This window comes from Sphingobium sp. D43FB (assembly GCF_002312805.1).
Taxonomy (GTDB): Bacteria; Pseudomonadota; Alphaproteobacteria; order Sphingomonadales; family Sphingomonadaceae; genus Sphingobium.
Genome location: NZ_NMUA01000003.1, coordinates 1 through 57,671 on the forward strand (window position 1 = coordinate 1; position 57,671 = coordinate 57,671).

The window sequence follows — 57,671 nt, forward strand, 5'->3', positions numbered from 1 at the left end:
AGGAAACTTGCGCTCAACATCTTGAGAACCCACCCGGACAAGGGATCAATCAAAGGCAAAATCAAACGGGCGGGCTGGAACGATGCATTCCTTCTCTCAATGCTTGGTCATATGCGATAGCCCTGCCCTTGAGGGGGAGGTTGGGTGGGGGTGTGCTGCCGCCAGTGTTGACGCTCGGCTTCGCCTCGCTCCCCCTCCCCCGACCCCTCCCCGCAGGGGAGGGGAGACAAGTCATCCTCATCGAGCGTTGCTATAACCCTGCGCCCTACCCCGCCTGCGCCAGCATCCACGCCCGAAACTGCGCGACGGCGGGGGTGGCCAGCGCATCGAGTGGATAGGCCAGATAATAGGCCCGTTCGCTCGACAAGGGGCGGGCGAAGGGGATGACGAGCGTGCCCGCTTCCAGTTCCGGCTGGATCAGGAAGCTGGGGATCAGCGCCACACCCGCGCCTGCCGCCGCCGCCTGCGCCAGCATCAGGAAATGTTCGAATGTCGGGCCGGGGTGCAGCGCGGCCGCATCCACCCCCGCCGCGGCGAACCAGCGCGGCCAGGCATCGCGCCGCGAACTTTGGCTGAGCAGCGGCGCGCCCAGCAAGTCGACGGGTGCGCGCAACGGATGCGCCGCCAGCCAGCCCGGCGCACAGACCGGCACGACATCCTCGCGAAACAGGAAATCCATCGCCACGCCCGGCCATTCCTGCGGCAAGCCGAAATGGATCGCGGCGTCGAAATCCTCCTGCGCAAAATCGAACGGCTCCGAGCGCGCCGCGAAATCCACCACCAGTTGCGGATGCCGCGCACTCAGATGCGGCAGGCGCGGCGCGAGCCAGCGCATCCCGAAACTGGGCAACGTCGCGATCCGCAACGCCGATCCCGCCCGCCGCTGCGCCGCCGCGCGGGTCGCGCGCCGGATGCCATCAAGCGCGGGCCCGAGTTGTACGGCATAGGCGCGCCCCGCCTCATTGAGCCGCACCCGCCGCCCGATCCGGTCGAACAGCGGCGCTTGAATCAGGTCTTCCAGCAAGGCGATCTGCCGACTGACCGCGCTCTGGGTCAGGCCGATCTCGTCGCCTGCGCGCGAGAAACTCTCATGCCGCGCCGCCGCCTCGAAACTGGCCAGCGCGGTCATCGGCGGCAGCCATTTGCGCCCCTCACTCATTCCAAAATCGCATCAACTGATGAAGGCTCCCCGTTTGCATCACCCATCCTATCCTGCGATACTGGCTGTGTCACCGGGAGCCTATCCATGTCGAATGAGAATATGCCTGTCATTGCCGCCCTGACCAGAGCCGTGCTGGGCGACGCGGATGGCCAAAAGGCGCTCGACGCGCTGCATATCGCCCCTGCCCTGCTGGCCGAGCGCGGCCCCACCGTGACGCGCGCCGCCTTCGCCATGGCTATGAACGTTTCGCTGTTCGACAATCTGTTGCGGCGCGTGCCAAGCGGCGCGGCCTATGTCGCCGATACGCTGGCGCAGGGCCGCCGGATCAGTTTCGACCATGGCGCGCTCCGCACCATCCGCCTGCCCGAAGGCCCGACAGGCGCGCTGCCTGGCGGCGAGGACGCCTTCACCCGCATCTTCGTGCCGCTCGGCTATCGCATGGCCACCGTCTATCCGCTCGACCGGCTGAAAATGACCGGCCGCGCCTACACCCATGCCGACCATCCCGACGCCATCCCGCAATTCTTCCTGTCCGAACTGCATGTCGACCGCTTCGATGCCGACTTTGCCCACACCGCCGCGCGGGTGTTCGGCACCTCGCGCGATCCGCTCGATGCGCAAGCGCTGGCGGTGCTGGACGATTTTGCGGCGGGCCGGTCCGTGTCCTTCGCCGACGCCGTGGCGGCGCTGCCCACCATCCTCTCGGCTTTCGACCGTCAGCATGACGCGCCCGATTTTGCCGACTATCAATTGCTGCTGTCCCGCTCCAACGAAGCCGCCTGGATTGCGACCGAGGGCAATGCCTTCAACCACGCCACCGACCGGGTCGCCGATGTCGCCGCCTTGGCCGATTGCCTGCGCGCCGCCAATCACCCGATCAAGGACCGGCTCGAAATCTCCGCCACCGGCCGCGTGCGCCAGACCGCCTTGCGCGCCGATAGCGTCGAGCGGAGCTTTGCCGATGGGCAAGTCCGCGCCGTCCCCGGCTCCTTCTTCGAGTTCATCAGCCGCGACATCGACCCGGCGACAGGTCAACTCGACCTCGCCTTCGACACCGGCAACGCCACCGGCATTTTCGCCATGACGCGCGCAGGAGCATGACCGCCATGTTGCAATCCTTCGATCCCGCCTCCCGCGCCCTCGTCTGGGAAGGCCCGGTCGCCGATGCCGCCGCCTGCCATCGCGCGATCGCCACCGCCCGCGCCGCCCTGCCCGCTTGGCGCGCGCTGCCCGTGGAGGATCGCATCGCTGTGGTGCGCCGCTATGCTGGGGTGCTCGCCGAACGGCGCGCTGCGCTGGCGGAACTTATCTCGCGCGAAACCGGCAAGCTGTTGTGGGAAAGCGACGCCGAAGTGGGGTCGATGATCGCCAAGGTCGATGTCTCGATCGCGGCCCATGCCGAGCGCACCGGCGAGCGTGCCGCCGCCATGCCCTTTGGTCGCGCCGTGCTGCGCCATCGCGGCCATGGCGTGATGGCGGTGCTTGGCCCCTATAATTTCCCTGGCCATTTGCCCAACGGCCATATCGTCCCCGCCCTGATCGCGGGCAATGCCATCGTCTTCAAGCCATCGGAAATCACGCCTGCCACCGGCGCGGCGATGGCCGATGCCTGGGCCGCTGCGGGCTTGCCGGACGGCTTGCTGACCGTCGTTCAGGGTGGCCGCGCCACGGGCGAAGCGCTGGTCGCGGGCGACATAGATGGATTGCTCTTTACCGGATCGGCAGGGGCTGGCGCAGCCCTGCGCCGCGCGCTGGTCGATCGGCCCCATGTCATCATGGCGTTGGAACTGGGCGGCAATAATCCGTTGATCGCGTGGGACAGCCCGGAGGCCGCCGCCTCGATCATCGTCAATTCCGCTTTCATCACCACCGGCCAGCGCTGCTCCTGCGCCCGCCGCCTGATCGTGCCCGAAGGGGCGACCGGCGACGCGATCGTCGAGGCGGTCGACGCCATGGCCGCGCGCTTGCCGATCGCCGCCTGGAACGAAGCGGGCGACGCCTTCATGGGACCGCTGGTGTCGGACGCCGCCGCTGCCGGTGCCCATCGCGCCGTCAGCGACCTGCTAGCGCGTGGCGCGCGGGTCATCCGTCCGTTCGGCGGGGTGGAGGGCCGCAGCGCGGCCTTCGTCACGCCCGCCTTGCTCGACGTGACCGGCGTGGATACGCCCGATGCGGAGATTTTCGCGCCGGTCCTGTCGATCGTGCGCGTCCCCGACTTCAACGCCGCCATTGCCGCCGCCAACGCGACCAGCTTCGGCCTGTCGGCGGGGCTGATTGCGCAGGATGACCAGCTATGGCAGCGGATGGTGGAGGAAAGCCGGGCGGGCGTCCTCAACCGCAACCGCCCGACCACGGGCGCGGCGGGCAATATGCCCTTTGGCGGCCTTGGCGCGTCGGGCAATCACCGCCCCAGCGCCTATTATGCCGCTGATTATTGCGCCTATCCCATCGCCAGTTTCGAGGCGGAGGTAGTGCAGGCCGTGCCGGTAACCGGCCTGCCCTGAACCGCCGCTACAACGCCAAGCGCAATCAGCCGATGCGGTGCATACCGCAAAGCTTATTACCGGCGGGATCGCGCAGATAGGCGAGGTATAATTTGCCAAAAGGGCTCTCACGGACGCCCGGCGGATCTTCGCAGGCCGTGCCGCCCGCCGCGACGCCCGCCGCATGCCATGCGTCCGCCTGTTCGGGCGAGGCCATGGTGAAACCGATCGTGCCGCCATTGGCCGAACAGGCCGGGGCACCGTCGATCGGCTTTGTCACCATGAACAATGCGCCGTCATGCATATATACGACACGGCCCTTTGGATCGATCATGCCCGGCTTGGCCTCCAGCACTGCCATCGTCGCATCGTAAAAGGCTTTCGATGCCTCGATATCATTGGCACCGACCATGATGTGGCTGAACATTGCGTCTCCTGTCCTATTTGGCGTATGACGCTATATAGGCGCGCGACACTCTCGATCCGACTTACCCGAAAGGGCAGGCAGACACAGGCGCGCTGCATCGGTAATTAGGCATGACCGATAAAGCGGCGATCCGCCGGGGTCAGAAGATCGTGTTGTAGAGGAACCAGCCCATGATGAGCAGGCTGGACACGATACAGATACGATCACCGAAGACGTCAATACGAGACATCGAAACACATCCTTCCACTAGCCGGGCGCTCTGCGTCGCCTCTGAGGAAAGATTACATCAGTTTTTACCGTATCGGAACAGGAAAGTTGCGGCCAACCGCCCTATCGGCGGGGTGAACCAACATTCCGCCCCTCTTGACGTCATTTGGTAGCGGTCCCATCCGGCCGCACCCGCCAGCTTGCGGAAACCTACCGGAAATCCGGCCCGCGATGTTTCAGGAAAGCGCGAGTCGCTTCCTCCGGGCCGCGATAGGCTTCCTGAAACTCCGCACTCCAATATTTCAGCTCGTCCAGGTCGATCCGCGCGCCCGATACGGCGCAGACCACGAACTGGCCCGGCCGTTCGACGTCGAAATGCGGCGTGTCGTAACGCAGCACGGCCAGGCCCTGAATATCCGCCATCAATCGCCCGTCAGGATACGGTCGACCAGCTGCTTGACGGTCGGCACGAAGCCATTGGAGTAGAAGGGGTCTTGCTTGAACTTATAGGCGCCATGGCCGGCGAAGACGAGATTCTTGTCCAGGTCGCCGCCATGCACCGCTTCCTGCAGCGCCTTTTGAATGCAGAAGCTGCGCGGATCGGCCAGCCGCCCGGTCGAATTGGTCTCGCTGTCCATCCAGGACGAGAAGGAACAATGGCTCAGGCAGCCCATGCAATCGGTCTGATCCTTGCGGATCATCGACTTCTCGCTGTCGCCGACGAACACCAGCGTATTGTCCGGCGTCTTGAGCGCGGCGGTAAAGCCCTGCCCCACCCATTCGCGCGCACGATTGAGGTCGCCCAGCGTCACCCAGAAATTCTTGCCCTTCACGCCCACGTCGAGCTGATGGGTATGGTCGCCCGCCTGCTCGGTGCTGAACGGGATCTGCCGTTCCGACCGCGCTTCCAACTGGCGCAGGAAGGGATTGCGCACCGCCGAGCTGTAGAAGCCGGTTGGCGAAAATTTGTGCAGCAAAATGTCGCCGGGGTTTAGCTGGGTCAGGAGATCCTTCCAATCCTGCGGGATCGGGCTTTCCTGCGTCAGCAGCGGGCGCGTGCCAAACTGGAAAGCGATCGTCCCCAATTCAGGATTGTCGATCCAGTCGTTCCAGTCCTTGAGCGCCCACACGCCGCCCGCCATCACGATCGGCACCTCGTCCGAAATGCCGCCCTCGCGCATCGTATCTCGCAGCGCCTTGACGCGGGGATAAGGGTCTTGCGGCACTTTGGGATCTTCGGCGTTGGACAGGCCGTTATGCCCGCCCGCCAGCCAGGGATCTTCATAGACCACCGCCGCCAGCCATTCCGACGCCTTGGAGTATGACCGCTTCCACAGCGCGCGGAACGCGCGACCGGACGAGACGATCGGCAGATAGCTGACACCATAGGATGCGGCGATTTCGGACAGTTTATAGGGCATGCCCGCGCCGCAGGTCACGCCCGCGACCATCCCCTTGGTCTTTTCCAGCACGCCATGCAGGATGCGCTGCGCCCCGCCCATTTCCCACAGCACGTTGATGTTGATCGCGCCGCGGCCATCGGCAATCTCATAGGCGCGCTTGACCTGTTCGACCGCGCCGTCGATCGCATAAGCGACCAATTCTTCATGGCGGTCGCGGCGGGTGCGGCCGTGATAGATTTGGGGGATGACATTGCCGAAACTGTCATAGCTGTCGGCATTGACGGCGGACACCGTGCCGATGCCACCAGCCGCCGCCCAGGCACCGGAACTCGCATGGTTGGACACCGCAACGCCCTTGCCGCCTTCGACCAGCGGCCAGACTTCGCGGCCACCATAGACGATAGGCTTCAACCCCTTGAACACCAAAATCTCCTGCGACAAAAAGGCCCGGCCGGTCGACCGGGAATATGCGATCCCAACACAGCCCTGACGGCTCTTGACGAATAGGCGCGGCCCTTAAAGCAAAATCCGGGGGCTGGCCAGAGCCTCTCCATATAATGCAGCATAGGCGGCAACCATTGTTTTTTCGGCATAGTCGCGGGTTGCGCGGTCGCGATTGGCCGCCCCCAGGGTAGCCCGCAGATCCGCATCCGCCGCCAGCGCGCCCAGCGCATCGGCCAGCCCGACTTCGTCGGCCACGACATAAGGCTGGTTCGCGGTCGCGACCATATTGGCGACATCGCCCACATCCATCGACGCAACCGGCACGCCCGCCGCCATCGCCTCCACCAGCGAGATCGGAAATTGCTCACTGTCCGACGACAAAGCGAAAATGTCGAACAAGCCGACGAAGCGCCAGGGCCGGTCCATGAAGCCCGCCATATGGATGTCGCCCATCCCCTGCCGCGCCGCTTCCGCCAGGATAGCGTCATGTTCCGGGCCTTCGCCCACCACCACCAGTTGCAACCGGTCCTTGTGCGCGGCGACGGCGCGCACCAGCCGGGGGATATTCTTGACCGGTCGCAGCCCCGCCAGCGTCCCCACCAGCAATTTGCCCGGCGACCGGCGCAGACCGGGAATCGCATCCGGCGCAGGCGGTGGCGCATAGCGCGCGACATCGATGCCGTTGCGGATCAGATGCACTTTATGCGCGGGCTGTTTCCAGACCGTGCGCGCGAGCGTCTCCAACCGCACCGAAGGCACCACCATCCCATGCGACCGCTGCAGCGCGAGGCGGCGAAACAGGTTGCGCTTGGTCTTGAGCCGCACGGCTTCGTCGGCGTTGAAGCCGTCTTCGTGGTGGATCAGCGGCGGCAGGCCCGCCGACGCCCCGGCTAGCCGATGCGCCATCACCGCATCCATCGACCCCCAATTATAGGTGAGGATCAGATCGAACCGCTTGAGGAAAGCGGTGATGACCCTGTAGCGCGCCAGCCCCGGCTTACCCGCAAAGGACGGCCCATCGGGGAAATCGACCGCAACACCGGGGTCGATCGCCGCCCGCGCGCCCACCGCGTCGGGATCGGCGCTGACGATACTGTGCCGCGCCTTGTCACCCCAGATGTTCATGAGCTGGACGGCGCGCGCCTCCTTGCCGCCCAGATTGAAACTGCCATGGACGTGCAGGATGTGAGGTCGATCAGCCATGCAGCACCCGCGCCAGCAGCCGGTCGATCGCGGCGACGCTCTCCGGCTCGTCCAGCACCGGCGCATGGCCGACGCCCGGCACGGTCACCAGTTCCGCCCCCGGCCCGATCTCCGCCGCCATCCGCTGCGCCGTCGCCGCGCCCAGCAGGTCCGACCGTTCGCCGCGCAGCAGCAGTGTCGGCATACCGGAAAAAGCCTTCATCACCGGCCACATATCGACCCCCGCCTCGGTGCCCATGGCGCGGATCGGTTCGGCGACCTTCATGTCATAATCCAGCACGATCCGCCCGCCGCTATTGAGGCGATAGAGCCGCTTGGCCATCGCCAGCCAGGCTTGCAGGTCATAGCCGGGATAGACATCACCATTGGCATCCGCCAGCGCGCGCGCGGCATGGACCCAGGTCGGATGCGACTGGTTGACGCCAACATAGGTGCGGATGCGCGCCAGCCCCTCTTCCTCCAGCGCTGGCCCGACATCGTTGAGCAGCGCGCCCGCCAGCCATTCGCGATGGGTCGCGGCCATCAACATGGTGATGATGCCGCCCAGCGACGTGCCGACCGCCACGAACCGGGTGATGGCGAGGTCCGCGAGCAAGCGGCTGATATCCTGCATATAGGTCAGCGGCACATAGGTCATCGCATCCTTGGCATAGGCGCTTTCGGCGCGCCCGCGCATGTCGGGACAGATGAGCCGCCATTCGCCTGCCAGCCGCGCGGCAAGCGGCTCGAAATCGCGCGCATTGCGGGTCAGCCCCGGCAGGCAGAGCAAGGGCGGCCGTCCATCGCCACCCCCGGCATAATCGCGATAATGGAGCCGCAGGCCGTCGGGGGACCACCAATATCCGTCGTTATACACGCTCAAACTTGATCCTTCCGCCTTGCCACCCCCATATCACCTTATGAGCCAGACGCCGCAACCCGCCAAATTTCGCCCCGCGCGCCAAATCGACACGCTGATGCCCGACATCGCCGATCCCGTAGGGGCAGCGGACTTTCCCCAGACCATCCTGCGCTATCGCAACGACAGGGCCGCCGCATCGGTGGGCCTCGATGGCCTGACCGACGACCAATGGATCGCCCATTTCGGCCGTTTCGAACCCCTCGATGGGTCGCTGCCCCGTCCGCTGGCGCTGCGCTATCACGGCCACCAGTTCCGCCATTATAATCCCGACATCGGCGACGGCCGCGGCTTCCTGTTCGCCCAACTGCGCGACGAGGCCGACCGGCTGATGGACCTCGGCACCAAAGGCACCGGGCGGACGCCCCATAGTCGGTCGGGCGACGGGCGGTTGACGCTCAAGGGTGGCGTGCGCGAGATATTGGCGACCGAAATGCTCGAAGCGCTGGGCGTCCCCACCTCGCGCACCTTCTCCATCATCGAAACCGGCGAAGCGCTGGAGCGCAACGACGAACCCTCGCCCACGCGCGGCGCAGCGATGGTGCGTCTGTCCCACTCGCATATCCGCATCGGCACGTTCCAGCGCGCCGCCTTCCACGAAGACCAACAACTGCTCACCCGCCTGACCGACTATGCGCTTACGCATCTGTATGGCGAAACGCCCGGCGACAATCCCCCTGCGCAGCTGCTGGGCCGCGTGGTCGAACGCACCGCCGATCTCGCCGCCAGCTATATGATCGCAGGCTTCGTCCATGGCGTCCTCAACAGCGACAATATCAACGTCACCGGCGAAAGTTTCGACTATGGCCCCTGGCGCTTCACCCCCTTGTGGGACGCAGGCTTCACCGCCGCCTATTTCGACCATCAGGGCTTGTACGCTTTTGGCCGCCAGGCCGAAGCGATCCATTGGGACGTTGCCCAACTCGCCGTCTCGCTCCGCGCGCTGGTCGAGGCCGAACCGCTGATCGCACAGCTCGAACGCTTTCCCGCCCTCTACGGCCAGGCCATGGCACGCCGCTTCTGCTGGCGGCTGGGCGTCATCCCCGGCGAAGACAGCGACGCCATGATCCAATCCGCCGTCCGCGCCATGATCACCACCGCCACCCCCATCGACCGCTTCTTCCACGACTGGCGCGGCGGCACCGCACGGATCGGCACCGATTATAGCGACGCCGCCTGGGGCGAATTCCGCGCCGCCATCAGCGGCTTCGGTGCGGTGCCCGGCGCAAAGGACCATGTTTATTGGGCCGACCCACAACCCTGCTCCATGCATATCGAAGAAGTCGAAGCGATCTGGGCGGCGATCGCCGAGAATGACGACTGGACACCGCTCCGCGTGAAGGTCGCCGCCATCCGCCGCATGGGCGAGGCGCATGGCAGGTAGCCGGTGAGGCGTCGATTACGCCGCGATGGCCAATCGGACGCCCAGCGCCTTGGTCACCTTGAGCAGCGTGTCCAGCGTTGGATTACCCTGTTCTCCGAGCGCCTTATACAGTGCTTCACGAGTCAGCCCGGTTTCACGCGCCAGTGCGGTCATGCCCCGCGCGCGGGCAATGGTGCCCAGCGCCGTGCGTATGTCCTCCGCCGTGCCGTCCTCCAGAGAGGCATCGAGATAGGCGGCGATATCCGCTGGCGTCTTGAGATAGTCAGCGGCATCCCAGATTTGGGTCTCGATCGCCATCACTCAATCTCCTTTGCCATCGCTTTGGCCCGTTCAATATCATTCGGCTGCGAGGATTTATCGCCACCACATAGCAGAATTACCAATGTGTCGCCTCGCTGCACGAAATAGATACGATAGCCCGGCCCAAAAAAGAGCCGCATCTCCATCACACCCTCGCCAACCGGGGCTATGTCGCCGAGATTGCCTTGCTGGGCACGCTCAAGCCTTTTGATGATGCGGGCTTTTCCGGCAATGTCGCGCATACCGTTCAGCCAGATGTCGAAAAATGCCGTGCGACGAATTTCAATCACTCTGCATCCTTACAGCGAAAAGCATGGATTGTCAACTTTAGATTACAATCAGCCTTCCGCCCGACATTGTCCGGATCGCTGTCCGCAGCCCTTCCTTCCTTAACCTTTATGCCCCATATCAGCGTCCTATGACCACGCCGCTCACGTCCTATGAACCCGCCACCGGCGTCCTGCTTTGGCAGGGTGAGGCGGGCGACGTGGAGGCGGAGGTCGCGCGTGCCCGTGCCGCCTGGCCGCGCTGGGCGGCGCAGCCCATCGCGGTGCGCATCGAAACGCTGCGCCGCTTCGTCAATGTCGTGCGCCGGAACGAGGATGCGCTGGCGGACCTCATCGCGCGCGAAACCGGCAAGCCGTTATGGGACGCCCATGCCGAAGTCGCCGCCGTGATGGCCAAGGTCGATATCTCGGTCGCCGCCTATTCGGAGCGAACCGGCCAGAAGCGGCTGGAAGCGGCCTTGGGTGCGCGCCAGTCGGTCCGGCACAAGCCGCATGGCGTAATGGCGGTGCTTGGCCCCTATAACCTCCCCGCGCACCTACCCAATGGCCATATCATCCCCGCGCTGCTGGCGGGCAATGCGGTCGTCGTCAAGCCGTCCGAAAAGACCCCGGCGGTCGGCGAGATGCTGGTCAAACTCTATCATGAGGCAGGCGTCCCGTTCGACGTCCTGCGCCTGCTGCTCGGCGGCGCGGACACGGGCAAGGCGCTCGCCGCCCATCCCGATGTCGGCGGCATCCTGTTCACCGGGTCGGCCCAGACCGGCATCGCGATCAACCGCCAGTTCGCGGCCCAGCCATCCAAGATCCTGGCGCTGGAAATGGGCGGCAACAACCCCATCGTCGTCTGGGACACGCCCGAAATCAATGCCGCCGCCGTGCTCGTCGTCCAGTCCGCCTTCCTGAGCAGCGGCCAGCGCTGCACCGCCGCCAGCCGCCTGATCGTCAAGGACAACATCGCGGAAAGGTTCATAGCGGAGGTCAAGAAACTGGCCGACCGGCTGATCGTCGATCACCCCCATGCCAACCCGACGCCCTATATGGGGCCAGTCATCGACAATGCGACCGCCGACGGACTGACCGAAAGTTTCCTCTGGCTGATGAGCAATGGCGGCAAGCCGATCAAACATATGGTCCGCCCCAAAAAGGGGCTGCCCTTCCTCAGCCCCGCGATCATCGACGTGACCGCTATGGCCGAACCGCCCGATGTCGAACTGTTCGGCCCGCTGCTCCAGGTCGTCCGCGTCGCCGAGTTCAGCGATGCGATCGCGCAGGCCAATAGCAGCCGCTATGGACTGTCCGCTTCGCTGATCGGCGGATCGCCCGATCACTATAATCAATTCTGGGCCAATGTCCGCGCAGGCGTCATCAACTGGAACCGCCCGACCAACGGCGCCTCCTCCGCCGCCCCGTTCGGCGGTGTCGGCATTTCGGGCAACCACCGGCCCACGGCCTATTATGCGGCAGATTATTGCGCCTATCCGGTCGTGTCGGCGGAAATAGAAACCCCCCGCGCCGCGATCGGCGTGGGCCTCAAGGACATTGACATCAGCGCGATGGGCGACTGAGCGGTGCCCCCGCCAAAACATTTCCTACCCCCGCCCATATGCATTCTGAATTGAACTCCCCCCGCGCTTTGGCCACATGGCAAGCATGGCTGACACTTCACCTGCTACCGTCCACCTGGTGGGCGCGGGTCCGGGCGACCCGGAACTGCTGACGATCAAGGCCGTGCGCCTGATCCGCGACGCGCGGTTGATCGTGCATGACGGGCTGGTGTCGGACGAGATTCTCGCGCTCGCCTCCCCCGATGCCGAACTCATCTCCGTCGCCAAGCAGCGCAGCCGCCATTCGATGCCGCAGGACGCGATCAACGCGCTGCTCGTGCGCTGCGCGCTGGCGGGCGAAGCGGTGGTGCGCTTGAAAGGCGGCGATCCCTTCATCTTCGGCCGTGGTGGCGAGGAAGTCGATGCCTGCCGCGCAGCGGGCGTGCCGGTCGAAGTCGTGCCCGGCATCAGCGCCGCCATCGGTGCCGCCGCGCAGGCGCAATTGCCGCTGACCCACCGCGATGCGTCGAGCGCCGTGACCTTCGTCGCGGGCCAGTGCAAGGGATTGACCGATCAGGACTGGTCGGGCCTAGCGGGCAAGGGCCGCACGCTCGTCATCTATATGGGCGTGGCGACCGCCGCGCAGATTGCCGACAAACTGATCGCCGATGGCGTATCGCCGGGCCTCCCGGTCGCGGTGCTGGAAAATGGCACCCGCGCCGACATGCGCACGCTGCGCACCCTGCTCGCCGACTTGGGCGATATGGTGGAGCGCGAAGCCGTGATCAGCCCCGCGCTGATCGTGGTCGGCGATGTGGCGAGCCATGCGCTGGCGCGAGACGTGCTGGTCGGCTGGGCACAAAGACAGAGTAATGGGGCGGAGATGCGTTCGTGAAGATTTTGACGGGTAATGATCTGGCGTCGGGCGACGTCATCTGGTGGGCGGGCGACGGCTGGTCGCGCCAGGTGGGCGATGCCGCCGATGTCGGCGCGCAGGGCGACGATCTCGCCCGCGCCGAGGAAGCGGCGCTGCGCGTCGTGGGCGCTTATGTCATCGATGCGACCATCACCGAGGATGGCGTGCGCCCCGCCCATATCAAGGACCGCATCCGCGCGCTGGGGCCGACCGTGCGCCCCGACCTGACCCTGAAACCGAACGATGCCGATGCCGGCAACTGGGTGATCTGAACCATGTATCGTTATGACAGCTATGACCAGTCGATCGTCGATGCCCGTGTCGAGGAATTTCGCGACCAGACAGAGCGCCGCCTTGCTGGCGCGCTGACCGAGGATCAGTTCAAGCCACTTCGGCTGATGAACGGCCTCTATCTCCAACTCCACGCCTATATGCTGCGCGTCGCCATCCCCTATGGCACATTGTCGGGCACGCAAATGCGCAAGCTGGGCGAGATTGCGGGCAAATATGACAAGGGCTATGCCCATTTCACCACCCGCCAGAACCTGCAATATAATTGGATCAAGCTGGCCGACGCGCCCGACATCCTCGCTGAACTGGCGACGGTCGAAATGCACGCCATCCAGACTTCGGGCAATTGCATCCGCAACATCAGTTCCGACCAATATGCCGGCGTCAGCGCGGACGAGGTGGCGGACCCCCGCCCCTGGGCCGAATTGCTGCGCCAATGGTCGAGCTTCCACCCCGAATTCACCTATCTGCCGCGCAAGTTCAAGATTGCGGTGATCGCGTCCGACGATGATCGCGCGGCGATGCGCCTGCATGACATCGGCCTCAAACTGGTGGAACGTGACGGTGTCGTCGGGGCGGAAGTCTATGCCGGTGGTGGCATGGGCCGCACCCCGATGGTCGCGCCCCTGATCCGCGACTTCGTGGCCGAGGACGAGATCATCTCCTATCTCGAAGCCTGCCTGCGCGTTTACAATCGCCATGGTCGCCGCGACAATAAGTATAAGGCCCGGATCAAGATCCTGGTCCATGAGATCGGCGTCGAAGACTATAAGCGCCAGGTCGAGGAAGAGTTCGCCCATATGCGGACGCTTGGCCTCAACCCACCGGTCGAGGAACTGGCCCGCATTCGCGCCTTCTTCGCGCCGCCCGCTTATGAGGCCGGTCTGTCCGACACGATCGACCGCAGCGACCGAGCGTTCGCGCTCTGGCTCGACCGGCAGGTCGCGGCGCATAAGGTGCCCGGCTATGCCATCGTCAACATCAGCCTCAAGCCGATCGACGGCATCCCCGGCGACGCATCGGCCGAGCAGATGGCGCTGGTGGCGGACCTGGCCGAGACCTATTCCTTCGACGAACTGCGCGTCACCCATGCGCAGAACCTCGTCCTGCCGCATGTGAAGAAGGCGGACCTTTACGCCATCTGGCAGAAGCTGGCGGCGGCGGGGCTGGCCGAAGCCAATCTCGACCTCATCACCGACATCATCGCCTGCCCAGGCCTCGACTATTGCGCGCTGGCCAATGCCCGCTCCATCCCGCTGGCACAGAAGATCGCGACGCGCTTCGCCGATGCGGAGCGGCAGGCGGACCTTGGCGAATTGAAGCTCAAGATTTCGGGCTGCATCAACGCCTGTGGTCATCATCATGCCGGGCATATCGGTATCTTGGGCGTGGACCGGCGCGGCGTCGAGAATTTCCAGTTGCTGCTTGGCGGCTCCGGTGCGGAAGATGCCTCGCTCGGCCAGATCACTGGCCCCGGTTTCTCCGAAGATGGCGTGGTCGATGCGATCGAGAAGGTCACTGACATCTATCTGGCGGAACGCACCGATGGCGAACGCTTCCTCGACACCTATCGTCGCATCGGCATGACGCCCTTCAAGGAGGCGATTTATGGTTGATCATAAGCAACAGCCGTTCGTGTCGAGCGCAGTCGAGACACGGCTAGGGCGCGCTTCTCGTTTCTCGACTGCGCTCGAAACGAACGGAGGTTTTCGTCATGGTTGAATTTCTCTCCTTCCGCGATGGCGAATCCACGCAGGAACCCGCCGTGACGGTCGAAGCCTTCACCGGCCAGTCCAACGCCACCGCCGTCCGCATCGAACCGGGCGAAGACGCGCGCGAATTGCTGCCGCATCTCGATCGCATCTCGCTGGTCGAAGTGAATTTTCCCGGCTTTGGCGACGGGCGCGGCTATTCGGCGGCGCGCATCCTGCGCGAGGCGGGCTATGCGGGCGAATTGCGCGCTGTGGGCGACGTGCTGGTGGACCAGATCGTCGCCATGCGCCGCTGCGGCTTCGACAGCTTCCACCCGGCCAAGGCGCTTGACGATGCCGCCGTCGATCGCGCGCTTACCCGCTACGCAGACGTCTATCAAAAGACGATCGATGGCCGCGCGCCCATTTGGGCCAAGCGGCACCCGGAGACACAGAATGGCTGAAGCCGCCCGCACGCTTGACATCATCGACACCCGCCCCGCCTTTGTTCAGGCGGACGCGGACGCACTCAACGCGCGGTTCGAGGGTGTGGGCACGCTGGACATGCTCAAGGCCGTCTTTGCCGAAGGGCTGGCCGGGAATGTCGCGGTCGTCTCCTCCTTCGGCACAGAAAGCGCCGTGCTGCTCCATCTGGTGGCGCAGGCGGACCCGACCGTGCCGGTGATCTTCGTCGACACGCTCAAGATGTTCGCCGAAACCCTGACCTATCGCGACACGCTGATGGACGCCTTTGGCTTCACCGACAGCCGTACCGTGACGCCGATCGCCGAGGTGATCGCCAAGAAGGACGAGACCGGCCTGCGCTGGTCCTATGATCCCGACGGCTGCTGCGAAATCCGCAAGGTCGAACCGTTGAAGCGCGCCAAGGATGGCCTCGACGCCTGGATTTCCGGGCGCAAGGCGTTCCAGTCGGTCACCCGCCAGAACCTGCCCCGGTTCGAGGTCGAGGACGGGCGGCTCAAGATCAACCCGCTGGGCGACTGGACCAAGGATGATCTGGAGGCCTATTTCGCCGACCACGCCCTGCCCCGCCACCCGCTGGAGGCGCAAGGCTATCTGTCGATCGGCTGCGAACCCTGCACATCGAAAGTGCTGCCCGGCGAAGACCCGCGCGCAGGCCGCTGGCGCGGCTGGGACAAGGTCGAATGCGGCATCCACTCGCCCGTCACCCCCGTCCCCGTGATCGACCCGGAAGACCCAGCCAACATGCCGGTATTCTGAGCTTTTGGTTCACGCGGAGACGCGATGACGCGGAGAAGGGGGGAGAAAGGCACCTGCCATCCCCATCCCGGCCAAAGGCCGAACAAAAAATCTCCGCGTCTCCGCGCCTCCGCGTGAACAATAGCGAACCCAGAAGACCGCTCACCCGTTCGCCCACCATATCAGCACCCGCCGGAAGATGGCGGCTTAACCCGCCGCCCTCACGATCTCCGCCCAGGCCTCCTCGCTGATCACCTCGATCCCCAGCGCGCTTGCCTGCTTGAGCTTGCTCCCCGCCCCCGGCCCCGCGACCACCAGGTCCGTCTTTGCACTGACCGATCCCGCCGCCTTGGCCCCCAGCCGCTCCGCCTGCGCCTTGGCCTCATCGCGGCTCATCGTCTCCAGCTTGCCGGTGAACACGATCGTCTTGCCCGTCACCGCGCTGGCAGTGGTTTCCACCACATAAGGCGGCGGCGATACTTCGCTCAACAGATCCTCCCACGCCGTCACATTATGCGGCTCATGGAAGAAATCGGCGAGCGCATGGCCCACCGCCGCGCCGACATTCTCCACCCCGATATGTTCGGCAATCGCCTTGTCGCGCTTGGCCTGGGTCTCGCCCTCCGGTGCCGCCGCGCGCAGCGCCATGATCTCGTGCGCCAGCGCGCGCACCCCTTCCAGCGTCGTGTAACGCTTCAGCAAATCGCGCGCCGTCACCGCCCCGACATGGCGGATGCCAAGCCCGAACAGCAGCCGCGCGGCATCGGGCGCGCGCTTCGCCTCGATCGCGGCGAGCAGATTATCGACCGATTTTTCCTTCCACCCCTCGCGCCCGACCAGGTCGGCGCGATGGCGTTTCAGGCGGAAAATGTCAGCCGGTTCGGTGATCCAACCCAGGTCCAGAAACTCCTGGATCGACTTCTCGCCCAGCCCTTCGATATCCAGCGCCACGCGACTGACGAAATGGCGCAACCGCTCGAACCGCTGCGCCGGGCAGATCAGCCCGCCGGTGCAGCGATAATCGACCTCGCCCTCCTCGCGCACCGCCTCGCTTTGGCAGATCGGACATTGGGCCAGGAAGACATAGGGCGCGCGCGCCTCGTCCCGGCTCAGATTCTCGACGACTTGCGGGATGACGTCACCCGCCCGCTGCACCACGACCCGATCGCCCGGCCGCACGCCCAGCCGCGCAATCTCGTCGGCATTGTGTAGCGTCACATTGGACACCACCACCCCGCCGACCGTCACCGGGGTCAGCCGCCCCACCGGCGTCAGCTTGCCGGTGCGCCCGACCTGAATGTCGATCGCCTCCAGCGTCGTCTGCGCCCGTTCGGCCGGAAATTTATGCGCGATCGCCCAGCGCGGCGCTTTCGCCACAAAGCCCAGCCGCGCCTGCCAGTCGAGCCGGTCGACCTTATACACCACCCCATCGATATCGAACGGCAAGTCCGCCCGCGCCCGCTCGATACCGCGATAATGCGCCAGCAGCGCGTCGAGCGTCTCGACCCGCACGAGCATGTCGGACACCGGTAGACCCCAGGCCGCAATCGCCTGCATCACGCCAAGCTGCGTGTCGGCGGGCAAATCGCTATGCGCGCCCCAGCCATGGGCGAGGAACCGCAACGGGCGGCTGGCGGTCACGCTCGCATCCTTCTGCCGCAGCGATCCGGCGGCGGCATTGCGCGGATTGGCAAACTGCCGCGCCTTCTCCGGCTCGTCCGCCTCAGCCATCAGCCGGGCGTTGAGCGCGGTAAAATCCGCCTTGGCCATATAGACCTCACCCCGCACCTCGAACAGGTCGGGCACGGCTTCGCCCGTCAGGCGATCGGGAATATCAGCGATGGTGCGGACATTGGCGGTCACATCCTCGCCCGTCGCCCCGTCCCCCCGCGTCGCGGCCAGCACCAATTCGCCCTTCTCGTAGCGCAGCGAGCAGGACAGGCCGTCAATCTTCGGCTCGGCCGTCAACGCCACCGGCGCATCCTCCGCCAACGCCAGAAAGCGCCGAACCCGCGCGATAAATTCGCTGATATCCGCATCGGCAAAGCCATTGTCGAGGCTCATCATCCGCTGCGCATGCGCGACTTTCTTGAGCGCCGACGTCGGCGCTGCCCCGACCTGCGCATTGGGCGAATCGGCCCGCACCAGATGCGGAAACGCCGCTTCAAGCGCGTTATTCTCTGCAATCAGCGCATCATAGGCCGCATCCGTAATCTCCGGCGCGTCGTCGTCATGATAAAGCCGATTATGCTTCGCCACCTCGCGCGCCAGGCGCATCAAACGGTTGGCAGCATCGGCGTCGGAAAGGGTAGCAGGATCGATCATGAAGATGCTTTAACTGTTGTCGTACTCCGGCGAAAGCCGGAGTCCAGGGTCGAACGTCCTGCGGTGCATCCTAGGCTCCCGCTTTTGCGGGAGCACCCTATTTCATGTATTTTTCGTATCAGCATGTTCGATTGATGCCGTCAACGACGGCGCGCTATGGTCGTGTAGCCCTCAGCTACGCCACCTTCCTCGCAAACCAGATATGATGGCTATCGTCCATGCTACCGGCATAAGCGGGCACCCGCACCGCCTCGACGGCAAAGCCCGCCCGTTCAAGCCTCCGGTCAAAACCCCGCGCCGGATAGGCCGACCAGATCGCCAGCACGCCCCCGGATCGCAGCGCGCCATAAGCGGAGCGCAGCCCCCAATTGCAATACAACCGCTCATTTTCGGCCTGGATCAACCCGTCAGGGCCATTATCGACATCCAGCAGGATCGCGTCGAACCGGTCGCTGGCCGCCGCGATCACATCATGCACGTCGGCGACGTCGATCGTGACGCGCGGGTCGGACAGACGATCGGCAAAGACATGCGCCAATGGTCCCCTGGCCCACTCCACGATCTTGGGTACCAGTTCCGCCACGACTATGGCTGCATGCGGCGACCAGGCATCCAGCGCCGCGCCCAGCGTAAAGCCCATGCCTAGCCCCCCGATCAGCACTTGCCCATCATTATCGGCCAGCCGCTCGCACGTCAGCCGTGCGAGCGCCTCTTCCGACACATGGTCGCAACTGCCCATCAATTCTTCCGACCCGAACTGGATCGAAAAATCAGCGCCGCTTTTCAGCAGCCGCAACTGTCCGCCGCCGGGAATCTCGGCGATATCGATGACTTCGATCGGATGGGAAAAGTCCGCCGCATAAGGAGCGGCATGCAAAGGCAGGACGGGGTCAGCGCGATAGATCGGCGCATGGGCACTGTGCAACTGGTCCAGAAATCATCCTTCAAATGCGGCCGCCAACGGCGCAGGGCGGGCAGCGATGTAGCCGACAGCCGCCCTGCGCCTTATCTTATTTGCGGGCCTTGCGCGCCGCATAGCGGGCATCGCGCGCCGCCTTGCGTTCAGCTTCCGTCATGGCTGGCGGCGGCAGCGCAGCCTCGGCCGCCGCCTCGCGCTCGGCCTTGCGCGCGGCTTCCGCTTCTTCTCTCTCGCGCAGCTTGGCTTCACGCCGTTCGCGCGCAGCCGCTTCCTTGGCCAGGCGATTCGCCAGCTTTTCGGCCTGCTCGGCTTCATCCACCGGCGGCTTGGCCTTCAGCTTTTCCAGCGCCTTCGTCTTGGCATCCTTGGCCGCGGCGACCCTGTCCTGAAAACCGGGTTCTCTATATCCTCGCATAAATTCGTCTTAATCCTGTCAATGTCGCGATGCGGTAGCGCATCTGGATAAGATCCAGCATGCTTTGTGCGGCCTGCCACCCCATACCTATTCGCCTAAATCCCACACGAGAACGATATTTGCGCGCTTTCATGGGATATCCCGGCTATCAAAGCCAAGGACCGACGCCGTCTCCAGCAATAGACGCTGTACTCGCGCCCTACGGACGCCGGTGTCGCATTGCAAGAAGAATGACGGCGGCCTCCCATTGCAGGACAAGCATGGCAGCCCTCCGCCCGGCTATAAATGCGAGGCCAACGTTCATGACTAGGCTGGCCCACTATACCGGATGTCCGCCCCCATCTACCTATGCATATTGATCCGCACCAGCGCGGGACTATGCGGCCAAGACGGCCTCGAACCCTTGCGCTATATGTCGGCTAATAATGTCCGCCAGGGCGTCGACATTGCCGGGCGCGAAATATGTGCCATGGGCGCCAGGCAGGATGTCGACGCGGTGGCCGCCCGGATAGGCCGCCCGAAATATCTGTTCGGGTGCATCGATCTGACCATAGGGGTTGAGATAGCTGCCCGCCCCGAAAAGGAGCAATGTGCGACCGGGATAATGAGGGAAACGCCCCTGTTCCATCAAGATGGTCAGCGCGACGGTGCGGCCCCGCCGCATCAACGCCAGCCCCGCTTCGCGCATGACAAGGCCGCCCTGGCAATTTCCGCCCAGGAACAGGGGCCCTTCCGGCGCTATGGCCATGATCTCATCGGCATAAAGCTTTCCAAGCCCTGTAAGATTGTCGGCGCTATATTCGACGGCAAGATGGCCGGAGCGCATTCCGAACACAGCGGCCGCATCGCTTAGGCTGGCACTCAGTTGCGCCAATTCCTTGCCGGTCTGAAAACACCAGAATAGCCGCGGCAGGGAGTTGTCTCCGTTCAGACTGCGTGTCAGCCCAACCTTCCCGAAGGGCCGCCCCGGCCAGGATGCGAGATGCGACGAGATCTTGGCAGTCAGCCTTTCCCGTATGCCCTGCGGGGACGGCGCATGCGGCAGGTTGCGCCGCGAATCCACCATCAGCGCCAGGACTTCGACCGTATCGAAACCCGCCTCGAAACCTGCATCAATCGTGATGCCGAACGCGTCTTCGATGGAAAATAAAAGGTTCGCCATCGCCATGGAATCCATGCCGGCATCGAGCAGGCTGTCGCGCGTCCCCGCTATGAAACCGGCACCCGCCAGCTCGTCGATGATCGCCATCACCCGCTCCTCCGTCGCGGTGCCGGTGGTTCGCGCGGTCGACGCCCGCGTCAGTTGCGGCGGCAGGGGCAGCGTGTCGCGATCCCGCTTTCCATTGGCGTTGCGGGGAATATGGGGAACCGGCAGGAAAACGGACGGCACCATATAAGCGGGCAATAGTTTTTCCAGACGGGCGCGCAGGTCCACGGGGTCCAGCGGGGGGGCGTCTGGCATCAGGACGATATGGGCGATCAGGCGATCGGGTGAAGGCGGGTTGGTGGACAAAGAGGCAACCGCATCCATGACGTTGGGCAGGCTGCATAATGCGGCCTCGATCTCCCCCGCTTCGATGCGGTAGCCCTGAAATTTGAACTGGCTGTCCAGGCGACCCAGATAGATGAAGGCGCCGTCCGGCCCTGTTTTCGCCCGATCTCCGGTCCGGTAAATCCGCACGCTGCCTTCCCCTTGGAAATATACCAACGGGAATTGCTGCGCCGTAAGCCCAGGCAGATGCCGATATCCTTTAGCAAGGCCCGAACCGAACAGACATAATTCGCCCTCCTCGCCGGGTCGGACGGGCTGCAAATGGTCGTCCAGCAGGCAGGCACCCATATTATCGATCGGTCGACCGATGGTGACCGGCTGACCCGGTCGGCAGATCGCGAACAGCGCCTCCACCGTCGCTTCTGTCGGGCCATAGGCATTGATGAAGTGCCGGCCTCCGCCCCAACGATCCACCAGCGACGGATGACAGGCTTCTCCGGCCACGATGACATGCGTCAGGTCGGGATAATCGCCGGTGGGAATGACGCTCAACGCCGACGGCGTCAGCGACAGATGGGTCAGGCGTGCCTGCAGGATGAAGCGGCCGACCGGGGGCCCGGATATAGCCTGCATGTCCGTAGGGTAGACCAGGCAGGCGCCAGCAGCCAGTGCCATGGCCATGTCGCCGACCGACACGTCGAAGCCGAAACCGTTGACCTGGGATATGCGAGACGCGCGATCGATGCCGAAATGGCGGGGCGCTGCGGTCGCGTAATTGGCAAGGGCACCGCAGGAAATCTCAACCGCCTTGGGGCGTCCGGTCGTGCCGGATGTGAAGATCATATAGGCAGGGGCGTCCGGCGATCGGTCATCTATCCGCAGGGCGCGGTCTGGCCGGTCTCCCCGGTCAGGCAGGTTGCCGCAATTGACAAAAACCAGCCCCCTGTCCGGCAGCGCCGGGCTTGACGCATTGACGACGATCACCTGCGCTCCGGCATTTGCCAGCATATAGTCGTGCCGCTCGGCAGGCAGGGCCGGATCGAGCGGCAGGAAAACCCCGCCGATCTGGAGGATCGCGAGGAAGGCCGTAACCCGGTCGACCGTCCGCCCCAGGCAGACGCCGACGCAATCGCCGACCTTCACCCCGGCAGCGGTCAGCGCTTCGCTCAAATCATCGGTCCGGATGATCAGGTCGGCATAGGTCAGGCAGCGATGCCCCATCTCGACGGCGGCTGCGGTCGGATGCGTGGCAGCGTGGCCCGCCACTATGGTCAAGAGATCGGGCGGAGGCGGCCTTTTGTCGCCATAGACGAGTACGGGCTGGTCAACGCTTTCGTCCGCATCGGCAAGGGCGTGGGCCAGCCTCTGGGCCAAGCCTTCACCGGTGCGTCCCGCCATGACGACCAGGCTATCGTCACGGCGCAAATCGCTCTTTAAGCGCAGCACGAGGTCGGCGAATGCCGAAACATGCTGGCAGGTCACGCCGATGGCAAGGCAGGCATCGGCCAGCGCCGCATTGCCATCCATCCCGTGCGCGGCCTCGCCAAGAGCCGCCACAGGCAGGATGAAGTTCGCGTCGGCCATCGACAGCGCCTGGGCAAAGGCCGGTGCCATGCGGCGCACCCGGCTGTGCAGTTGCGGCTCGAATATCGTGATCAACCGTCCCGTCGCCGCTTCGCGAAGGGCAGCGAGGGATGCGGTGATTTCCGCCGGATGATGGGCAAAATCGTCGAAGATGCGAGGCGAGGAGAGCGTCGATATGGGTTGCAACCGCCGCCCTATCCCCTCGAAATTGGTCAAGGCCAGGGCGCAGGTCGCAAAATCTGCGCCCAGTTCAAGCGCCATACCCAGCGCCGCCATGGCATTGAGGAGATTATGACGCCCCGGAACAGAAAGGCCGATATCGCCCAAACATTGCCCGTGCAGAAACAGGGTAGCGCCACCGTGCGGGTGACGCTCGGCGCGCAGGAGATTTTCTGTGCCGAAACCATATGTCAAAACGGAACAGGTCGCTTCGCGCAGCACCGCCCTGACGCCGGGGTCGTCGCCGCAGGCCACGACCTGTCCAGTCGATGGCACGCGCGACAAAAGGCTTGCGAAGGCCGCCTGCAAGCCGCCCGTCCCGCCATAATGATCGGCATGGTCGTCATCGACGCTCGTCAGGATCGCATGGGAAGGTTGCCACTGCGCCAATGCGCCATGCGCTTCACAGGCTTCGGTAAGGAATGGCGTAGCGGGCGGACCCAACCGGGCCGGGAGGCGGCCTGCCGTTGAAAAGGACGCGCCCAGCATATAGCCAAAATCGCCACCCAATGCGGTATCGAGAATATGAACCAGCATCGCCGTGGTCGTCGATTTGCCGTGACTGCCCGCGACACAGATGGCGGCGCGATCGGCTATCAGTTCGCTCAGTGCTTGCGCGCGTGTCTGGACCGGCACGCCTTCGCGGCGCGCGGTTCGTCGTTCGATATGCGTTTCGGCGATGGCGGGGCTCGCCACGACATGATCCGCATGCCGCACATGCGCCGGATCGGCATTGGAAAAGACCGACACCCCCTGTTCGCGCAGCAGGCTGAGGCGTACGGGGTCGCAGGCATCGTCGCTGCCGGTCACGCTATGACCGCCTGCTTCAACAAAAGCGCCAGCGGCAGCATGCCGCTCCCGCCCACGCCGATCAGGTGCAACCGTCGCCCATCAGACATCGCCCAGATCGCTTTTGAGCGCATATTCGCTGATCTTTCCCAGTTCGCGCAACACGCGCTCGCGGCCCTGGTCGGTATGCCACCAATTTTGCGCGGACAGGTCGCGGGGATCTTCCGGCGGCCGCGCAATAAGCCGCACATGCGGCGGGATATATTTGCGCAGGGTCATGACCGCGCGCCGCATATGGAATGGCTTGGCACAGACCGCCATGCTGTTCACCCTGTCCCACCCCAGTTCAGCCTCGATCAACGCCGCTCCGAAATCGGCATTCTCCGCCGTATTGCGCGCCTCCTTCTCCAACAGGATCGCGGTTTCCGCCACGCCTGACGCAAGCGCATGATCGAGATAGAGCCGCCACTCCGGTACTTTGGCAGGCGTCATGCCAGCACCCGAAATGAGGATGCGCGACGTCAGCCCGGATTGGTAAAGAGAAATGGCGGGCATCAGGCTGCTGATCGTCGGGCTACAGCATATAAAGGCTATATCGACCGCCTCGGGAGGATCATTTGCAAACAGAAACTGACTGATGGCCAGGCGACTATCATATGAATGCATGCCGCTACCTACCCCAGATCAGCCTGTAAAATCGTCGAACCAAACCCGACAATTTCGCTCCATATATGGGACGAAGCCGATCGACTATCTTTCACATATCAGGCTGCTGTCAACGCTCGTCCGCAGCCCATATCGACCATCATCCGCACATAGCCAACGGTTGAGCGACCGCAGCATTCGCCAGAATGGAGACGTCTGCAGGCGTGGTGCAGGCGGACAGGACCGCCAAAGCGACGGCGCGTTGGGGCATCCACGTCCCGACCTGATTTACCGGAACATGCTGCCAAGGCTAGTAAGAATGAGATTCATAGTTCGTGGTTCTATCAACCACATTCCAGTTCAGTCTCGACGATGGACGTCCGACATCGATCAGTTGTGAACATGAAGCGCCTGCGCAAGGAACGCCGATGGTCTCAGGAGACGCTTGCCGAAGAAGCCGGGCTGGATCGGACCTACATCAGCGGCATTGAACGCGTTGTGAAGAACCCCACCGTCACCGTCGCAGGTTAGGCGATCTGCTCGATTAGTACTTTTCTCGTATTAAGACACGATATAACACATCTCATATAAGATGCCGAATTTTGCGCGTCGGTCTTAATCTAAAGAGTATGATGATATGGCCACGCGGGCCTTGGTTGTAGAGTGGAGAGATAGGATGCAGTTGTTAGTCAGGCTGTTTGTCGCGGTAGCTTTGCTCGCTTCCGCTCCAGCGTCGGCGGACAGTTGGATGCCACCGATGCGAAAAACCTATCTCTCCCCAGATAAGACCGTTCGGCTCACTGTGATCCCCCGCGATCTTGAGGACCAGCTTTCCTACTTCAGCGACAAAGTGGGTGGCAAGGAACCTGCCGGTCAACGCCAAGGCGGCGAACCTCAGGCGCGAGCGATTTTGGAAAGAACTAATGGACGAGCTTGGACCAAAATCTGGCAGACCCCACTCGCTAACGAGGTTGCACCCGTGAGCGCTCTGGTGGCAGACAATGGGAGCTATGTCGTCACCTTCGACAATTGGCACTCAGCGGGTTTTGGTGACAACGTCGTGGTGATCTATCGCGCGGACGGATCACAGGTCCGGTCAATGCGGCTCCTCGACATCTTGCCGGAGGATTACATACGGGCACTGCCAACAAGCGTCAGTTCAATCTGGTGGAGCGGCGAGCACGCACTCACGACAGACGATCGGCAATTAGTGTTGAAGGTCGTTATTCCAGGCAGTCGGGGTGCGATTGGCACGCCGCGTGGCTATTTCGACGTGATAGTCGATTTGGCGACCGGCACTGTAACTCCTCCGTCAGGAGTCGCATGGGACGCTGCGATGGCTGCCGCAGCGCCGCTGACTGCCAGATCAAAGGCATCGGAAGCCACATGGCGCGCATTCGCCGTCGCCCCTCTTACCGCACCGAAAGATGCCACGGAGGATGCGTGGCGGCGCTATTTATATCAGGCAGCCAAACGCCTCGCTCCCAAAAATCAAAATGCGATGGGGCTCAGTCCCCGATGGATTCTGCCATCCGAAAATGAGCCTGATTTTGCGGAGCAAGCGAAAGATATTCGTTCGATATTCGCGAGTTGGGATAAGCCGGACGATCTCATGTTCGCAAGCCCCTCGGCCCCCGAAGCTATGGCGCGTACATTGAAAGAGGGGGCTGAATCCGGCGTTCCAGGTCGATTGCACGGATCACGCCTGTTCGTCGCTCTGCCCGAAGCACTTGCACGTGACGTTCGCGTTGCGCTCAAGGCAACGGGAGCGACAGTGATTGTCTTCGATCCTTCAAATCCAATCCCACAGCGTCCAGAAGCGCTGCGCGAAATGGGGGTTGCGCCAGATCAGGTTGATGCGGAGGCAACAAAGGCAGCGGCGGCAGCGAAACAGTTTGAGGCCGATGCCGTCCGCTTAGAAGCTTTGGTGCCGCCAGAGCCTGCGATTGCGAAAAATGATGGCGAAGACACAGAGGAAATCATGGCAGACATCCTAGAGGCGGCGGCAGATCGTGCCACCGAGGAAATGCAAAAGTCGGATGCTCCAAACGATTGACGAAAATTGAGCCCATCCAGCACCCACGCCCCACCCACTGGGACGCCCCGGTTTCAAGCCCAAAGGCCCATAAACAAGGCAACTCCTTGGCCACAAGCCAGAAGGCATTTTCGCTTTGATTTCAGGACTTTCCCTATCGAAGGGATGGTGCCGCTTACAGGACTCGAACCTGTGACCCCCGCATTACGAATGCGATGCTCTACCAACTGAGCTAAAGCGGCTTGCGGCGGGCAGATAACAGCGGTTGGGGCGCAGGACAAGCGGGCTTTTCAACGAAAGCGCACATCCGCGCCCCTGTTCACCCCAAATTTACCATCCGCTGCCACTGTCGAGTCCCAGATGAAGCGCTTTTATCTGTTTTAGGGACAGGCCGAATGGACACTCTATGGGGACTCGATGTCGCCAACGACCGGGACGACGTCGACCATAGCGAAGACGCCGCGATCGACGCGCCGCTGATGGTGGTGTCCGACGAACGGCGGATGCAGGTGCGTGCCTATAATTATTGGGCCTCGCTGCTGGGCGACCGCGCCTTGCCCTCGATCGAGGATCTCGCGCCCGAAGAACTGGACGATTTCGGCCCCTACAGCATCCTGCTCGATTTCAGCACCGGTCTCGAAAACCCCTCGGTCGTGTATCTGGGCACCGCGCTGCGGCAGGAATGCGAGATCGAAGGATCGATCACCTATATCGATGACGTGCCCGCCCGATCGCTCGTCTCGCGGCTGACCGACCATTATCTCCAGATCATCGCCAATGCCGCGCCGATCGGCTTCGAGGCCGAATTCGTCAACCAGCGCGGGTCGGACATTCTCTATCGCGGCATATTGATGCCCTTCTCGTCGGATGACGAGACGATCGATTTCGTGTTCGGCGTGATCAACTGGAAGGAATTGGCGAACGCCCCGATGCGCGCCGCGCTGGAAGAGGAAGTGGGCGACGCCCTGCGCACCGCGCCGCTGCCCGGCCCGACGACCGCAATCTGGGCCGATGGCCCGACCCAAGCGGAAACGCCCTCTCCCGCGCACGCGCCGGATGACGACGAAATTCTCGACCTGTCCGGCATGGAAGCGCCCGACGAAGAAGCGCCGCTCGCCGACTGGCTGGCGATCGCCCGCGACGGCGCGGAACGGGTGCGCGTCAGTGAAGCGCGCAGCCATGCCGCCCTCTATCGCGCGATCGGCCTCGCTTATGACTTCGCCTTGGTGGCAAAGGCCCGCCCCGACGATTATGCCACATTGCTGGCCGACCACGGCCTCAAGGTGCAGGCGCGCAGCCCGATGACCGCGATCATCAAGCTCGTCTTCGGCGGCACCTATGACAAGACGCGGATCACCGAATATGCGACCGCGCTCGACCATGGCTGGGCCACGGGCCTGGGCGTGGGATCGCTCGCCGACTATCTCGCCAGCTACACAGGCGGCCTCAAGGCACTGGTACGCGACGAACGCGCGCTGCGCCGCGCCGAAGCCCCGCCCCGCCCCGACCGCCGCCACAAGGCGCGCACCGCCATGCAGGCCGCCAGCGCGCTCGCGCCGGACGCCATCGCCACCGATGCCGATGGCCTGGCCGTCGTCATCGCCCGGCGCGAAGCGGACGGATCGCTCGCCCTCGTCGCGGCGCTGCCGCAGGATTCGGACCTGGGGCAAAAGGTGATCCTCGCCGCCGCTCGCTGATCCGACGGCATGGGCGCGCACCCATCGCCCGCAACGCGCCGCAAAATACTGGAAAAATCCCTTAAACCCGCTCGACATGCCACCGGGCCGAGCCGATAGTCGCCATCCGAAGCAGTTATGGTGCATCATCATATTATTTCAATTTTCAGAAACTTTATTCCACAGCCTGGGTTGAGCCTCCGTTGAGGCGGAGGCATAAAGGCGATCCTAAGCCGGGGAGTCGCATGGCGGCGTCCAGCCTCTCCTCCGTTCCATGAAAGCGGGAATGTACCCGCTGGTGAGAGGTAGGCGAATGACGACGCTGGCTGACGCGAAGATCAAAGAAGTTGATACGGGCATCCGTGAGGCGCTGGAAACGGCGCTGGCGCGCGGCGCGCTGCCGGGCGAGCGGGAAGGGTTCGACGAAGCGGCACTGGCCGCCGCCGCGCTGTTCGTGGGCCGCACCGCCAACGGGCGTCAGGCGGGACAACCCGCCATCGCCATCGAAACGCTGGGCGAAGGCGCCAATGGCCGCTTCATGCGGATCGCGCTCATCAACGACGACATGCCGTTCCTGGTCGATTCGATCGCCAATGCACTGGCCGCCGCCGACATCACCATCCACCGGCTGCTCCATCCCGTCCTGTCGATCACCCGCAACATCGAAGGCGCGCTCGCCGCGATCCTCGACGATGACGCGCCCGGTGCCCGCCGCGAATCTATGATCTATATCGAGGCCGACCGGGCCGACGCGAAAGCGCGCCGCGCGCTCGAAAAGGCGCTGGCCGAAACGCTGGCCGATGTGCGCGCCGCCGTCGCCGACTGGGCACCGATGCAGGCCGCGATGCAGGCCGATGCCGACGCCGTCCCCGATGAGGAAGGCGCGGCGCTGCTGCGCTGGTTCCTGGCGCGTCATTTCACCCTGACGGGTCACGAAATCATCCATCGCGACGGCAGCAGCCATGCTTCGCTCGGCATCTGCACCCGGCATGACAAGCCGCTGATTGCCCCGGCCTCGCTCGATGCTGCCTTCGCCTGGTTCGAGGAAGGCAAGCGCAACCCGCTCATCATCAAGTCCAACCGCCTGTCGCGCGTGCATCGCCTGGTGCTGCTCGATCTCGTCATCGTGCCGGTGCGCGAGGGCAAGGAGGTCAAGGCGCTCTCCATCCATGCCGGCATGTGGACCAGTTCGGGCCTGACGGCGACGCCGGACAAGGTGCCGGTGCTGCGCTCGGCGCTGTCCGCGCTGATGGACAAGTTCGATTTCGATCCACAGGGTCATGCCGGCAAGACGCTGGTCCATGCCCTGACCACCCTGCCCCATGACATCCTCATCGGCTTCGATCGCGACACGCTGGAGCGGCTGGCGCTGACCTTCATGTCGCTGACCGACCGGCCACGGCCCAAGCTCGCGCTGGCGAGCAGCCCGCTCGCGCGCCATCTCTATGCCTTCGTCTGGCTGCCGCGCGACGAAGTCTCGACCGCGCGCCGCTTCTCGGTGCAGGAAATGCTGTCCATGGCCGCCAACGCGCCAGTGCTGAGCTGGTCGATCGCACTGGAGGAAGGCGGCCTCGCCTTGCTGCGCATCACGCTCGACCTGCGCGAAGGCGGGATCATTCCCGATGACGTCCTGCTCGACCGCCAGTTGAAGCAGATGGTGCGCGGCTGGGCGCCCGCCGTCGAAGAAGCGCTGGCCAAGACCGAGGATGCCGGCCGCGCCGCCGCGCTGGCGCAACGCTATGCCGGTGGCTTCCCGATGGTCTATCGCAATGGCGCAGGCCCGGACGAAGCGGCGATCGACATCCGCCTGATCCACGGCCTGTCCGGGCCGGGCGACAAGTCCATCCGCATCTATCGCAATCCCGAAGATTGCGCCGAACGGCTGCGGCTCAAACTCTACAGCCATCATGGCATTGCGCTGTCCGAAGTCGTCCCCGCCTTCGAGAATTTCGGCTTCCGCGTGATCGAGGAAATGACGACCGCATTAGACGGCGGCAGGCTGGGCAATGTCCAGCGCTTCGTGCTGGAACTGCCCGCGGGCGGCGATGCGCAGGCCGTTGTTGACCGCGCCACCATCGTTACCGAAGCCATCGCCCAAGTGCTGGAAGGGCGCGCGGAAAATGATCGGTTCAACGAACTGATCGTCACCGCCGCGCTTGCCCCGCGCTCGGTCGTCCTGTTCCGCGCGCTGTTCCGCTATCTGCGCCAGACCGGCATGGCCTATGGCATGGCGACCTTCGCCGAAACGCTGCGCCGCGCGCAGGGCGTCACCGCCAGCCTCGCCAGCCTGTTCCAGGCGCTGCACGATCCAGTCGGTCGCGAAGGCGCGGAAGAGCGGATCGCCGCGGCCCAGGCGGACATCGACGCGGGCCTCGAAGCCGTCACCGCGATTGACGAGGATCGCGTGCTGCGCCTGCTGCGCGCCGTCATCAACGCGACGCTGCGCACCAATTTCTACAGCGACGCCGCCACCGAAGCGCTGGCGTTCAAGCTCGACAGCGCCCAGATTCCCGGCCTCCCCGCCCCGCTGCCGTGGCGCGAAATCTGGGTCTATTCGCCGCGCGTCGAGGGCATCCACCTGCGCGCGGGTCCAGTCGCGCGCGGCGGGCTGCGCTGGTCCGACCGGCGCGACGATTTCCGCACCGAAATATTGGGGCTGATGAAGGCGCAGCGCGTCAAAAATGCCGTCATCGTGCCAACCGGCGCGAAGGGCGGCTTCTACCCCAAACATCTGCCCAATCCGCAGGTCGATCGCGACGCCTGGCTTGCCGAGGGCACCGAAAGCTACCGCATCTTCATCCGCGCGCTGCTGTCCGTCACCGACAATATCGTCAATGATCATGTCCGCCACCCGACCAAAGTGGTCGTGCGCGATGGCGACGATCCCTATTTCGTCGTCGCGGCCGACAAGGGCACGGCCACTTTCTCCGACGTCGCCAACGCGATCGCGCTCGATCGCAAATTCTGGCTGGGCGACGCGTTCGCCAGCGGCGGCTCCAACGGCTATGACCATAAGGCGATGGGCATCACCGCGCGCGGCGCATGGCTCTCGGTCCAGCGTCATTTCGCCGAAATGGGCGTCGATGTGCAAAGCGAGTCCGTCACCGTCGTCGGTTGCGGCGACATGTCGGGCGACGTGTTCGGCAACGGGATGCTGCTGTCCAAGGCGATCAAGCTGGTCGCCGCCTTCGACCATCGCCACATCTTCTTCGACCCCACGCCCGACCCCGCCAAAAGCTGGGAGGAGCGCAACCGCATGTTCCAACTGCCCCGGTCAAGCTGGGAGGATTATGACAAAGCGCTCATCTCGCCGGGCGGCGGCGTCTTCTCCCGCGCGCTCAAGCGCATCCCGCTGACCCCTGAAATCCAGCAGATTTTGGGCGTGACCGAAACGGAAATGGAGCCGGGCGCACTCATCTCCGCCATTCTCAAGGCCCCCGCCGACCTGCTCTGGTTCGGGGGCATCGGCACCTATGTCAAATCCGCGGCGCAAAGCCATGGCGACGTCGGCGACCCGGCCAATGACCGGCTGCGCGTCAATGCCGAACAATTGCGGGTCAAGGTGCTGGGCGAAGGCGCGAACCTTGGCATCACCCAGGCGGGGCGCATCGCCTTCTCGCTCCACGGCGGCCGCATCAATACCGACTTCATCGACAATAGCGCAGGCGTCGATTGCTCGGATAATGAGGTCAACATCAAGATCGCGCTGAACAAGGAAATGGCCGAAGGCCGCTTGTCCTTCGACGCGCGCAACAGCCTGCTCGAAAGCATGACCGATGCGGTCGGCGATCTGGTGTTGGAGGATAACCGCCTGCAGGCGCTTGGCCTGTCGATCGCAGAAAGCGGCGGCGCGGCCGACCTTGCCAGCTATGTCCGGCTGATCGAAACATTCGAGGAATCGGGGCGGCTCGACCGCGCCGTCGAGGGGCTGGCCGCCAACGACCAGTTGTTGCGGCGCGGACAGGATGGCCAGGGCTTTACCCGCCCCGAACTGGCAGTCCTGCTCTCCACCGCCAAGCTCGCGCTGCAGGATGCGATCGAACATGGCGATCTTGCCACCGATCCCAGCATGGGCGCCGAACTCATGGCCGCCTTCCCCGCCGCGATGCAGGACAAGGAGGCGGACGCCATCGCCGCCCATGCCCTGCGCAAGGAGATCATCGCGACCAAGGTCGCCAACCGCATCATCAACCGCCTCGGCATCATCCACCCGTTCGAACTGGCGGAAGAAGAAGGCTGCTCGCTCGCCGACCTCGCCAGCGCCTTCCTGATCGCCGAACGGCTCTACGACATCCGCGCGCTATGGGCGGATATCGACGCGGCCCATATGTCGGAGGATGCCCGCCTTGCCCTGTTCGGCGACATCGCCAACGGCATGCGCGCGCAGATCGCCGACATCTTGCGCAGCGTACCCGCAGGCACCCTGCCCGCCGCCGGGCACGACCTGTTGGCAAAGGGCGTCGGCACGCTGGCCGTACAGGTCGACGACCTGTTGACCAGCGAGGCCCAGCGCCGCACCAATGCCGTGACCGATCGCCTGCTGGGCCTTGGCGCACCCGAAGCCTTGGCCCATCGCGCCGCTGGCCTGTTCAAGCTTGACGGTGCTGTCGGCATCGCGGCTTTGGCCGGGCGGATGGGCGTCGATGAAGTCGAACTGACCCGCGCCTTCACCCATCTGGGCGAAGCGGTCGGCATCGACTGGGTCCAGTCCGCCGCCGCGCGCATGGAACCGACCGATCCGTGGGAACGACTGCTCATCTCCGGCGTCGCCCGCGATATGCAGCAGGTGCGGCTCGACTTCCTGGCGCAATGCACCGCGAATTGCGACGCCAGCGACGTGGCCGCCCATGTCGAAAACTGGTTGCAGAAGAAAGGCGACCGCGTGCGTCAATTCCGCACCCTGGTCCAGCGCGCTAAGGCCGCCGCCAGCCCCAATGTCGCGATGCTCGCGGAGATTGCGGGCCAGGCGCGCGGCCTACTGGGGCGCTAAACCGATAACCGGGTCATGTCCGCATGGCAGACATGACCCGGTCCATCATTCCGGGGCGGTTTCCGGCAGCGGCGCGCTATCGGGCACCGCACCGGCATCCTTGGCCTTGCCCGGTATGCCCAGGCCCGGCCCGTACATCGGCACCACCGGCTCCTCGCTCACGCGCCCGTGCAACGCCTCGATCTCCGCCTTGCGCTGCTTGAGATACAGGTCGCGATAAGTGCCATAGGGGTCTTCCTGCGCCCGAATATCGGTAATCCGCTCGTCGAACGCGGCGCGTTCCCCCAACTGGCGCAGGATGTTGGCGGGAATCACATAGGTCGGCTGGTTGAACGGCTTGCCCAAAACGAAGGGCGTCACGATGCCATCGACCCCATAGCCGACAAGATCACGCAACGTCGTCGGTCCGATCACCGGCAGATACATATACGGCCCCGGCCCGACCCCGTAAAAGCCCAGCGTGTTGGCCAGTCCATTGGGCCGATAGGGCAGATGGAAGGGCTTGCGCTTGGCCACATCGAACAGGCCAACAAAGCCCAGCGTCGAATTGATCGCGAACCGCCCCGCCGTCTCCGCCGCCTTGCCGGGCTTGAGCTGCAGCAGATAGGCCGCAAACACCACCGGCTCCTGCAGGTTGGAGAAGAAGTTGCGCAATCCCTTGCGCGCCGGACGCGGCAGGCCCTTATTATAGGCCTTGGCCATTGGCCCCACGACATTCTTGTCCACCGCCTGCACGGCCTCGAAACTCTGGGCGTTGATCTCTTCCAGCGGATCGCCCTTGGGCGGCGCGCGGTCGCCGGTCACCACGATGTCCTGGACCTCATCCTCCGCCTGCACGGGCGGCGCGACCGGTGTCGTTTCCACCACCGGCTCGACCGGCAATTGCGGCGCAGCCCCGGCCTGCGTCCCGATCAACATCATTCCTGCGGCAACGCCCGACAGCAGCATAATTTTATCCTGATAGCGGCACGCGCCCCCCTCTCCCATGAGCAGGGCCGACCCGATGCCTTGACGTCTCGGTGATCGCTCGCCCGTATGCCGTCCTATTTGCGGCTAGGGCCAGCGTCGCCTGCGGTCAATAGTCTCGATCTGCAACCGGTCGCGGCGATCATCCCCTTCATCACACTTTATTACATTTTTCTTCCTGCGACTCGTTTGCAATTGAGAGTCGTTCGCGATATGCGATCCTCCTCACTTCAGCAGGACCAGTCCCCATCCCGATGCACGGAACCGCCCGCATCCCTTCGCAAAAGAAAAAGAGCGCCAAGGCGTTCTGGCTCAAGCAATTGCACACCTGGCATTGGGTCAGTTCGGCGATCAGCCTCATCGGCCTGCTGCTCTTCGCTTTCACCGGCATCACGCTCAATCATGCCGCCGATATCGAAGGATCGCCGCAAACCGTCGAAAAAGCGGCGACCCTGCCCGCCAACCTGCGCGCCCAGATCGCCCCGGACGATCAGCCCGACGCCAAGAAACCCCTGCCCGCCCCCGTCGCCGCCTGGATCGAACAGGCCGTGGGCCAACGCGGCACCGGCGAGGCCGAATGGTCCGCCGACGAAATCTACCTCGCCTTGCCCCGGCCCGGCGGCGACGGCTGGGTCTCGATCGACCGCCAGGATGGCACGGTCACCAGCGAAGCGACCAGCCGCGGCTGGATCAGCTATCTCAATGACCTGCACAAGGGGCGCAATGCCGGAACCGTGTGGAAATACTTTATCGACATCTTCTCGGTCGCCTGCTTCCTCTTTGCGCTGACCGGCCTCGTCCTGCTCCAGCTTCATGCCAAGAAGCGGCCTTCCACCTGGCCGCTGGTCGCCGCGGGCCTCGCTCTGCCCGCCATCCTCGCCATCATCTTCATTCATTAAGGGGGACTATCCATGCAGATCCGCTACCGCCTGGCCCTGACCGGCACGGCTGCGCTCGGCGCGGTGGGCACGCTCGCCGCACCCGCCACCGCGCAGACGCTGAACCTGTCGGTCGCCATCCCGCGCCTCTCGGTCGCCGAATATCACCGCCCCTATGTCGCCATCTGGATTGAGAAGGAGGGCGCAACCCCGCGCAGCCTGTCGGTCTGGTATGATTATGACATGAAAAATGGCGAGGGCACCAAATGGCTGCGCGACGTGCGCCAATGGTGGCGCGCCTCCGGCCGCGCGCTCAAGCTGCCCGCCGATGGCGTCACCGGCGCAACCAAGGCACCCGGCGACCATAAGCTCAGCTTCACCGCAGGCAAAGGCCCACTGGGCGCGCTTGGCCCCGGCAACTACACGCTCTTCATCGAGGCCGCGCGCGAAGTCGGCGGCCGCGAAGTCGTCCGCCTGCCCTTCGCCTGGCCGCCAAAGCCCGGCGCGACCGTCAAGGCGCAGGGCAGCACTGAATTGGGCGCCGTCGCCCTCACCTTCGGCAAATAAAGGGGATTGGACCATGAAAGCCACATATCTGATCGCGGGCGCGCTTGCCGCCCTGATGCTGCCCGCCACCGCGCAGGCCCATCGCCAATGGATGCTGCCATCCTCCACAACCCTGTCGGGCGACGACAGCTGGGTGACGGTGGACGCCGCCATCTCCAATGACGTTTTCTACTTCGAACATTTCCCGATGGCGACCGACGGCATCGCCGTGACCGAGCCAGACGGCAGCACCGGCACAATCGAAAACGCCGCCAAGGGCCGCTATCGTTCGACCTTCGACGTGCATCTGACCAAGCCCGGCACCTATCGCATCGCCAATGTCTCGACCGGCGTGATGGGCAGCTATATGTTGAACGGCAAGCAGGAACGCCTCCCGCGCGGCACCACCAAGGACAAGCTGGCCAGCGTTATCCCAGCAGGCGCAACCGATGTGCAGACCGCCGAAATGTCCAACCGCAACGAGATTTTCGTGACATTGGGCGCGCCGACCACGACCATCTTCAAACCCACCGGCACCGGCATCGAAATGGTCCCCGTCACCCATCCCAATGATCTGGTGTCGGGCGAAGCGGCGACCTTCCAGTTCCTGCTCGACGGCAAGCCTGCGGCCGACCTCAAGGTCACCGTCATCCCCGGCGGCATCCGCTATCGCGACGCGCTGGGCCAGATGGACCTGACCGCCGACAAGGATGGCAAGGTCGTCGTCACCTGGCCGGAACCCGGCATGTATTGGGTGAATGCCAGCATCGGCGGCGGGCGCGAAGGCGGCCCTGGCGGCCCTGGCGGCATGGGTGGCCCCGGCGCAGGAGCCCTCGGCGCAGCGCCCACTCCCCCGGCACGTCCCGCTGGCCCACCCCAGCGCCGCGCCGCCTATGTCTCGACGCTGGAAGTGCTGGCCCCCTGACGACCGGCATCCGCATCGCCATCCCGCCCGGCCTGTCGCCCGACCTCTTCGTCGGGCGACAGCGGGCGGGCCGCGTCACGACACTTGGCGGCCCGACCATGGGCACCAGCTGGTCGGCGCATATCGTCGATCCGCCCGCTGGCTGCGCGGCAGAGATCGAAGCGGTGCTGGCCCGCATCATCGCGCAGATGAGCAATTGGGAGCCGGACTCGGCCATCAGCCGCTTCAACCGCGCCCCAATCGGCACATGGATGCCGCTGCCCGCCGACATGCTGACCGTCCTGCGCGCAGGGTTGGAGATGGCCCGGCTGTCGGACGGCGCCTTCGATCCCGCCATCGGCCATCAGGTCGACCGATGGGGCTTCGGCCCCGCCATCCTCCCCCGCCCCGACGCCGCGCCCTCGACCCCGCCCTGGCAGGCGATCGAGATTGATGGCGACCAGGCTCGCCGCCTCGCCCCCGCAGCGCTCGACTTCTCCGGCATCGCCAAAGGCTTCGCCGTCGATGCCGTCGCCGCCCGCCTGCGCGCCATGGGCCTTGCCAACTTCCTCATCGAAATCGGCGGAGAACTACGCGGCGAAGGCATCAAGCCCGACATCCAGCCCTGGTGGGTCGATGTCGAATCCCCCCCGGACCTGACTATCCCGGTCCTGCGCGTCGCCCTGTCCGGCCTGTCGGTCGCCACCTCAGGCGACTATCGCCGCTACCGCCTGGAAGATGGCCGCCGCCTCTCGCACAGCATCGATCCCGCGACAGGCACCCCCGTCGCAACCGGCGTCGCCTCGGTCACCGTCCTGCACGACAGCGCGATGCACGCCGACGCCTGGGCCACCGCCATCACCATCCTCGGCCCTGCCCGCGGCATGGCCCTCGCCACCCGCCACGCCCTCCCCGCTCGCCTGATCCTGCGCACCGACACCGCCGCGCAGGAATATATGACGCCGAAATTGGCGGCGATGCTGGAATAGGGCGGGATCAAACCCTTTCAATGTAGGATTTTGTCTGATCTATCCTGGTGGATGACGTCCCCCGCGCCGCTGCCTACATACCGCCCGATGCCGTCGCCTGTCAGGCGCGCGGCACGAACTTTTGTGGCGCGCAACTGGCGCGTGATTGTCGCGTCGAAGATACGATCCCGTGGCTTTGCTGCTGCAAATGCGTCCTATCGGGGAAAATTCACCCCGCGACGGTGTGAACTTCGGATCGTGACCCCAGTGTCACCCTTCCGCGAGGCCACCCACCTGCCGCATCCGGGTAAAGATGTTCCAGGTCGCGATGAACAGCGCCGCGATGACCGGCCCGATGACGATGCCGTTGAAGCCGAACAGCTCGATCCCGCCCAGCGTCGTGATCAGCACCACATAATCGGGGATGCGCGTATCGCGGCCGACCAGGATCGGGCGCAGCACATTGTCGACCATGCCGATGATCAGCACGCCGCACGCCACCAGCACGATCGCCTGCCAGATCGCGCCGCTGGCGAACAGATAGATGGCGACCGGCACCCACACGATCGCCGTGCCGACGGCAGGCAACAGCGAAAATGCCCCCATCAGCACGGCCCAGAGCAAGGCGCCTTCTATTCCCAATGCCCAGAAGACGATACCGCCGATCAGCCCCTGGACGATGGCGACGACGATACTGCCCTTGATCGTCGCGCGGATGACGATGACGAACTGCTGGATCAGCGCCTGGCGCTGGCTGGCCCGCAACGGCGCGGCCGCGACGATGCGCTGCGACAGTTTTTCGCCATCGCGTAACAGGAAGTAGGACAGATACAGCATCACGCCCAACGCCATGAAGAAACTGAAGGCGCTCTGGCCGATCTGGAACGCCTGCGCCGCCAGCACCCGGAAACTGCTGGTGATGCCCTTCGTCACCATCGCCTGCGCCGCATCGAAATTGCTCAGGCCCAGCCGTCGCAGATAAGGGCGCGACCAGTCGGGCAGTGCCGCCATCATCTGCGAGAAGAGCCGGGCGAAGTCGATTTCCCCCGACTGGACCTTGCCGTAGAAATAGGCCGCTTCCTGCAACAGCGCCGCCCCCAGCACGAAGGCCGGGATGATGACGATCCCCAGGATCAGGAACAGCGTGATCAACGCCGCCCCGTTGCGATGGGTCGGCATTTTTTCCAATATATTGCGGTAGATCGGCGCGAACAGGATGGCGGCGATCACGCCCCACAAAATCGCCGCGAAGAAGGGCTGGATCACCAGCAGAAAGGCGATCGACACCAGCACGACGACGCCCAGGAAAAAGCCGTCCTCTATCTTGGGCGAAACGTGCAGCGGCGGTGGGGGCGTTTGGGAATCCATGCCCGCTCCTTCGCAAAAATCGACGATCAAATCCATCGCCGAACGACCGGCCGACCCCTGCCCTCTGTCCTTTTGTCGTTTCCGTCGATAGAGAAGCCCATTCCTTGGGCAATTGGGGCGTCGAGCAACCGTGGCACGCGAAATCACCGGATTTTCAAACCCGCTGGTGAAGCGTGTCCGATCCTTGCGCGAAAAGAAGTTCCGCAAGGCCGAAGGGCTGTTCCTGGCCGAGGGCCTGCGCATCCTGACCGAAGCGCGCGAGGAAGGCGTGCTGCCCGAAATGCTGTTCCACGCCGGGTCCACCCATCCGCTGGCGGCCGAGCTGATCGCGGCGATGGAAGCGGCGGGCGGCGACGTCATCGAAACCAGCGCGGACATCCTGTCCAAGATCAGCGGCAAGGATAATGCCCAGGCCGTAGTCGGCGTCTATCGCGACCGGCTGACGCCCTTGGATGCGCTCGATCGTACCAAGGCCGACATCTGGATCGTCGCGCAATCGCTGCGCGACCCCGGCAACCTTGGCACCATCTTGCGCACCGGCGACGCGGTGGGCGCGGGCGGCCTCATCCTGATCGACGATTGCGTCGATCCCTTCTCGGTCGAATCGGTCCGTGCCTCGATGGGAGCGCTGTTCACCCAGACGATCACCCAGGCGCGCTGGCCCGAATTCATGACCTGGCTGCGCGCTGGCCCCGGCGAACTGATCGGCACCAGCCTCAAGGCAACCCATGATTATCAGGAGCCGCGCTACCAAAGCCCGTCCTTCCTGCTCGTCGGCAATGAGGCCCAGGGCCTGCCGGACGCCTATGAAGCCGAATGCGACCTGCTGGTGAAGATGCCCATGCTGGGCAAAGCCGACAGCCTGAACGCGGCGGTGGCGACGGCGGTAATGGCCTATGAACTGCTCAACCAGAAACGAAAAAAAGGATAGCCGTCATCCCAGCGAAAGCTGGGATCTCACTTCTTTTGGGAGTGGCTAACAGAAGGGAGATTCCAGCGTTCGCTGGAATGACGAGGGGGGAAAGCGAGATGAAACAGATGAGCGGCGTCGGGGAAATGTGGCGGCACAAGCGGGTGCTGACGGCCAGCCTGGTCGGCACGGCGGTCGAATTTTACGACTTCTACATCTACGCCACCGCCGCCAGCCTGATCTTCCCGGCGCTCTTCTTCCCCTCCTCCTCGCCCACCGCGCAGCTGATGGCCTCCTATGGCAGCCTCGCGCTCGCCTTCTTCGCCCGGCCGCTGGGTGCCGCTGTCTTCGGCCATTATGGCGACCGCGTCGGGCGGAAGGTAACGCTGGTCACCTCGCTGATGCTGATGGGCGGCTGCACGCTGGCCATCGGTTTCCTGCCCACCCATGCGCAGATCGGCTGGTGGGCGCCGCTCATCCTGTGCCTGCTGCGCTTTGGTCAGGGGCTGGGCCTGGGCGGCGAATGGGGTGGTGCGGCGCTGCTGGCAGTGGAGAACGCCCCGCCCGGCTGGCGCGCGCGCTTCGGCATGTTCCCGCAACTGGGCGCGCCGGTCGGCTTCATCGCCGCAAACGGCCTGTTCCTGATCCTCGGCACCATCCTGACCGAAGAGGAATTTTTCGCCTGGGGCTGGCGTCTGCCCTTCCTCGGCAGCGCGGTGCTGGTATTCCTTGGCCTCTGGGTCCGCCTGAAACTGACCGAAACCCCCGAATTTGCCGCCGCCCAAGCCGAAGCGCCGCCGCCTGCCATGCCGCTGGCATCGCTGTTCAAACATCATCTGGGCGCAGCGATCGCGGGCACCTTCGCCGTCGTCGCCTGCTTCGCCATCTATTATATCGCGACCGCCTTCGCGCTCGGCTACGGCACCACCACGCTCAACATCGACCGCAGCGATTTCCTCTCGATCCAGCTTGGCGCGATTATGTTCATGGCGCTCAGCATCCTGATCGCAGGCTGGTGGGCGGACAAGACCAGCCCGACCCGCGTCCTCGCCTGGGGCTGTGTCGGCACGGTCTTCATGGGGCTGATCTTCGGCCCGATGATGGGCGCGGGCACGCTGCTGCCGATCTTCCTGATCCTCAGCCTCGCGCTGTTCCTGATGGGCTTCGTCTATGGGCCATTGGGGGCCTATCTCCCCGCCCTCTTCCCGATCCAGCTCCGCTACACCGGCGCGTCCTTCGCCTTCAACCTGGGCGGCATATTGGGCGGCGCGCTCGCCCCGATCGTCGCCACCTGGCTGATCGCAGTCCAGGGCGTCGAATTTGTCGGCCTCTACATGTCGGCCGCCGCCGCGATCAGCCTGGCGGGCCTATGGTGGACCAGCCGCCGATAATCCGCCGCAAAAGAAAATGGCCAAAGAAAAAGGGCGGCGCTCCGATGGAGCGCCGCCCTTTTCTGTTTCTACGCTATCCCGTGGGACAACCGAGAGATCAACCCTCGGTGCGCACGTCGCGACGCTCGGCGATGCGAGCGCGCTTGCCGGTGCGGCCGCGCAGATAATAGAGCTTCGCACGACGCACCACGCCACGGCGGACGACGGTGATCGAATCGATGTTGGGCGAATAGAGCGGGAATACGCGCTCCACGCCTTCGCCGAACGAAATCTTGCGCACGGTGAAGTTCGAACCCATGCCCTTGTTCGAACGCGCGATGCACACGCCTTCGTAATTCTGGACGCGGCTCCGTTCGCCTTCGACGACCTTCACGCCGACGCGCAGCGTGTCGCCGGCGCGGAATTCGGGGATTTCTTTGCCGAGGGCGGCGATGTTTTCCGCCTCGATCTGCTGGAGGATGTTCATGAAACGTCAGTCCTTCAAGTCGCGTTGCGCACCAGAGGGCGACTGGACCCGAACGCCGCTGTGACGTTCCCAAAGGTCCGGCCGCCTTAGCCGTGTATCATCGACCGCCCTTTGTTTCCGCCAGGCGGCGATCTTCGCATGATCCCCCGATCGCAACACCTGCGGGATCGTGCGCCCCTCCCATTCTACCGGTCGGGTATAATGCGGATATTCAAGCAGCCCCGTTTCAAAGGACTCCTCGACTCCGCTGGAAGCCGCGCCCATTACACCGGGAAGCAGCCGGACGCAAGCATCTAGCAGCAGCAGCGCCCCCATCTCGCCGCCCGACAATATGATGTCGCCCATGCTGACCTGCTCGATCGGGCGGGCATCGAAAATCCGCTCGTCAAACCCTTCAAACCGGCCGCACAATATGGTCGCGCCCGGCCCCTCCGCCAGTTCGCGCACCCGCGCCTGCGTGACCGGCACGCCGCGCGGCGTCATGGCAAGGACGGGCAGGTCAGGCCGCCGCTCCAGCGCATGATCGACCGCCTTTGCCAATATGTCGGCGCGCAGCACCATGCCCGCGCCGCCGCCCGCAGGCGTATCGTCCACGGTACGATGCTTGTCGGTCGCGAAATCGCGGATATGGATCGGATCGCAGGCCCATTTCCCCTCGGCCAGCGCCCGCCCGGCCAACGATACGCCGAGCGGCCCCGGAAACATCTCCGGGTAAAGCGTCAGGACTTGCGCGGTGAAGCTCATCTCCGCCGCGCCCGCATCTTGGCGGCGGACCAGCCTCCGCCTAGGCACAGCGCCCCGCACAGCAACAGCGTCAGGCCTATGGTCCGCAACAGGTCGGCAAAGGGCCGCTCAGGATGGATGAGGCCCGGCAGCAGCACCAGCAGCGGCACCGGGCAGACCAGCGCCACCGCAGCCGCGATCTTGACGCCGCGCGACCAGCCAAGGCCGAACAAGCGCCAGCCAGCGGCCAGCATGGCGATCAGATAGAGGGCAGTGAATATCTGGGGCATGGTTCGCGCTTAGGCGATGCCAGCCGCAGCGTCCAGACGGCTGCTGTCAGGGTGCCCGCACCGTGATGGACAATTCCTGTATCTGTGCATCGGGCGTCGGGGCCAGCAAGATCGTACCCGCCACCCGCCCGCGCTCGCACGTCCAGGTGAACCGCCCCGCCAGAGCGCCGGTTGCGACGATCGGCGCATCACTGGCACATGCCCCGACCTCCTGCTTCACCGCCGCGATCTTTTTGCCCCATTGCGCGGCATCATGGTCCATCAGGAAATTCATCGCCAGCCGATCGCGCGCCGCCAGCACATCGCCCGCCGCATAGATGCGCCCCGCCGCTGCGTAACCGTCCGCCAGCAGCGCCGACACCGGGATCGTTCGGGCCATCAACGCCCCCGCCTTGTGCAACACCACCGCCGCGTCCCAAGCCGGGCCGCTGCCGCCATTATAGGTGCGATTGGTGAAGACGAAGATGCCCACGCCATGATCGGGCATCAGCATGACATGGCTGCCATAGCCCGGATAGCCACCACCATGCGCCAGCGTCAGGCCCAGGTCGCAATCCTGCGCCACCCGCATCGCAAAGCCATAGGCCGCCGCCTGTCGGCACGCCGTCACCCCGCTCGCGCCATTGCGCTGGGCGACCCCCATGAAATTGCTCCCCTGCGCCAGCATCCGCACCGAAGCGCGCGCCACCGGCCCCGCCTCCGCATCATCGCGCGCGGGCCAGGCGGACAGCAGGAAAGCGACCCAGCGCGCATAATCCTTGGCGCTGGTCTGCAAGCCCCCCATCGCCCCGAACGCCCCATCCGCCATGGTCGGTTCAACCGTCCAGCGCCCCTCTTCCCAACGATAGCCGATCGCACGCTGCTCGACCGGCCATTCGCTGACCTGATAGCCACTCGACGCCATGCCGAGCGGGGCCAGCAAATTCCGCTCGACATAACGGCGATAAGGCTGAGCCGACACATTGGCGATGATCCGCCCCAGCAGCGCATAGCCGAAATTGCTATATTCATAACGCGTGCCGGGCGTGGTGCTGAACGGCACGCCGGTTTGCAGCATCCGGGTGAAATCGGCTTCCGGCAAAGGCGTCTGCCGATCCCCCCAGGGGTTATCGTCCACCAGACCGGCACTGTGCGTCAGCAGCTCGCGGATACGGATATGCGGGCTGTCCTTGGTCGGATAGGTCCATCCCCGCATTTCGGGCACATGCGTTTCGGCCAGATCATCCAGGCCAAGCTTACCCTCGTCCCGCAATTTCAGGATGGCGAGCGCGGTGAACGCCTTGGTCATCGACGCGATCCGAAACAGGCTGTCCGGCGTAACGGCACGCTTATGCGCCAGATCCTGCACGCCCAAGCCCTTCACATGGACCAGTCTGCCATCTGCGACGATGCCATAGACCAGCCCCGGCGCACGGCTATCCACCTGAAAATCCGCAAACAGCCGGTCGATCTCAGGAATGGCAGCGGCGATCTTCTGCGCATCGGCGGCATGGGCAGCACACGGAATGACGGCGAGGAGCGAGAGGAGAAAATATCGCATCAATGCGTCCAGTCCTCCACCCGCAAACCGGGGATATCCTTGAAATCGGCAAGGTTGCGCGACACCAGCGCCGCATCGAGGGACAAGGCATGGGCGGCAATGAGCCGATCAAAACTACCCCGCCTGAATGGCATGGCGGCATAGGCTTGCGCCGCAGCTTCATCAAAAGGCAGGATGCCCACTTCCGCGACAAAGGCCGCCAGCGCGTCCGACGCTGGCGGCTTACCCTGCATCGTACCATAGGCCAATTCGGCATAGGTGATGGAAGAGATGAAGAGACTGCCCGCAACCTGGTCGGCAATGCGCGCGATCAATGCGGGATAGACGCCGGTAAAGACGTAGATGCAGCTATTGGTATCCAGCAGCCGCATCACGCCCCGGACGCATCACGGCCGAGCAGGTGCCAATCGCGCGGGGAATCGTCGAAATCCTCGCGCGGCAGGGGTTCCAGCCACGGGGCCTTGCCCGCGAACTTGCTGACGTCGATCTTGCGTTCGCTATGCGCGGGTTCGAAGCTATATTTACCCTGCTCTTCGCGCAGGGTCATTTCCTCGCCCTCTTTCAGACCAAGGGCCTTGGGCAAGCGCAATGCCAGGCTGTTACCAGACTTAAAGACCTTGGCCTTATATTCAGCGCTCATGGCAATGCCCTTCGTATATACTCGCTGTATATACTACTCCACGAACAGCGCGTCAATCACCGCCCGCTCCGCCTCCAGCGTCACCGCATGCATCGGCGCCATGAAGCGTTTGCCGGGCTTGCCCTCGACCGATGGCCGCTGCACTTCGACAATGTCGCCCGCGCCGAAATTCTCGATCGCGATGATCTCGCCCAGCGCTTCGCCCTCGCTCGACAGGCAAGGCAGGCCGATAATGTCGGCATGATAATATTCGCCCTCGGCCAAAGGCGGCAGGGCGGATCGCGGGACGGTCAGCGCCGTGCCGCGCAGGGCTTCGGCCGCGCCGCGATCGCCGATCTCGGCAAAGCGGGCGACCGCGCCATTGGGGCCGGGGCGCACCGACTTCAACGTCAATGTGCGCCCCGCCGCATCGAAACTGCCAAAGGCTCTGAGGCTTTCGGCCCCTTCGCCAAACAGCTTGAGACGGACTTCGCCCGCCACCCCATGCGCCCCGACGATCGCGGCGAGCGTGACGGGCTTGTCCGTCAAGACAATCAGCCCTCGGCCTGTTCGGTCGCGGCTTCCTCGGCGGGAGCCTCTTCAGCAGGCGCTTCGGCAGGCGCCTTGGCGGCTTCTTCAGCGGCAATGCGCGCTTCTTCGGCTTCAGCCAGCTTGGTCGCACGGTCTTCAGCGCGATCCTTGGCCTTCTGACCCGGCACGGCCTTGTTCGGATTGTTGCGGACGATCCGCTCCTTCACGCCAGCGGCGTCGAGGAAACGGGCAACGCGGTCGGTCGGCTGCGCACCAGCGGCAACCCAATGCTTCGCACGCTCGACGTCCAGGATGACGCGCTTTTCGTCGCCCTTGGGCAGGACGGGGTTGTAGCTGCCGATACGCTCGATGAACTTGCCATCACGCGGCGCGCGGCTGTCGGCCACGACGATGCGATAATAGGGGCGCTTCTTGGAACCACCGCGCGAGAGACGAATGGACGTTGCCATGGAACTTAACCTTTCTTCACTAAATCAAATTACGGAAATTGCTTATTTCTTCATGAAATTCTGAAAGCCCGGCGGCAATTTGGGCATGTTACCACCCAGTCCGCCCAGGCCCGACAGATCGGGACCACCAGCGCCGCCATCCGGCCCGCCAAGACCACCCAATCCGCCCATTCCACCGCCACCGGTGAACATCTTGGCCAGCCCCTTGAGGCCACCCATTTTGCGGATCTTCTTCATCGCGCCTTCCATCTCCTGATGCATTTTCAGGAGGCGGTTGACGTCCTGCACGGTCCGCCCGGCACCCTTGGCGATGCGGATCTTGCGCTTGGCGTTGATCAAGGCGGGGCGTTCCCGCTCCTTGGGCGTCATCGACCCGATCATCGCGTCGAGATGGATCAGCGTCTTGTCGTTCGCGCCGCTATTGGCCATCGCTGCCTGCGCTTTTTTAAGGCCCGGCAACATGCCCGCCAGCGCGCCCAGGCCACCCATGCGGCGCATCTGGTTGAGCTGCGCGCGCAGGTCGTTCATGTCGAACTGACCCTTGGCCATCTTCTTGGCGAGCTTGTCGGCCTCGTCCGCGTCGATGCTCTCGGCGGCCCGCTCGACCAGCGACACGACGTCGCCCATGCCCAAAATGCGCTGCGCCACGCGCTGCGGATGGAACGGCTCGATCGCGTCGAGCTTCTCGCCCGTGCCCGCAAACTTGATCGGACGGCCCGTGACCGCCCGCATCGACAGCGCCGCACCACCGCGCGCATCGCCGTCCATCCGGGTCAATACGACACCGGTCAGCGGCACCTGCGCGGTGAAATTCTGCGCGACATTGACGGCATCCTGGCCGGTCAGCGAATCGACGACGAGCAGGATTTCGGCGGGGCTGCTCGCGTCAGCGACAGCCTTCATCTCGTCCATCAGCGCCTGATCGACATGCAGACGCCCGGCGGTGTCGAGCATGACCACGTCGAAACCCTGCAGCTTCGCCGCCTGCAGCGCGCGCTTGGCAATATCGACCGGCTGCTGCCCGGCGATGATCGGCAGCGTCGCCACATCGCATTGCGTGCCCAGCACCGCGAGCTGCTCCTGCGCGGCCGGACGCTGCACGTCGAGCGACGCCATCAGTACCTTCTTACGCTCACGCTCCTTGAGGCGCTTAGCGAGTTTGGCCGTCGTCGTGGTCTTGCCCGACCCCTGCAGGCCGACCATCATGATGACGGCGGGCGGGGTCACGTCGATCATCAGGTCCGACGTTTCGGACCCCAGCGTTTCCGTCAGCGTGTCGGAAACGATCTTGACGACCATCTGCCCCGGCGTAACCGACCGCAGCACGTCGCTGCCAACGGCCCGTTCGGTCGCCTGATCGACGAACTGGCGCACAACCGAGAGGGCGACATCGGCTTCGAGCAGCGCGATTCGCACCTCGCGCATCGCGGCGCGGACATCGTCCTCCGTGAGCGCACCACGCCCCCGCAGTTTATCGAATACCCCACCCAGACGATCGCTCAGCGAATCGAACATCATCACCTCAATTGGACCAAAAGGCCCGGAAAACAGCGCCTACCCTGCCAAAACGACAAAATCGCCGGTGGGCGAAACCTCGCCAACCAGCGTCCATACAAAACGCCTGGTGCATCCTGTTGTCAGGATGCGCGCTCAATGGATTTGTCAGGGACCGAACGGCAAACCGCCCGATTGCTGGCGTGCGCTTAGAGGAAAGCGGCGAGAATGGCAAGCGCAGCGCGCGGACGGACTGGTGGAAGAGCCGCGCCACGGTCGTCATTGCCGCGAAAGCGGGGATCCATCTCCCCAGCGCCGCACTTGGGAGGCCGCAAGAAGATGGCTTCCCGCCTTTGCGGGAAATGACGAGATGGGTGGTTCGCAGACACCCATCCCTCGCCGTCACCCCGGACCCTTCGACAGGCTCAGAACAGGCTTGATCCGGGGTCCATGAGCCTCAACCTAGCAATGACGTCTCACCCGTGAGCCAATGGATGCAGGGTCACGCCCGGCATGGCAGCAGGGGGTGGACATTTGCGGACTGCCGGTAGCTGCACAACGCCTGCAAAAGCGCGTCCACATCCTATCCGTCATGCAAGCGCAAGCTGGCATCTCAAGCGGAGGCGCGGAACAGTCGGGCTTGGCACTGGCCGCAACGCCATCGCGCCATCGCCTGAGACCCCAGCTTCCGCTGGGGTGACGGCAAGTGTGGTCCGCGGACACCCATCAAACACCGTCCCCCCGGACTTGATCCGGGGTCCATGAGCCTCACCCTCGCAATGACATCCAACCGTTGAGCCAATGGATGCCGGGTCAAGCCCGGCATGACGGCAGAGGGGTGGTTTGCGGACTGTCGGTAGCTGCGCAACGCCTGCAAAAGCGAATACACATCCTATCCGTCATGCCAGCGCAGGCTGGCATCTCAGGCGGAGGCGCGGAACAGTCGGGCCTGGCACGTGTCGCAACGCCATCGCGCCATCGCCTGAGACCCCAGCTTTCGCAAGGCCACCTATGTTGTAATTCGTTGGAGATAGCAATCTGACGCCTCCAAATCTCGATCACGACCCACAGGTTATACCTCGATAATACCCCAGACGTGCTTCAGGGTGGCCGACATCCGCGCAGGGGGCCATCGTCCAACGGTCAAAAGCAATGTTCAGAGAAAAGACATGGCATTCCTGCCGATGGCCAAGAAGCCACTCAATACACGGTACGTTCGTCCCATTATTTGCCTCATACGGTCCATATCCTGCGATACTGTGTCTCACAGGGTAAGCGCCCCGTTTTGCAAGGCGAGGCGGATGGGTGTTCGCGCCGTCTCGCACGGACAGAGGTGTTTGAGAAACTCAGCGCGCCATATAAGGATTACTCCAAATCATCCTTAAATCGATTAAGTTTGTTAGATTTCATCTCATAGCAGTAGATCGGCTCGACTCCTACTGATGGCACTTGGAGCCTCAGTATTACGCACCGCTCATCAAAAACGTCTACCACTATAGGAAACCGAAAACTCATAGTTCGAGGACGTTCTCCAGATTTTATTAACCATCTTTTCTCGGTATCGTTCACGATAGCTTCGTCTCTCGGAAGGATGGGAAACTGTTCATGGACGATTAAGGGGGTAGATGCCATTATTGCGATGACAATAGTCAACATTTCATTGCCCTCCCAGTGAATAGCAGTCAGCCTTCATATTTTTGTCAATCGCTACCATGGCTGAAAAGTTAAAATGTTCGGTTCTTTCTTGATCCAACGTGCTGATACTGACAGATTGTTGGCAAAATAGCTATATTGGGTTACAGCATGCGTCGTCGTAGCGCTGGCAGACCCCGTTCTCAATGCCTCCATATTCTTCCGGTTGGCGGCATCGAAACTTATATCGATCCGCTCGGCGGCCGTAAAAGCTGCCCAGGCACTATCGGACTGACCCTCGGCCGTGCCGCGCTCCACCTTCTGTTGCTGGCCCCTCAAATTATAGGATATGCGAAGCGCTGAATTCTTGAGCGAACCGCTATTGTCAGGGTCAGGTCCTATCACGCCGACCACCTGACGCGCCGCATCGTAGATGGTGCGCGTCGTGTCACCGGTTCCGCTCAAGGGACCATCGACATATGTGCGATTGCCGATGTCATCATGGCTGTTGGCTGTTGGCTGTTGGCTGTTGGCGGTTGTCGCGATCAGCGTCCCATTGCCTGACCCTCTGGCAAGAAATCTGGCCAACGGCAAAGCCGAACTGGCGACCTTCCAGCACCTCTGCAATACAGCACCGATGCCAAGCCGCCCCACAGGCGCCCGAACAGCAAAGGTCGCCAGTCGGCCGCAGCGCCGCTCCGTGTAGATCATTGTGTAATTCTAATTGCCCGTCTGACCGTATTCAACTGAAATTCATTTCAAATGGGAAAATAATACTATTTATTTATAATTTTATTTACAGCCCATTCTTCGATAAAAGGGAATATAAAATACGAAATAGGCAATAATAAAAAGAAGATAATATATGAATTTGCTATAATGGATATTAATATTAGTGAGATTAGTAATAAAAAAAATACAGTAGATCTAATTATTATTTTCATATTGAATTTCCTTATTTACCTCCGCAAACTTGATTAACCACAGATTGGGCAGATCCTGTCGCCGCAGATCTGATAACGCCAGCCAACCCTCCTCTTTTTATCATTTGCATTATGCTACTTTTCCCCACGCTTTCGAGCGTATCTTTTCCTACTTCACTCCATTCAACATTTGATAATCCCGATAAAAATCCCATTGGTCCAATCTTCTTGCAATTTTCCAGCATATTCTTTTTTTCATCTATTTTATCACTTATGATTGAAGAAACGTTTTCTCCTGCATCCATGATAGGGTTTGGTGTTTCGTATATTTCGATATTTCCATTATAATCTTGGAGATCGAATACCACTCTCCCAACGCATACGTCTCCAATCCAAATACCGGCGCATCGTTGCCCCATAATTTCAATACAGGACTGAGCATCGGGAGGGCAGCTTTCTGATGGGCTCGAAGTACCACTGCCGCCGCCTCCCGGATCACTAGCCATACCACCGCCTGGAGCGAACCCTGCGCTTGCAACAGGCATTTCAACATACTGTATTGCGGTGATAGTTATGTGGGCACCATCGTTGATCGATCCGTTTCTTCCGGATGGATCGACCATGTTGACCGGATCGTTTGCGACATACGCGTACATGTTCATGCCGTCGGCGTAACCAACCGGATCGGTCTGCATGAACCTGCCAAGGCGCGGGCTATAAATGCGCGCTTTATAATACCACATGCCAATGTCGGGTAGCCAGGTCTGGCCGGTATAACCAAACCGGCCCTTGTTACCCGACTGCGGATTACCCCAGCTATCGTAGGCGTTGATGGAGAGTGCGTTTCCGCCGCTGTCGCTGACCGCGACGATGCTCCCGCGCTCATCGGCATGGAGCCAGCGGCGATAGCCATAGCCGCTGTCACCCCCACTGCCGCCTTCATACCACATTAGCGGTTCGTCCGTGCCCGGACCATGAACATAGCGGTTCAGTACATTGCCTGCGGCATCATATTCAGCGACGAGATCTGCGCCGTCATACAGCATTCGCGTTGTGCTGCTGCCACTGGTTTGGAAGAGGCGTGTCAACGGATCATAGGTCATGGCGGTAGCAACGGAACCCGTTGTCGCGCTCTGAAGGAGATTCTCCGAACTGTAATTATAGGTTGTTGTTTCCTGTGCGGTAAGGTTGCCACGTGCGTCATAGCTGGGCGACACGCTGCCTGCCGTCAGATACTGGTTCAGCCCATTTGTGGTGTATCCGCGATCAGCATTATATTCCTGCCGCATTGCATAGCTGTCGTTGGTGGCCGATCGCGATGTGATCTGGCTGGCAGGGTTATAGCTGTATCCCGATACCTGATCAGCTGTAGCCGATGGAAAATCCTGATTTAACTCGGACAATCTCGATACCGGATCATAGTTATAATATGTAACCGTCCCGTTGCCGCGCGTCATGTTGGCGCGTCGGCCCAGATTGTCATAGTTGATATAATTGACGCCTACGCCGCTGGCCGCGCCAGATTCCCTGATCGCCCACATCGCACCATCATTGTGATAGTCATAGGTGGTGAAGAAGCCGCCGGGAAGATCGAGCCGCGTGCGCCGTCCAGCAACATCCCAGGTGGACGTGACCGTGCCAAGCGGACCTGTCTGCGTCAGATTGCGGCTCAGCGCATCATAGGTGAACGACAGCGCATTACCACTTTGAGAAGCCGAGATGACCCGGCTGAGCAGGTCGTAGCCATAATTTACGTCGGGTTCGCTGCCGGGCAGGTTTTTCACTGTCGACCGCGACAGGTCGTCATACCCCAGCAGGATCGACTGGCCATCGCGCGTCCGCCATGCCGTCACCAGATTGTTGCAATGGGTGGCGTCGCAGTCATAGGTTGCCTGCTCAAAATCTGTTGTCGAGCTACTTCCCGGTGTCGCTGGCAGGGGATAGCGCGTCTTTACCAGTCGATCATGGCCATCATACTCGTAAGTGGTGCGATTATTCTTCGCGTCGGTCAACGTCGAGACCCGACCATTGTTGGTGTAGGTCGAACTGGACACGTTGCGCACCAGCGGCGTGCCATAGCCTTCCTGGACCGTTGTCACCCGGTCCGCATTGTCGTGCAGCGTTTTGACAATTCGATCTGGCCCTTGTGTTCCAGCCGCACCGGTCGCGCACGCGCCGGTACTCGCGATTGTCGTGAATACCGCTGAATTCATACGTTGCGCCACACAATCTGGCAGATTGTTGGCCAGATAGCTATATTGGGTTACCGCATGTGTCGTTGGCGCGCCGACAGACCCCGTTCTCAATGCCTCCATCTTCTTCCGGTTGGCGGCATCGAAACTTATATCGATCCGCTCGGCCGCCGTAAAAGCTGCCCAGGCACTATCGGACTGACCCTCGGCCGTGCCGCGCTCCACCTTCTGTTGCTGGCCCCTCAAATTATAGGATATGCGAAGCGCTGAATTCTTGAGCGAACCGCTATTGTCAGGGTCAGGTCCTATCACGCCGACCACCTGACGCGCCGCATCGTAGATGGTGCGCGTCGTGTCACCGGTTCCGCTCAAGGGACCATCGACATATGTGCGATTGCCGATGTCATCATAGCTGTAGGCGGTTGTCGCGGTCAGCGACCCGTTGCCCGACCCTCTGGCAAGAGATCTGACCAGAAGATTGTTACCTACACCCGCAGTCTGTGGCCCGTAGCCGATAGTTGTCTTCGCCTCGTCGGCCGCGCCGTTGCAGGTGGCTGTCGTTTGACAGGTTGACGTACCCGTTAACCGATAGACCGTCTGGCCCGATGCTACGATCGCGCTGCTGGAGACCTTGTAGAAAGCCTGGAGACCTGAATAGCTGTAGCGTGTCTGTGGACGAATACCTCCACTCGTGGCGGAGGGCAGTGTTACGGTCAGAACCCCACCATGGGTCGGATCATATGTATAGTTGGTGACCTTGCCGCGCTCATCGGTGCTGCTGTTTGGCTTATTGCAGGTCCGCACATTGGTGCAGGTAGCATCATAGCTTGTGAATGTTTCGATAGGGGCCAATCCCGAACCAGCTTTCGCTACCAACCGGGTTCTGACGATATTCCCTCTTCCCCCCGCAACAGAACAGTTCGTCAGATCATCGTAACAATATTCTGTAGCATTCCCCTCCGGCATGATGACCTTGATCATTCGACCACTGGCATCATATTCCCATTGGGTAGTTTGCGAGATCGGCGTTGGTGTCGTGACTGAAATCATCCGCTGCTTCGAAAGCGAAAATTTGTATGTCGTCGCATGCGATAAAGCGTCCGTTTTGATCAGCGTTCTCACGTCTCCAGCGTCACTCCATGCATAGCTGGTCGTGCCGACTGCCGTGGTAAATGACGAAACGCGCGACCCCTCTGGATAGCCTGAATAGGCTATTGTGAAATCTTCGCTGGTGCTGCCGGGCAAGGTTATCCCGGCGATGAGGCCGCTGTTCAAGCGATACATCGTGGCCCGGTTCAAGGCATCGGTAATCGTATACGTCGACGTGCCACTCATCGTCATTGTCTGGGTAGCACCACCCGAGGAGACCGCAAGGTTGCTGCCCACGATTTGAATGGGCTTGGACCATATTGCGAAATCGGGCTGATTGTCCGGGTCGTCGGGATTATATGCTGGTATCGGTCCATAGGAAAATGCCATTTGATAGCCAAGATTGCTACGGACAGTCGCTATTCGGTACGCATAGGTCGTGATGCCACATAAGCTTGGATCGGTTGGATTTCTCACTTCACAGAAAGGAATCGAATCGTAACTGTAGTAAAGGCGGTCGCCCGCAGGCCATGTTACATCCACCACCCGTCCCTGATTGCTATAGTAAGGCGGCGGTGTGCCGTAACTTCGGTAAAATCTGACGATCGTGCCGTTTGATTGCGTATAAGTGAATATAGCGGTCGAGGAATCGAACGTCAGCGTTGCGCCATTTCCCTGGGTCGGTGTGTAGGTAAATCCTGACACTGTGAACTCGTCAGACACGCCACCCATCGCGACGGTCATTAGCGACCCGCTCTGAAAAAGTGAGAAAGTCAAACTGTCAGTCCACGCCCTCCCGCGCCACGATTGATGATAATAGAGGGCTGGTTTAGCTTGGTCACCGAGGCTGATCCGGGGAGCGTCAAGATTATATGTGCCCCAGAACAGATCGACACCATTCTCGTCGATCGCCTGCCGGACTGGTGCTGGTTTTGCCAACTGCGCGAACGCTGGAGACCATGCCCCAGAGAGCTGAAAAATGGCGCATAGGACCAGCAACAATCGCTTCACGAATTTTCCCCCTGGTGCCCCCGGTAATGCCTGCCAATCCATTATCAGTTATCGGGTATGGGAATGACCTTCAGCCCATTGAGCGGCACCACGATCACCTTGCTGACTGACCCAGTCACCTGATAGTTCACGCGATTGTCGGCCGCGTCATAGGTCGTGCTCATCTGCACCCCGCTATTGACTGTGCCTGTTGTGCTGGCCTGAATGAGCCTGCCCAACGCGTCATATGTGTAAACGGTCGTGCTCGATGCCTGCGCGGCACCAGCACCGCCAACGCTCAGTGCCGCCATGATGAGCGCACAAGCCCTTGATATGCGAATGCTGATGCTCATGGCCCACCTCCTGCTCAATGCCGCAATGTCAAAATGACCATCATAGATTTCTGATCGATAGATTTTCTTGTCATGAGTGCGAATTAGTAAAAAATCTTGGCCAATCATTTTCGCCTGGATTTTCCGAGATTTACTGATCCGCCTATCTGTGAAATTTCGGCTAAATTTGGATTTTATTCGAAAATAGTTATCCCAGCCGATCGATATATTGAAACACTCATCTGCATAATTTTTTGCAGAAATTAATATGCACCATTCGACACAAATTTTTATCTTACTATCGTAACAGTTTTAGTCTCTCAGACTTACATTGACTGCTTGAGGAATCGTTCCCCATGGAGAGGACACGCAACCGTTGAGCCAGCCGCCCAAGCGTTTGCCACTTGCTTTGGCGGTAAGCGCGGTAGCAAGCATGCGGTCCTGAATTTCAGAGTTTATGGCAACCAGTGACATTCTGGTTGACGACGAGCAACTGTCCGGGTTGCTGATCCCTGTCGCCCTGACATAGACAGTTGCGCCGCCGCCCTCGACAGATACTTCTGTGATGTAAAATGTCCCTGCATCACCTGCAGCCTGTGCTGGCGCAGAAGACAATAAAACATAAGCGCTTACAACAAAGATATTGATTCTATTGACCATAATCCACCTATGCCGATGAAAATACACAAAAAATCAAATGCAGGCGCTATTGAATGAGACAATGCACATTCATTTTGAAATGATTCTCATTTGAGAAAGCTGTCATTGTTGCAGAGGCATTGCAATCGACATTAGCAGACCATGATGGTGATTTTTTACGAAACGAATTGTAAATCATATAAATTGAGATTCTCAAGGTCGGCACGATCCCGCTGCGCGGCGCGTCTCGGGCGCAGCAGTAATGGCCTCCCATGCGTCAGCATCGCCCGCGTGCATCATACGCTCCCCCGCGTCCCAGAGAGATGCCTCGCCCATGATATGCGCAGCCATGCCTTCTGGCATGTGCCAGCTTGTCGGCAGTGCGCGCAGGACAGCGCCAGGAAGGATTGACCATAGGAGGCATCCGGCCGCTAATCCTGCACTTGCCGCCCATATCAGGTGCCTGCGCTGTTCATGGGCGCTGCTGATTGTCCGGGCGAGCGAATGGATGATCCGCGCGGCCTCCTGATGCCCTTCGCGCGCCTCCCGCAGCGTGTCCTTGTCAGTAGCGCGGGCACTGACCGCAGCGGCATCCATCCGTGCCGCCATTTTCTCCGGGGTCAACTGCATGGCGGGCATTTGAGCGATGGCAGCCAGCCCCTGGGCAACGGCAGCGAGGCGCGTGTTCATCTGCCCCAGCGTGGCGCTGTAATCGGGAATATCGATGCTTGCCCGTTCGGCCGCCAGATGCTCGACCGCCCGCGCCATCATCGCAATGCGCCCGTCGAGCCGGGCGAACGCCTGTGCGGCCGTCTCTTCCTTGGGTTCGTTCAATGCCGACTGTTCGTCCTTCATGCGTCTACTCCTTGTCTAGCGGCTCATGCCGCGACCGATGTCGCGTCCGTGATCGAAGGGAATGGAGGATGCGAGGTCATGTGAGAGGCTACGGCCCGCCTGCTGGCCGATCTCAAGCCCAAGCTCCCGGCTGCGCAGGCCCAGCACCGATTCAAGCTGGGCGTCGCGCTCAAGGCTTTTCGCCATGCCCGCCATCTGCTGCGCGGCGCTCTTCGCGCCCCGGAAATTGCGATCACGCACCAATTCCGCATGATGACGCTGCAATTGCTGCCACCCTTCCACGAACCGGTCGGCCCGCTGGAAGGGGTCCATGCGGATTTCGGTTTCCAACTGCATCGCCCGCACGGCGGCCTGGCCGCGCCCCTCGGCAGACTCGCGGATAAGCTCCGGGCTGCTGCGGAAAGCGCTGCTCAAGTCCGACGAACCTTCAGGGCGGATGGCGTCCAGAGCATCACGCGCCCTGTCCAGCGCCTCGCGCTGATGGGGCATGGCGTCCAGACCCTGCGAACGAGCCTGCTGGATCGCGTCCAGCGCCTTAGCATAGCGCTCCACCGCACCACGCACGCCGCCTGCCCGAAGCGGCTGCATGTCATATTCGGGCTGGCGCTGAACGGCCCGCTCCTGCGCGGGCGGCTCGGCCTTGGGCTGAAAGCCCGCGAAAATGTCGCGCTCCTGCTGCTGCGGCATATTCGGCCGGAAACTGTCGAATATCCCCCGCGCCTTCTCGACTATGGGCCTGACGATTTCCGCGATCCGCTCGCCAAAGCTAATGCCGCGCCGCTCGGCATATTCCCTTGCCGGGTCGGCTTGTTTGTAATCGGTCGCCATGTCCTTGGCGCGCTCGCGCGAAAGCCTGCGGACAAGCCGGGACTGATCGCGAAAATCGTCGCGGCCATAATGAAGCGCCATGCCCTCCCGGTGGCGGGACATGGCGACATACGCCCCATGGCGATCCATCCCCGGCGTCGCGAGAACATGCGCCCTGTCCACCGTCATGCCCTGCGCCTTGTGGATGGTGGCGGCATAGCCGTGGTCGAGGTCGCGATAATCCTTAATATCGAACGCCACGGAACGCCCGTCATCGGTGCGGACGGACATATGGCCTTCGTCCACATGTCCGATGGTGCCCAGCGTGCCGTTCTTCACCTCAAGGCTGCGCTCGTTGCGCAGGAACATGATGCGGTCGCCAGACGCGAATAGCCGGTCGCCACGCTCGGTCTTCACCTGGCGCTCGTCGCCCAATTCACCCGCATTACGCATCGCCGCGCGCGCCGCCTCGTTAAGATCGTGCACCTCGGCATTGGTGTGGGTCAGTATTATGCGGCTGGCGTCGGGATCGGCCTGCCGTTCACGATCCCAACGCTCGACAAGATCGCGCCGCGCATCCTCGCGCGTCTCGGCCTGATGCACCATGCCCTTGTCGGCATAAGCGGCAATCGCCTCGCCGGTCCTGCCGGTGGCCAGATGCCGGGTGGCGCTCTGCTGCCAGCCTTCATGCTGGCGGCGAACCTGCGTGATCTCGATGCCGCCATGGCGCTCGTGGATTGCGCGAAACGCCGCGCCCGCCTCGATCGACTGCAATTGCTGCGGATCGCCGACAAGAACGACCTTCGCGCCAGCCTCGGCGGCATGGGACAGCACGCGCTCCATCTGGCGCGTGCCGACCATGCCCGCCTCGTCAATCACCAGCACGTCGCGAAAATTGAGCAAATCGCGACCCTGCGCCCAGCTATGCTCCATGCTGGCGATGGTGCGCGAAGCGATGCCGGAGCCGTTCTCCAATCCCTCGGCGGCGATGCCCGCAAGCGCCGCGCCACGCACATTAAGGCCCGCGCTTTCCCACATGTCGCGCGCCACGCCCAGCATGGCGCTTTTGCCGGTCCCGGCATAACCCAGCACCAGTGACAATCCGCGCCCGTCCGTTATATGACGCAGCGCGGATTCTTGTTCTGCTCCCAGGACAAGACCTGCACTCTCGGCGGTTCGAATGGCGTAGGTCGCCGCC

At 62.8% G+C, this 57,671-nt stretch carries 49 protein-coding genes, 1 tRNA gene and 1 pseudogene (1 of these 51 running past the window's edge); 20 read left to right on the plus strand and 31 right to left on the minus strand.

The genetic code is table 11. The features are described from left to right. Positions 1–120 (plus strand): annotated as a pseudogene (locus SxD43FB_RS25800) (ISAs1 family transposase); the annotation flags it as partial. A gap of 145 nt (positions 121–265) precedes the next feature. On the opposite strand, the gene gcvA reads toward SxD43FB_RS25800, so the two are convergent. Then, entirely contained in the window at positions 266–1,159 is an 894-nt protein-coding gene (gcvA, locus tag SxD43FB_RS03510; protein ID WP_096061018.1) for a transcriptional regulator GcvA, read from the minus strand. 87 nt (positions 1,160–1,246) lie between these two features. Here gcvA and SxD43FB_RS03515 point away from each other — a divergent pair, with 87 nt between their 5' ends. After that, positions 1,247–2,263, plus strand: coding sequence for a DUF1338 family protein (locus SxD43FB_RS03515; RefSeq protein WP_096061019.1), 1,017 nt, complete (start codon positions 1,247–1,249; stop codon positions 2,261–2,263). Further along, positions 2,260–3,666: a succinylglutamate-semialdehyde dehydrogenase gene (gene astD / locus SxD43FB_RS03520; protein WP_096061020.1), complete on the plus strand. Its 1,407-nt coding sequence runs from the start codon at positions 2,260–2,262 to the stop codon at positions 3,664–3,666. The genes SxD43FB_RS03515 and astD (SxD43FB_RS03520) overlap by 4 nt, the downstream gene beginning before the upstream one ends. 25 nt (positions 3,667–3,691) lie before the next feature. On the opposite strand, the gene SxD43FB_RS03525 is transcribed toward astD (SxD43FB_RS03520), so the two are convergent. The 5 genes from SxD43FB_RS03525 to SxD43FB_RS03545 all read right to left on the minus strand — a co-directional run bounded on the left by SxD43FB_RS03525 (position 3,692) and on the right by SxD43FB_RS03545 (position 8,191). Continuing rightward, the gene (locus tag SxD43FB_RS03525) at positions 3,692–4,072 is read right to left on the minus strand and encodes a VOC family protein (protein ID WP_096061021.1); all 381 of its coding nucleotides are present in this window, start codon (positions 4,070–4,072) and stop codon (positions 3,692–3,694) included. Between the two features lie 417 nt (positions 4,073–4,489). Beyond that, positions 4,490–4,702 carry a DUF2093 domain-containing protein gene (locus tag SxD43FB_RS03530; RefSeq protein ID WP_037473334.1) on the minus strand — a complete coding sequence of 71 codons (213 nt, stop codon included), beginning with the start codon at positions 4,700–4,702 and terminating at the stop codon, positions 4,490–4,492. After that, entirely contained in the window at positions 4,702–6,105 is a 1,404-nt protein-coding gene (locus SxD43FB_RS03535; protein ID WP_096061200.1) for a nitronate monooxygenase, read from the minus strand. The genes SxD43FB_RS03530 and SxD43FB_RS03535 overlap by 1 nt, the downstream gene beginning before the upstream one ends. A gap of 93 nt (positions 6,106–6,198) precedes the next feature. Then, positions 6,199–7,329, minus strand: coding sequence for a glycosyltransferase (locus SxD43FB_RS03540; RefSeq protein ID WP_096061022.1), 1,131 nt, complete (start codon positions 7,327–7,329; stop codon positions 6,199–6,201). Beyond that, the gene (locus tag SxD43FB_RS03545; protein ID WP_096061023.1) at positions 7,322–8,191 is read right to left on the minus strand and encodes an alpha/beta hydrolase; all 870 of its coding nucleotides are present in this window, start codon (positions 8,189–8,191) and stop codon (positions 7,322–7,324) included. Before SxD43FB_RS03545 ends, SxD43FB_RS03540 begins: the two co-directional genes overlap by 8 nt. 37 nt (positions 8,192–8,228) lie before the next feature. Between SxD43FB_RS03545 and SxD43FB_RS03550 the strand changes: the two genes are divergently transcribed. After that, positions 8,229–9,611: a YdiU family protein gene (locus SxD43FB_RS03550; protein WP_096061024.1), complete on the plus strand. Its 1,383-nt coding sequence runs from the start codon at positions 8,229–8,231 to the stop codon at positions 9,609–9,611. Between the two features lie 15 nt (positions 9,612–9,626). Here the strand turns inward: SxD43FB_RS03550 and SxD43FB_RS03555 are convergent, their stop codons facing one another. Then, positions 9,627–9,908 (minus strand): addiction module antidote protein, encoded by a 282-nt coding sequence (locus SxD43FB_RS03555; RefSeq protein WP_096061025.1) that lies wholly within the window; start codon positions 9,906–9,908, stop codon positions 9,627–9,629. Beyond that, a complete protein-coding gene (locus SxD43FB_RS03560) occupies positions 9,908–10,201 on the minus strand; it encodes a type II toxin-antitoxin system RelE/ParE family toxin (RefSeq protein WP_096061026.1) in 294 nt (97 codons plus the stop codon). The genes SxD43FB_RS03555 and SxD43FB_RS03560 overlap by 1 nt, the downstream gene beginning before the upstream one ends. Before the next feature lie 128 nt (positions 10,202–10,329). Between SxD43FB_RS03560 and astD (SxD43FB_RS03565) the strand changes: the two genes are divergently transcribed. The 6 genes from astD (SxD43FB_RS03565) (at position 10,330) to SxD43FB_RS03590 (ending at position 15,882) form a co-directional block, all read left to right on the plus strand. Continuing rightward, positions 10,330–11,763 (plus strand): succinylglutamate-semialdehyde dehydrogenase, encoded by a 1,434-nt coding sequence (gene astD, locus SxD43FB_RS03565; RefSeq protein WP_096061027.1) that lies wholly within the window; start codon positions 10,330–10,332, stop codon positions 11,761–11,763. An 85-nt stretch (positions 11,764–11,848) separates the two neighbouring features. Continuing rightward, complete coding sequence (gene cobA, locus SxD43FB_RS03570) at positions 11,849–12,637, plus strand: uroporphyrinogen-III C-methyltransferase (RefSeq protein WP_096061201.1); 789 nt, start codon at positions 11,849–11,851, stop codon at positions 12,635–12,637. Next, positions 12,634–12,930, plus strand: coding sequence for a DUF2849 domain-containing protein (locus tag SxD43FB_RS03575; RefSeq protein ID WP_096061028.1), 297 nt, complete (start codon positions 12,634–12,636; stop codon positions 12,928–12,930). The genes cobA and SxD43FB_RS03575 overlap by 4 nt, the downstream gene beginning before the upstream one ends. A 3-nt stretch (positions 12,931–12,933) precedes the next feature. Further along, complete coding sequence (locus SxD43FB_RS03580; protein WP_096061029.1) at positions 12,934–14,565, plus strand: nitrite/sulfite reductase; 1,632 nt, start codon at positions 12,934–12,936, stop codon at positions 14,563–14,565. Positions 14,566–14,663: 98 nt separating this feature from the next. Further along, positions 14,664–15,104 carry a DUF934 domain-containing protein gene (locus SxD43FB_RS03585; RefSeq protein ID WP_096061030.1) on the plus strand — a complete coding sequence of 147 codons (441 nt, stop codon included), beginning with the start codon at positions 14,664–14,666 and terminating at the stop codon, positions 15,102–15,104. Then, the gene (locus SxD43FB_RS03590) at positions 15,097–15,882 is read left to right on the plus strand and encodes a phosphoadenylyl-sulfate reductase (RefSeq protein ID WP_096061031.1); all 786 of its coding nucleotides are present in this window, start codon (positions 15,097–15,099) and stop codon (positions 15,880–15,882) included. The genes SxD43FB_RS03585 and SxD43FB_RS03590 overlap by 8 nt, the downstream gene beginning before the upstream one ends. 186 nt (positions 15,883–16,068) lie before the next feature. Here the strand turns inward: SxD43FB_RS03590 and ligA are convergent, their stop codons facing one another. From ligA to SxD43FB_RS03615, 5 genes are all read right to left on the minus strand, one after another. Then, positions 16,069–18,186 carry an NAD-dependent DNA ligase LigA gene (gene ligA, locus SxD43FB_RS03595; protein WP_096061032.1) on the minus strand — a complete coding sequence of 706 codons (2,118 nt, stop codon included), beginning with the start codon at positions 18,184–18,186 and terminating at the stop codon, positions 16,069–16,071. 175 nt (positions 18,187–18,361) lie between these two features. Beyond that, a complete protein-coding gene (locus SxD43FB_RS03600; RefSeq protein ID WP_176482671.1) occupies positions 18,362–19,063 on the minus strand; it encodes a spermidine synthase in 702 nt (233 codons plus the stop codon). Between the two features lie 133 nt (positions 19,064–19,196). Continuing rightward, on the minus strand, positions 19,197–19,520 hold the full coding sequence (locus SxD43FB_RS03605) for a DUF6481 family protein (protein ID WP_037476861.1): 324 nt from the start codon (positions 19,518–19,520) through the stop codon (positions 19,197–19,199). 376 nt (positions 19,521–19,896) lie between these two features. After that, positions 19,897–23,625: an amino acid adenylation domain-containing protein gene (locus SxD43FB_RS03610; protein ID WP_217988772.1), complete on the minus strand. Its 3,729-nt coding sequence runs from the start codon at positions 23,623–23,625 to the stop codon at positions 19,897–19,899. Between the two features lie 81 nt (positions 23,626–23,706). Further along, a complete protein-coding gene (locus SxD43FB_RS03615) occupies positions 23,707–24,159 on the minus strand; it encodes a YdcF family protein (RefSeq protein ID WP_217988773.1) in 453 nt (150 codons plus the stop codon). Positions 24,160–24,651: 492 nt separating this feature from the next. On the opposite strand from SxD43FB_RS03615, the gene SxD43FB_RS03620 reads away from it, so the two are divergent. Then, the gene (locus tag SxD43FB_RS03620; RefSeq protein ID WP_255245592.1) at positions 24,652–24,780 is read left to right on the plus strand and encodes a helix-turn-helix transcriptional regulator; all 129 of its coding nucleotides are present in this window, start codon (positions 24,652–24,654) and stop codon (positions 24,778–24,780) included. Positions 24,781–24,925: 145 nt separating this feature from the next. Further along, on the plus strand, positions 24,926–26,305 hold the full coding sequence (locus SxD43FB_RS03625) for a hypothetical protein (RefSeq protein ID WP_176482664.1): 1,380 nt from the start codon (positions 24,926–24,928) through the stop codon (positions 26,303–26,305). 145 nt (positions 26,306–26,450) lie between these two features. Here the strand turns inward: SxD43FB_RS03625 and SxD43FB_RS03630 are convergent. Next, a tRNA-Thr gene (locus tag SxD43FB_RS03630) sits at positions 26,451–26,526 on the minus strand. Between the two features lie 153 nt (positions 26,527–26,679). Between SxD43FB_RS03630 and SxD43FB_RS03635 the strand changes: the two genes are divergently transcribed. Beyond that, positions 26,680–27,981, plus strand: a complete 1,302-nt coding sequence (locus tag SxD43FB_RS03635; protein ID WP_096061036.1) for a hypothetical protein — start codon at positions 26,680–26,682, stop codon at positions 27,979–27,981. 292 nt (positions 27,982–28,273) lie between these two features. Next, the gene (locus SxD43FB_RS03640) at positions 28,274–32,950 is read left to right on the plus strand and encodes an NAD-glutamate dehydrogenase domain-containing protein (protein WP_096061037.1); all 4,677 of its coding nucleotides are present in this window, start codon (positions 28,274–28,276) and stop codon (positions 32,948–32,950) included. Positions 32,951–32,995: 45 nt separating this feature from the next. Here the strand turns inward: SxD43FB_RS03640 and SxD43FB_RS03645 are convergent, their stop codons facing one another. Next, positions 32,996–33,898, minus strand: a complete 903-nt coding sequence (locus SxD43FB_RS03645) for a VacJ family lipoprotein (RefSeq protein WP_096061038.1) — start codon at positions 33,896–33,898, stop codon at positions 32,996–32,998. 272 nt (positions 33,899–34,170) lie between these two features. On the opposite strand from SxD43FB_RS03645, the gene SxD43FB_RS03650 reads away from it, so the two are divergent. From SxD43FB_RS03650 to SxD43FB_RS03665, 4 genes are all read left to right on the plus strand, one after another. Continuing rightward, the gene (locus SxD43FB_RS03650; RefSeq protein ID WP_096061039.1) at positions 34,171–34,815 is read left to right on the plus strand and encodes a PepSY-associated TM helix domain-containing protein; all 645 of its coding nucleotides are present in this window, start codon (positions 34,171–34,173) and stop codon (positions 34,813–34,815) included. 12 nt (positions 34,816–34,827) lie between these two features. Next, on the plus strand, positions 34,828–35,361 hold the full coding sequence (locus tag SxD43FB_RS03655) for a DUF2271 domain-containing protein (RefSeq protein ID WP_037476865.1): 534 nt from the start codon (positions 34,828–34,830) through the stop codon (positions 35,359–35,361). Between the two features lie 13 nt (positions 35,362–35,374). Continuing rightward, complete coding sequence (locus SxD43FB_RS03660) at positions 35,375–36,265, plus strand: DUF4198 domain-containing protein (protein WP_096061040.1); 891 nt, start codon at positions 35,375–35,377, stop codon at positions 36,263–36,265. Between the two features lie 98 nt (positions 36,266–36,363). Then, on the plus strand, positions 36,364–37,233 hold the full coding sequence (locus SxD43FB_RS03665; RefSeq protein WP_096061041.1) for an FAD:protein FMN transferase: 870 nt from the start codon (positions 36,364–36,366) through the stop codon (positions 37,231–37,233). A 249-nt stretch (positions 37,234–37,482) separates the two neighbouring features. Here SxD43FB_RS03665 and SxD43FB_RS03670 read toward each other — a convergent pair whose 3' ends face one another. Beyond that, positions 37,483–38,580 carry an AI-2E family transporter gene (locus tag SxD43FB_RS03670; RefSeq protein ID WP_037479535.1) on the minus strand — a complete coding sequence of 366 codons (1,098 nt, stop codon included), beginning with the start codon at positions 38,578–38,580 and terminating at the stop codon, positions 37,483–37,485. A gap of 130 nt (positions 38,581–38,710) precedes the next feature. Here SxD43FB_RS03670 and SxD43FB_RS03675 point away from each other — a divergent pair, with 130 nt between their 5' ends. Together SxD43FB_RS03675 and SxD43FB_RS03680 are read left to right on the plus strand one after the other, a co-directional pair. Then, entirely contained in the window at positions 38,711–39,511 is an 801-nt protein-coding gene (locus SxD43FB_RS03675; RefSeq protein ID WP_096061042.1) for an RNA methyltransferase, read from the plus strand. A 107-nt stretch (positions 39,512–39,618) separates the two neighbouring features. Then, on the plus strand, positions 39,619–40,881 hold the full coding sequence (locus SxD43FB_RS03680; RefSeq protein WP_096061203.1) for an MFS transporter: 1,263 nt from the start codon (positions 39,619–39,621) through the stop codon (positions 40,879–40,881). Between the two features lie 97 nt (positions 40,882–40,978). Here the strand turns inward: SxD43FB_RS03680 and rplS are convergent, their stop codons facing one another. From rplS to traA, 15 genes are all read right to left on the minus strand, one after another. Next, positions 40,979–41,347, minus strand: a complete 369-nt coding sequence (rplS, locus tag SxD43FB_RS03685) for a 50S ribosomal protein L19 (protein WP_037479649.1) — start codon at positions 41,345–41,347, stop codon at positions 40,979–40,981. 6 nt (positions 41,348–41,353) lie between these two features. Next, a complete protein-coding gene (gene trmD / locus SxD43FB_RS03690) occupies positions 41,354–42,091 on the minus strand; it encodes a tRNA (guanosine(37)-N1)-methyltransferase TrmD (RefSeq protein ID WP_096061043.1) in 738 nt (245 codons plus the stop codon). Beyond that, positions 42,088–42,360 carry a hypothetical protein gene (locus SxD43FB_RS03695; protein ID WP_096061044.1) on the minus strand — a complete coding sequence of 91 codons (273 nt, stop codon included), beginning with the start codon at positions 42,358–42,360 and terminating at the stop codon, positions 42,088–42,090. Before SxD43FB_RS03695 ends, trmD begins: the two co-directional genes overlap by 4 nt. 46 nt (positions 42,361–42,406) lie before the next feature. Further along, entirely contained in the window at positions 42,407–43,900 is a 1,494-nt protein-coding gene (locus SxD43FB_RS03700; RefSeq protein ID WP_096061045.1) for a serine hydrolase domain-containing protein, read from the minus strand. Beyond that, positions 43,900–44,274, minus strand: coding sequence for a type II toxin-antitoxin system VapC family toxin (locus SxD43FB_RS03705; protein WP_096061046.1), 375 nt, complete (start codon positions 44,272–44,274; stop codon positions 43,900–43,902). Before SxD43FB_RS03705 ends, SxD43FB_RS03700 begins: the two co-directional genes overlap by 1 nt. Further along, a complete protein-coding gene (locus SxD43FB_RS03710) occupies positions 44,271–44,540 on the minus strand; it encodes an AbrB/MazE/SpoVT family DNA-binding domain-containing protein (RefSeq protein WP_096061047.1) in 270 nt (89 codons plus the stop codon). The genes SxD43FB_RS03705 and SxD43FB_RS03710 overlap by 4 nt, the downstream gene beginning before the upstream one ends. Positions 44,541–44,573: 33 nt before the next feature. Then, positions 44,574–45,068 carry a ribosome maturation factor RimM gene (gene rimM, locus SxD43FB_RS03715; protein ID WP_096061048.1) on the minus strand — a complete coding sequence of 165 codons (495 nt, stop codon included), beginning with the start codon at positions 45,066–45,068 and terminating at the stop codon, positions 44,574–44,576. A gap of 5 nt (positions 45,069–45,073) precedes the next feature. Further along, the gene (gene rpsP, locus SxD43FB_RS03720) at positions 45,074–45,520 is read right to left on the minus strand and encodes a 30S ribosomal protein S16 (protein WP_096061049.1); all 447 of its coding nucleotides are present in this window, start codon (positions 45,518–45,520) and stop codon (positions 45,074–45,076) included. A gap of 42 nt (positions 45,521–45,562) precedes the next feature. After that, positions 45,563–47,038, minus strand: a complete 1,476-nt coding sequence (ffh, locus tag SxD43FB_RS03725) for a signal recognition particle protein (RefSeq protein WP_096061050.1) — start codon at positions 47,036–47,038, stop codon at positions 45,563–45,565. A gap of 1,683 nt (positions 47,039–48,721) precedes the next feature. Next, positions 48,722–49,234, minus strand: a complete 513-nt coding sequence (locus SxD43FB_RS03730) for a hypothetical protein (protein WP_141249452.1) — start codon at positions 49,232–49,234, stop codon at positions 48,722–48,724. 367 nt (positions 49,235–49,601) lie between these two features. Further along, a complete protein-coding gene (locus tag SxD43FB_RS03735) occupies positions 49,602–53,861 on the minus strand; it encodes an RHS repeat-associated core domain-containing protein (protein WP_176482665.1) in 4,260 nt (1,419 codons plus the stop codon). 44 nt (positions 53,862–53,905) lie between these two features. Further along, positions 53,906–54,193 carry a hypothetical protein gene (locus tag SxD43FB_RS25115; protein ID WP_176482666.1) on the minus strand — a complete coding sequence of 96 codons (288 nt, stop codon included), beginning with the start codon at positions 54,191–54,193 and terminating at the stop codon, positions 53,906–53,908. Between the two features lie 291 nt (positions 54,194–54,484). After that, positions 54,485–54,832 carry a hypothetical protein gene (locus SxD43FB_RS24615; protein WP_141249453.1) on the minus strand — a complete coding sequence of 116 codons (348 nt, stop codon included), beginning with the start codon at positions 54,830–54,832 and terminating at the stop codon, positions 54,485–54,487. 192 nt (positions 54,833–55,024) lie between these two features. Continuing rightward, positions 55,025–55,666: a DUF6118 family protein gene (locus SxD43FB_RS03745; RefSeq protein ID WP_096061053.1), complete on the minus strand. Its 642-nt coding sequence runs from the start codon at positions 55,664–55,666 to the stop codon at positions 55,025–55,027. A gap of 15 nt (positions 55,667–55,681) precedes the next feature. After that, positions 55,682–57,671: the 3' portion of a Ti-type conjugative transfer relaxase TraA gene (gene traA / locus SxD43FB_RS03750; protein ID WP_096061054.1), read on the minus strand. 1,004 nt of this gene lie beyond the right edge of the window; 1,990 of the gene's 2,994 nt are visible here — the last part of the coding sequence; its start codon lies off the right edge, out of view — the gene reads right to left on this strand; it ends in the stop codon at positions 55,682–55,684.

Excerpts from the sequence above, each read along its gene's own strand:
- gcvA (WP_096061018.1), bottom strand. The coding sequence starts at position 1,159 with ATGAGTGAGGGGCGCAAATGGCTGCCGCCGATGACCGCGCTGGCCAGT.
- SxD43FB_RS03515 (WP_096061019.1), top strand. The coding sequence starts at position 1,247 with ATGTCGAATGAGAATATGCCTGTCATTGCCGCCCTGACCAGAGCCGTG.
- astD (WP_096061020.1), top strand. The coding sequence starts at position 2,260 with ATGACCGCCATGTTGCAATCCTTCGATCCCGCCTCCCGCGCCCTCGTC.
- SxD43FB_RS03525 (WP_096061021.1), bottom strand. The coding sequence starts at position 4,072 with ATGTTCAGCCACATCATGGTCGGTGCCAATGATATCGAGGCATCGAAA.
- SxD43FB_RS03530 (WP_037473334.1), bottom strand. The coding sequence starts at position 4,702 with ATGGCGGATATTCAGGGCCTGGCCGTGCTGCGTTACGACACGCCGCAT.
- SxD43FB_RS03540 (WP_096061022.1), bottom strand. The coding sequence starts at position 7,329 with ATGGCTGATCGACCTCACATCCTGCACGTCCATGGCAGTTTCAATCTG.
- SxD43FB_RS03550 (WP_096061024.1), top strand. The coding sequence starts at position 8,229 with ATGAGCCAGACGCCGCAACCCGCCAAATTTCGCCCCGCGCGCCAAATC.
- SxD43FB_RS03555 (WP_096061025.1), bottom strand. The coding sequence starts at position 9,908 with ATGGCGATCGAGACCCAAATCTGGGATGCCGCTGACTATCTCAAGACG.
- astD (WP_096061027.1), top strand. The coding sequence starts at position 10,330 with ATGACCACGCCGCTCACGTCCTATGAACCCGCCACCGGCGTCCTGCTT.
- cobA (WP_096061201.1), top strand. The coding sequence starts at position 11,849 with ATGGCTGACACTTCACCTGCTACCGTCCACCTGGTGGGCGCGGGTCCG.
- SxD43FB_RS03580 (WP_096061029.1), top strand. The coding sequence starts at position 12,934 with ATGTATCGTTATGACAGCTATGACCAGTCGATCGTCGATGCCCGTGTC.
- SxD43FB_RS03585 (WP_096061030.1), top strand. The coding sequence starts at position 14,664 with ATGGTTGAATTTCTCTCCTTCCGCGATGGCGAATCCACGCAGGAACCC.
- SxD43FB_RS03590 (WP_096061031.1), top strand. The coding sequence starts at position 15,097 with ATGGCTGAAGCCGCCCGCACGCTTGACATCATCGACACCCGCCCCGCC.
- ligA (WP_096061032.1), bottom strand. The coding sequence starts at position 18,186 with ATGATCGATCCTGCTACCCTTTCCGACGCCGATGCTGCCAACCGTTTG.
- SxD43FB_RS03605 (WP_037476861.1), bottom strand. The coding sequence starts at position 19,520 with ATGCGAGGATATAGAGAACCCGGTTTTCAGGACAGGGTCGCCGCGGCC.
- SxD43FB_RS03615 (WP_217988773.1), bottom strand. The coding sequence starts at position 24,159 with ATGCCCGCCATTTCTCTTTACCAATCCGGGCTGACGTCGCGCATCCTC.
- SxD43FB_RS03620 (WP_255245592.1), top strand. The coding sequence starts at position 24,652 with ATGAAGCGCCTGCGCAAGGAACGCCGATGGTCTCAGGAGACGCTTGCC.
- SxD43FB_RS03625 (WP_176482664.1), top strand. The coding sequence starts at position 24,926 with ATGCAGTTGTTAGTCAGGCTGTTTGTCGCGGTAGCTTTGCTCGCTTCC.
- SxD43FB_RS03635 (WP_096061036.1), top strand. The coding sequence starts at position 26,680 with ATGGACACTCTATGGGGACTCGATGTCGCCAACGACCGGGACGACGTC.
- SxD43FB_RS03640 (WP_096061037.1), top strand. The coding sequence starts at position 28,274 with ATGACGACGCTGGCTGACGCGAAGATCAAAGAAGTTGATACGGGCATC.
- SxD43FB_RS03645 (WP_096061038.1), bottom strand. The coding sequence starts at position 33,898 with ATGCTGCTGTCGGGCGTTGCCGCAGGAATGATGTTGATCGGGACGCAG.
- SxD43FB_RS03650 (WP_096061039.1), top strand. The coding sequence starts at position 34,171 with ATGCACGGAACCGCCCGCATCCCTTCGCAAAAGAAAAAGAGCGCCAAG.
- SxD43FB_RS03655 (WP_037476865.1), top strand. The coding sequence starts at position 34,828 with ATGCAGATCCGCTACCGCCTGGCCCTGACCGGCACGGCTGCGCTCGGC.
- SxD43FB_RS03660 (WP_096061040.1), top strand. The coding sequence starts at position 35,375 with ATGAAAGCCACATATCTGATCGCGGGCGCGCTTGCCGCCCTGATGCTG.
- SxD43FB_RS03665 (WP_096061041.1), top strand. The coding sequence starts at position 36,364 with ATGGGCACCAGCTGGTCGGCGCATATCGTCGATCCGCCCGCTGGCTGC.
- SxD43FB_RS03670 (WP_037479535.1), bottom strand. The coding sequence starts at position 38,580 with ATGGATTCCCAAACGCCCCCACCGCCGCTGCACGTTTCGCCCAAGATA.
- SxD43FB_RS03680 (WP_096061203.1), top strand. The coding sequence starts at position 39,619 with ATGAGCGGCGTCGGGGAAATGTGGCGGCACAAGCGGGTGCTGACGGCC.
- rplS (WP_037479649.1), bottom strand. The coding sequence starts at position 41,347 with ATGAACATCCTCCAGCAGATCGAGGCGGAAAACATCGCCGCCCTCGGC.
- trmD (WP_096061043.1), bottom strand. The coding sequence starts at position 42,091 with ATGAGCTTCACCGCGCAAGTCCTGACGCTTTACCCGGAGATGTTTCCG.
- SxD43FB_RS03695 (WP_096061044.1), bottom strand. The coding sequence starts at position 42,360 with ATGCCCCAGATATTCACTGCCCTCTATCTGATCGCCATGCTGGCCGCT.
- SxD43FB_RS03700 (WP_096061045.1), bottom strand. The coding sequence starts at position 43,900 with ATGCGATATTTTCTCCTCTCGCTCCTCGCCGTCATTCCGTGTGCTGCC.
- SxD43FB_RS03710 (WP_096061047.1), bottom strand. The coding sequence starts at position 44,540 with ATGAGCGCTGAATATAAGGCCAAGGTCTTTAAGTCTGGTAACAGCCTG.
- rpsP (WP_096061049.1), bottom strand. The coding sequence starts at position 45,520 with ATGGCAACGTCCATTCGTCTCTCGCGCGGTGGTTCCAAGAAGCGCCCC.
- ffh (WP_096061050.1), bottom strand. The coding sequence starts at position 47,038 with ATGATGTTCGATTCGCTGAGCGATCGTCTGGGTGGGGTATTCGATAAA.
- SxD43FB_RS25115 (WP_176482666.1), bottom strand. The coding sequence starts at position 54,193 with ATGAGCATCAGCATTCGCATATCAAGGGCTTGTGCGCTCATCATGGCG.
- SxD43FB_RS24615 (WP_141249453.1), bottom strand. The coding sequence starts at position 54,832 with ATGGTCAATAGAATCAATATCTTTGTTGTAAGCGCTTATGTTTTATTG.
- SxD43FB_RS03745 (WP_096061053.1), bottom strand. The coding sequence starts at position 55,666 with ATGAAGGACGAACAGTCGGCATTGAACGAACCCAAGGAAGAGACGGCC.